Below are 57,671 nucleotides of genomic sequence, written 5' to 3'. Positions count from 1 at the left end.
TTGCAAAATTGGTTCTGTCATTCTATTTTCCTTTTTGTTGTCATATTACTTTATCCAAAGTGACCCGATACATAATCGTTGGTCGATTGCAATTTCGCATTTTGGAAAATATTCGAGGTCTTATCGTACTCGATGAGGTTTCCAAGATAAAAGAAACCGGTATAATCACTAGCACGCGCTGCTTGTTGCATGCTGTGGGTCACGATGACAATGGTGTAATCTTTCTTCAGCTCCAGCATGGTTTCTTCTAATTGCGCTGTTGCGATCGGATCAAGCGCTGAAGCTGGCTCATCCATGAGTAGGATATCCGGCTTCACCGAGATAGCCCGCGCGATACAAAGTCGTTGCTGTTGACCACCTGAAAGCGTTAGAGCTGATTTGTGAAGATCATCCTTGACCTGATCCCATAGGGCTGCCTGTTTCAAAGAAGTTTCGACCAATTCGTCCAAGATCTTCTTGTCTTTCACCCCAGCACGTTCATGAGGGAAGGTGATATTTTTGTATATTGATTTGGCAAAAGGATTGGGTCGTTGGAAAACCATCCCAATGTGCTTGCGCATTTCATAAACATTGATATCTGGACGATTGACATCGATTCCTTCATACCAAATTTCACCCGTTACACGCGCAATATCGATGGTATCATTCATCCGGTTCAAACTACGGAGATAGGTTGATTTCCCAGATCCTGAAGGACCGATCAAGGCTGTAATCTTATTCTTTTCAAACTGCATGTCGACGCCTTTAATGGACTCGTTCGTTCCATAATAGACATGCAAATCTTTGGTCGATAGGACCACCTTTTCTTCAGGAAAAGTAATGATGTGTCTCTCATCCCAATTGTATTTTGACATTTCTTCTCCTTTAAGCAGATGTTAGTTTTTTATGGAGGTAACTTCCGAGTTTGCGCGCTCCAAAGTTAAAGATCAAGATAAAGATCAAAAGAACGGCGGCAGAACCGGCTGAGACTTCGATCGAGTCTGGAATAGTTCCTTCACTGTTGACCTTCCAGATATGGACAGCCAAGGTTTCAGCCTGACGGAAGATCGAAATCGGACTAGTCACACTAAAGATATTCCAGTTTGACCAATCAAGAGCTGGAGCCGATTGACCTGCTGTATAGATCAAGGCAGCAGCTTCCCCGAAGATACGTCCTGAGGCCAAGACGACCCCAGTGATAATACTTGGAAGAGCTTCTGGTACCACGACATGAATCACAGTTTCCCAGCGAGACAAGCCCAATGCTAGACCTGCTTCGCGCTGTGTATGGTGGACGTGCTGCAAGCTATCTTCGATATTGCGAGTCATCTGTGGCAGGTTAAAGACGGTCAAGGCCAAGGCCCCTGAAATGATCGAAAATCCGTATTTGAACTGGACAACGAAGACCAAGTAACCAAAGAGACCTACAACGACAGATGGCAAAGAAGACAAGATCTCAATACAGGTACGAACCAAATTGGTCAAACGCCCTTTTTTGGCGTACTCAGAGAGGTAAATCCCAGCCCCAAGAGAAAGTGGGAAGGAAATCACCAAGGTAATGACCAAGAGGAAGAAGGAATTATACAATTGAATTCCGATCCCTCCTCCTGCTTGGTAAGAAGAAGATTTCCCAGTCAAGAAGTGCCAGGATACATGGGGCAAGCCACGGACCAAGATATAAAGGATCAATGAGGCAAGAATCGCAACGATGATCCCTGAAATAGCATACAGCACTCCTGTGGCAATTTTATCCATTCGTTTAGCGTGCATAGTTCTTCTTACCTCTTTCTTTCGTAATCAGTTTAATCACACTGTTAAAGGCAAGACTCATGAGGAGCAATACCAAGGCGAGTGACCAAAGAACATTGTTATTGACCGTACCCATGACGGTATTTCCGATTCCCATGGTCAAAATAGAGGTGAGGGTGGAAGCTGGTGTAGTGAGCGAGGTTGGTACCACTGCAGAGTTTCCGACCACCATCTGGATAGCCAAGGCTTCCCCGAAGGCACGCGCCATACCAAAGACAACCGCTGTAAAGATTCCTGAGCGGGCTGCCTTGAGCGTGACATGCCAAATCGTTTGCCAGCGTGTCGCACCCATGGCCATACTAGCTTCCCGGTAATGACGGGGCACAGCTCGGAGGCTATCGGTCGTCATAAAGGTGACAGTTGGCAGGATCATAACAAAGAGGACAAAGACCCCTGAGAGAATCCCAAAACCAGTCCCTCCAAAGAGACTACGCGTAAATGGGACGACCACTTGAAGGCCAATAAATCCATAAACAACTGAAGGAATCCCCACTAAGAGCTCAATCGCTGGTTGTAAGAAACGAGCTCCTTTAGGAGAGACTTCTGTCATGAAAACTGCTGCACCAATGGCAAACGGCGTTGCCAAGAGGGCAGAAAGCAAGGTTACAATAAAGGAACCTAGAATCATTGGTAGGGCTCCGAATTCCTTTGCAGCAGGATTCCAAGAGCTCCCAAATAGAAAACTAAAGATATTGACTTTATTGACAAAGAAAGTCGATAAACCTTTTTGGGCCACGAAAATCAAAATCATGGCAACGACCACAACAATCAAACTCATACATAGAAAGGTAATGGTTTTCCCAAATTTTTCTAGGCGGGAGTTTTTTGATTTCGTCAGCATTTTTTTTGCTACTTCGTTCATTTTTTACCTAATTCTTTTATTTTTTTGTCACATTCCCTTTTAAATCACGGGTGACTTTCATATCATTGATTGGGATATAGCCCATCTTGCCAACAACTTTTTGCTGGATCTCATCGGTCATCATGTAGTCAATGAATTTTTTAGACAACTCATTGGGTTTTCCTTTGGTATACATGTGTTCATAAGACCAGATTGGCCAGTTATTGTTGACAACATTGGCTTTGGTTGGTTCATAACCGTTAAGCTTCATGGTTTTGACACTGCTATCCAAGTAGGTAAAGGCCAGATACGAGATGGCTCCTGGCGTTTGAGAAACGATGTTTTTCACCATTCCATTAGAGTCTTGCTCTTGGGCCTGCTTGGGTTGTTTGCCATCCATGATAATGGCATCAAAGACAGCACGGCTACCAGAACCAACCGCTCGGTTCACAATCGTGATTTCAAGATCTGGACCTCCCAATTGCTTCCAGTTGGTATATTCACCCGTAAAGATCTTTCGCAATTGCTCTGTTGTCAAATTGTCGATTGAGATATTTTTATTGGCAATGATGGCTGTCCCTGCTACGGCTACCTGATGGTCGACCAAACTAGAGGCATCAATCCCAGATTTTTCCTCCGCAAACAAGTCACTATTTCCAATATCTACAGCGCCAGATTGAACTTGTGAAAGTCCTGTACCAGAACCTCCTCCTTGTACATTTACAATCTTACCAGGATGTTCTTCAATGTAGCGATCTACTACTCCTTCAACCAAGGGTTGTAAGGCAGTCGATCCGACAGCAGTGATGGATTCTCCGCGATTGATCCAAGAAGCACAAGCAGATAAACTTCCTGCTAATGCGATCGTCGCTAGTCCTAGGATCAGCTTTTTAGACTTTTTCAAATCATGTCTCCTTGATATTTCACTATTTCACTTATGATTTTGACAAGTTTTTTTCAAAAAAACCTGTACTTCCACTATATCATAGAACGGGTTCTTTGCCCAGCATTTTACCTAAAACGAAGCCCCTTTGGATAGAAATTTTTTAGGGTCTGTCCGGTCACTTTGGCAAAACCCAAACCATTGCCTTCAACCAGGACCTGGTACCATCCATTTGGATGCGTTTCCTTCAATTGGACCGTCTCTCCCGCCACATAATGAACAAAGTCCTCAGGCGTGATCGAAACAGTCTCTTTGACTTCACTCGGTTTCAGAGCAAGACCAAGGGCAAAACTAGGTTCAAATCGATTTTTCTTGAAGGTCCCTAGGTGCAAGCCATTTCGGGCGATTTTTACTTTGCGCAAATCTGGTAAACCAAGTGGAACCAAGTAGAGTTCGTCACCAAAGGTTTCGAGGACACCTTCTAGAGTGATCTTCAAATGTTTCTTAGCAAACTCCTGCCACCATTTCTTTTGCTCCGCAGATAATTGGTCCTTTTTGGAAGGGATTTTGGCAGGACGATTCTCTCCTAGATAACGGAACTTAGCAACAAATTGTCCCTCCCCTTTAAAGAGATGAGGATACATGCGCGCCGTTTCTGGATGGTCAATGCCTTCTGCCATACCATTGATCTTCTCGATCGTTTCCAGTTCTAGATCAAAATTATCTAAGAGCCAGGATACGATCTCTTCATTTTCCTCAGGAGCCCAGGTACAGGTTGAATAAACCAAGGAACCACCTGGAACCAACATCTTGAGAGCATCCTCTAGAATTTCTCTTTGAAGAAGACTACACTCTCGAGGATAATCGATGGACCAATAGTCCATGGCATCTGGTTGCTTACGGAACATCCCCTCACCTGAACACGGGGCGTCTAGTACAATCAGATCAAAAAAGCCTGAGAAAACTTTGGCCAGACGATCGGCAGACTCATTGGTCACCAGCACATTTCGCGCACCAAAGCGTTCTACATTCTCTACAAGAATTTTCGAACGACCCTTGTGGATTTCATTGGAGACCAAGAGTCCCTGATTGTCCAAATAAGACAAGAGCTGGGTGGTCTTTCCACCAGGAGCTGCGGCCAAGTCTAAGACCTTCATTCCTGGCTTAGGCTGGGCGACTTGGGCCACTATCTGAGCTGCTGGCTCTTGCGAATAGACCAAGCCCGTTGCGTGCTCGATGGATTTTCCTGAGACCTTTCCATAATGTCCCCAAGGGGTATTGGGAATCGGATCATCAAATGCTTTTTGAGTTTCTTTCAAAGGATTAGTCCGAAAGGCCGATACTGCTTCTTGCTCAAAGGTCGCAAAAAAAGCAGCAGCATCCTCACCTAGAAGATGCTGGTATTTTTCTTTAAAACCATTGGGAAAATTCATTTAACTTCTCCCTTTCTTAAGATAGGTTTGAATTTCTGTTAACTTCACTTTTGGAACCATCATAATGGGTTCCACTGACTGGTAATTAGGTTTATCTCCATTTAGATTTAAAACGGTATAGCCCAACTGTTCCCCCATGATCGCAGCTGCGGCATAATCCCAGGGCCAGATATAGCTAAAATAGGCTAGAATGCCACCTGAGAGAATTTTTGAAAAACTAATACCGGCACTTCCGTAGACCCGAATGCCCAGGGAATCTATACCAAGATCGGCCATGCCCCAGTCATTTTTCTCAAGCATACCGACATTTGAAGCAATCAAAAGGTTTTCCAGAGGTTGGTCCACAAAGGGCGTCAGTTCAACCTCATTGCGATAAACAGGGAATTCTCCACCCCCGTAAAAAAGGTGATCCCGCATCACATCGTAGATCAGGCCAAACTGACCAATTCCGTCTTCAAAATAGGCCACCATCACCGCAAAATCTTCCTTTTGGGTCACAAAATTATTGGTCCCATCAATAGGATCAATCACCCAAACGGATCCTTCTGAAATCGGTGAACGAAGGCCATTTTCCTCCGCAAAAATCCGATCTTCTGGGTAGCGATGTGTGATTTTTTCAACCAAATCCTTTTGAACCTGTTGGTCCATCTGGGTGACTAAATCTGTCGGCCCAGTCTTTTTTGAGATCATCAAGTCATCATGGAGATGAAGACGCAAGTAGTCTCCAGCCTCTAAAACGATTTGTTTGGCAAACTCTAATTTATTCTTCAAGAGAAAACCATCCTTCCTCTTTTTGCTTTGCAGTCTGGGTCGCACGATAGAGAGAATAACCGCTCACTTCTTCGAACTCCCGTCCAAGACGCTTTTCTTCTCCGATACTAGGTACGACCTTCTTAAAAGCGCGGTAGGCTTCCATGTATTCTTTGGCCTCTACCTTACTTTCATAAGCTTCTTCAACTTTATTGAAAAAAGAAAGCACTGAAGCAAGCTCTTCAGTGCTCCACGATAAGTCCAGTGGGTAACTATAATTTTTTTGCATTCGACATACTTCTTAGTTTATTTCTGCTCTTAGAGTGGCAGAGCGTAACTCTTGTTTGCGATAACTCCGTGGCAAGAAAGCCCGAATTTCATCTTCGTTAAAGCCAATCTGCATACGTTTGTTATCTAAAATAATCGGTCTCCGCAAGAGACTTGGATTTTCCTCAATCAGACGGATCAAAGCTGAGATGGATAAATCTTCAACATCAACATCCAATTTTTGAAAAATTTTTGAACGAGTTGAAATAATGTCGTCTGTTCCGTTTTCGGTCAAGGCCAATATACTTGTCAACTCCTGTTTGCTCAAAGGACTTGTCATAATATTGTGTTCTTTAAATGGAACATCGTGCTTTTTTAACCAAGCCCGAGCTTTTCGACATGATGTACAACTCGGCGATAAAAATAATGTAATCATGTGGTTCACTTCTTTTTTATATATAACTATCTGACTCTATTATACAAAAAAATTAGGTGCTTGAAAAGCGCTTTTTTGATTTCTCGACGATTTTTCTGAATTTCAGTGGAAAAAAGAAATCCCTTTCATTTTTCCCAAGAAGAGGCACCAAGAAAAGGATTAGGAAAGTTCCTAATCCTTGGTCCAGTTTCGTGAAACTGCTTCATCTTCTTCTAGTTGCGCCACTAGTTGATCGATCCCATCGAATTTGACCATTTCTCGAATCTTATCTAACCAGCGAATGGTCAAGGTATGACCGTAGATATCTCCAGAAAAATCAAAGAGATTGACTTCGAAACGAAGCTCTTTCCCATCAAAGGTGACATTTTTTCCGACAGAAGCCATCCCACGGTAGGTCTGCCCTTTAAAATCGACATCAACTACATAAACCCCATCTGATGGGAGATAGGTTCGGTCAATCGGTGCTAAATTGGCGGTAGGATAGCCAATGGTGCGACCACGCGCATCCCCATGCACGACGATTCCTCGACTGGATAAAGGGTGACCAAGTAGACGGGCAGCTTCTTGGACGCGTCCTTCTAGGATAGCTTGACGAATGCGGGTTGAACTAATCTTTTCACCCTGATCCAATACAGGAGAAATGACTTCCACTTGACCATCAAAATAAGCAGCTAAGTCAGAGGCCGTTTTCTTATCAGAGCCTAAACTATAATCAAATCCAGCAATTAAAACTCGGGCTCTCAAGGCTTTGACAAATTGATCGACAAATTCTTTCGCTGTTTTAGAAGCAAAATCGGTCGTAAAATCAATGAGAAAGAGCTCATCCACTCCTAGTTCGTTTAATTTTTGGAACCGATCCTCAGGGCTCTGCAAATGAAGTAGTAATTCTGGTTGGTAGCGAACAAAGGCTAACTTAGGAGATTCAGGAAAGGTTAACAAAGCGACCTTCAAGACTTTTTCATCCGCTATCTGACGCGCCTTTTTAAAGAGTTCTTGATGCCCCAGATGCAGGCCATCAAAGTAGCCCAGAACCAAAACTGTCTCATTCTCCAAATGGATCTGGTTAGCAGTAGAAATCGTACGAATATTCATGAATTTATTGTAACACACTTTCTGTTAGAAAGACTTTTCGAGGTTTGTAAAGTTCTTCTCTTTTTTCTAAAATTGCTACCAATTTTCCTTGGTAAAAAGCAGCTAACTCTTTGGAGTCACTCTCAACTGGAATAAAGCGTCCCACTTGGACTTCGCCGACCTCTTCTACTGTCAGCTCTACTTTTTCCAGATCCCCGGTGCCAATTTCAAGTGGGTGAAGGAAGCTCAAATCTCCTTGTGCTACTTTTTCAGCCACTTCTTCTAAGGTCAGGGCATCTTCCAGTGACAAACCGGCAGCACTGGTCCGTGTCAGATGAGACATATGGGCTGCGTAGCCCAGTTTCTGACCAAGGTCCACCGACAAGGTCCGGATATAGGTGCCCTTACTGCATTTAACCCGGAAACGAAAACGGGCTAGACTTTCTTCATAGCTAATCTCACTGGTGCGCGTGAATTCATAAATGGTTACCTGTCGGACAGGGCGTTCCACTTCTTCTCCTGCCCGCGCATATTCATAGAGCTTACGTCCATTGACCTTGACCGCGGAATACATAGGTGGTACTTGCTCGATTTCTCCCACCATTTGGGCAATCATGCGGTCCACCTCTCCTGCATCTAAAGGGGCTTCCACTGGGGTCCGCTCTACGACTTCACCACTGGCATCCTCCGTCGTGGTAGAAAATCCCAAAGTGATTTCTCCCTCATAGACCTTGCCTTCATCTTGCATGAATTCGACCATCCGGGTCGCCTTTCCAACTGCAATCGGAAGCACTCCCACCACATCTGGATCCAGCGTTCCCCCATGGCCGATCTTCTTAGTTCCTAAGATTTTTCGCAGTTTAAAGACCACATCATGTGAGGTCATGCCTGCTTCTTTTTTTACATTGATAATTCCGTCCATCTGATTTGCTCTTTCTAACTCTTGTGTGACCATCCGGGTAACCGACCCTTTATTATACCACGAAACGAGACGTCTTGTCCCTCTTTCCCCCTTCTCATGAGCTTCAAAAAAATCCCGTAGCAGATTTCAGACTTTTTAAAATGGGTTTGATACAATAGAAACCGAAAGAAGGTGTAACATATGTTAATGTATGATGTTATTGTGATTGGATTTGGTAAAGCTGGTAAAACACTTGCAGCGAAATTATCAAGCCAAGGAAAAAAAGTTGCTCTGATTGAAAAGAGCAAGTCTATGTACGGTGGTACTTGTATCAATATCGCTTGTATTCCAACCAAGACCTTGATTGTTGCAGCAGAAAAAGGCTTGGATTTTGAGCAAGCCATGAATGAGAAAAATGCAGTCACTACTCGTCTCAATGGCAAGAACTACGCAACTATTGCTGGAACTGGTGTAGACATTATCGATGCAACTGCTCGTTTTGTTTCTAACAAGGTCATCGAAATTCAAGCTGGAGATGAAAAAGAAGAATTGACAGCTGAAACCATTATTATCAATACTGGTGCTGTGCCAACAATCCTTCCAATCCCAGGATTGGCTGAAAGTAAATTTGCTGTGGATTCAACCGGTATTCAACGTTTGGAAAACCTACCTAAACGCCTCGGTGTCCTTGGTGGTGGACCAATCGGATTGGAATTTGCTCATCTCTACAATACCTTGGGTAGCCAAGTAACAGTATTGGATGCTGCGGACACGTTCTTGCCACGGATCGAGCCAAGTATTGCAGCTCTTGCAAAAAGCTACCTTGAAGAAGACGGTATTCAATTCTTGCAAGGCGTTCATACCCAAGAAATCAAAGATGGCCAAAATAGCTTAACGGTTGTCACAGATAAGGGAGACTTTGAGTTCGATATCCTTCTCTACGCAACAGGACGTAAGCCAAACGCAACTGGACTTGGTCTTGAAAACACAGACATCCAAGTCACTGATCGTGGAGCGATCCAAGTCAACCGTCATTTAGAAACCAGCGTCCCTGGTGTCTTTGCAGTTGGCGATGTCAATGGTGGCCCTCAATTCACCTACATGTCACTCGATGACTTCCGCATTGTCATCAACTATCTTACAGGCGATGGTAGCTACAATCTTGAAACTCGTAGAAATTATGCGACAACACTCTTTATTGCTCCTCCACTTGCCCAAGTCGGCTTGACCGAGCAAGAAGCACGTGACAAAGGACTTCCAGTTGCTGTTAAAGAATTGCCAGTTGCTGCCATGCCTCGTGGACATGTCAATGCAGACCTTCGAGGTGCCTTCAAAGCCGTGGTCAACCCAGAAACTAAAGAAATTCTTGGAGTGACACTCTTTGGAGAAGCTGCAGGCGAAATCATCAACCAGATCACCATGGCCATGGACAACAATATCCCTTATACTTACATTGCAAAACAAATCTTTACCCACCCAACCATGGCAGAAAACCTAAACGATCTCTTTGCGATTTAACTAACATAAAAAAGCTGGAAAATATTCCAGCTTTTTTTAGTTTAAGAATTCACAGACAGCCTCTTGAAATGCTTTATTTTCTTCATAAAGAGCATGCCCAGAATGCTTTAGAATAAGGAGCTGACAACCCGAAATCGCTCTTGCCAGTTCCTTGGATCCGTCCACACCAATCACATCATCTTCAAGCGCACCAAGGACCAAGGTTGGACACTGAATTTCTTTTAAGACCTCAAGGCTATTATGTTCCAGGCAAGACTGAGACTGAATAGCAATTCGTTTCTCATCTTTGATTCGTCCCAAGCGACCTATGATATTATAAAGCAACCTCGACTTTTGATAGCTCTTTTGCGTATAGGAATGCTTTGCAATATCCAGCATGAGATGATTAAAATTTCCAGATTGACTAAGCTTTTGCCAATGCTCAATTCGCTCTCTAGCAAGTTGACTAGGCTTTGCAGTGGTCACAGCTAAGATGAGCTTTTGAACCTTTTCAGGGAAATCTACAGCTAGCCATTGAGCAATCATTCCACCTTGTGAAATCCCCATAACATAGGCACTGGTAATATTCAATACCTCCATTGCTTCTGCCACATCTGCTGCCATATCCCGCGTCTTATAGCCCTGTCTCAGCTCATTGATTCGAGAAAAAACATAGATCTTATATCGCTTAGCAAGTAGACGATACGAGAGAGAAAAGAGCTGTGCCTTTCCTTTAACGGTCTGTAACCCATCCCCCAAGCCTGGTATAATTACTAGAGGGTCCTTTCCTTTTCCAAATGTCACATAGTCCATGGTTTTACCATTCATGGACAAGGTAGCGTTCTTTGCTGAATACAAAGATTATTCTCCTTTCAGAGCATCAAACTTAGCCTTCATGGTTGGATTCTTCCGAGTCAATTTTTTAACGGAAACATCATCCAATTTGTTGTTAGCGAGCCGAAGTTGGTTTTCTGATGTGGTCAAGAATTTCTTGACTTCTTCCATCCGCTTGATGGCTTTGTCGATTTCATCGATAGCCTTGCCAAAGTTGACAGAAGCCGAATTGTAGTTCTTAGCAAAGGCTACTTTAAAGGCATCTAGGTCCTCTTCAAAGTGGGTAATATCAATATTTTGTTCACGGACAAGCGCCAATTCCTGCTTGTATTTAAGGGAATTAAGGGCCGCATTACGCAGGAGCCCAATGATCTGGATAAAGAACTGAGGACGGACGACATACATCTTCTCATACTCGTGGCTGACATCGACAATCCCTGTGTTAAAGTAGTCGTTATCTGCTTCAAGCATGGTCACTAAAACCGCATACTCACAGTTCTTTTCTCGACGGTCCTTGTCCAATTCCTTGTAGAAATCCGCATTCTTATGCTTCTTCTCTGTCCCGTCAGCTTCATTCTTCATCTCGAACATAATGGAGATAATCTCCACCCCATTTTCATCGCACTCGCGGAAAATAAAGTCGCCTTTAGACCCACGTGCAGAGACCTTGTTGTCCTTTTCAAAATAGGCATTTGGAAAGGCAAAACTGCGAACCTTGTTGAATTCACTTTCCGCATACTGTTCCAGACTTTCCCCGATGGCCTTGGTCGACTGTTGGGCCTTAAAATTCTTGTAGAACTCGACCTGTTCATTGGCTGCCTTAAGCTGGGCTTCGTAGTTTTGCTTGACAGAAGCTAGGGACAGTTCATTTTCCTTCTCTTGAAGGAGTAATTGGTTTTGTACCTGATCACGCTCCTTCTCCAAATTAGAAAGCGTCTTTTGCAACTGGTTCTCATGCTCCAAGCGCAAGGTGGCCAATTGATTCTCCAGTGCTTGCACTTCTTTTTCTTTCTCTAGCAAGCTTTGGCTAGCTGTTTGCTCCACCTCTTTTTTAGCCAATTCTTTTTCAGTATCAAACTGTTGAATCTGGTTTTGTAACTGAGCAATTTCTTGATCCTTCTTTGCTAACTTCTCTTGCTGCTCATTAAGGGCCTTTTGCTCTGCTAAAGCCAACTCTTGCCGAATTCGCTCATGAATTTCCTTGTCAAACTCTGCTGTCCGTACCTGTGACAAGAGTTCGCTGTATTGACTTTCATTGACTGTAAAGACTTCCCCACAGTTGGGACACTTGATTTCGTTCATAGTATGCCTCTTTCTCTATTCTTAGTATATTATATCATGCCACCAGTAAAATCAAAACCAACAAACGAAGCTTGCTGGTTTTAAGTAAATATTCATTCTTTTATAGAGACTTTCCTTAGGTGAGGACGGACGGTAGCGACTCCCTTTGGGATTCCATACCTTAGATTTGAGCCTTTCGTCTCAAATCTACCGAGCACCAGAAACTAATGCGTTTCTGATGCTTTCCTCACGGCGAAAAGTCTCAATCTATTTTGCACTAGTTCCAAAATATTTTTTTCAATAGTCTCATTCAGTAATAACTTTAGATTTCTGAAAAGATGTTGCTTATTTATAATCTGAAACAGTGGACTTAGCTTACTGGCTTTAGTTTATTTCTTCTCAATCGGCGCGACACTGGCCAAGAGTTTCTTGAGACCCACTTCTGGGAAGTTGATCTTGAGCTCTTGGGTGTTGCCACTACCAGATACTTCAAGCACAGTTCCTTCTCCCCACTTCTTGTGAATGGCAATATCACCAATGGACCAAGCGACGCTTTCTTTAGCAGCAGCTCGGTTACTATTACCAAAAGGTAGGCTTGATGACGTGAGAGCACTTGGGGATGCTTGTCTCTTGCGCTCTTGAAGGGCTTGAGACAGGCTCATGCCTTTTCCAAATGTCGTTCCGCTTCCATTGCTATAAGAAGCCTTAAAGCTGGTATTAACTGGACGGGCTAATCCTTGGTAGGTCAATAAATCCGAGCTAATTTCATTGATGAAACGCGTCGGACGGTTGTAGCTGGTCCGTCCAAAGAGCAAACGAGAGTTGGCATTGGTCAAGAAGAGAACCTTCTCTGCCCGCGTGATCCCCACATAAGCCAAGCGACGTTCTTCCTCCAATTCATCTGGATCCTCTGCTGCACGACTAAGAGGAAAGACATTTTCTTCCATTCCAATCAAGAAGACGACCGGGAACTCCAATCCCTTGGCTGCATGAAGAGTCATCAAGGTGACTTCTGAAGTTTCTTGGGCCCCATCGTCTGTATCGGCAATCAAGGCCAAATCGTTCAAGAAACGACTCAAGGTTTCCACACCTGATTCGTCTTCGACGGTCTCTCCATTTTCATCAAAATTCTTGGTAACAGATAGGAACTCTTGGATATTCTCGATGCGGGCCTGACTTTCCAAATTTCCCTGATTGGTTAGGGCTGTCATATAACCTGTCTTGTCAAGGACTTCTTCGACCAACTCTGTAATGGTGAGCTGGTCCAATCTTTCTCTCAAATCAAGAATGAGATTGGCAAAGTCCCAGATGGCTTGAGCGGCCTTTCCTTTGATGCCTGAGAGCATGATATTGGCTGAAGCATCCAGGAGTGAAGACTCTTGCATTTGGGCAAAGTCACGAATCTTATCCACTGTACCTGGCCCGATTCCCCGCTTGGGTTCATTGATAATGCGCTCAAAACTGATATTGTCACTGAGGTTGGCAATCAAGTTCAGATAAGCAATGACATCCCGAATTTCCTTCCGGCTGTAGAACTTGGTGCCTCCCACCATGGTGTAGGGAATGTTGGACTTGAGCAGCGCTTCTTCAATGGTCCGTGACTGGGCATTGGTTCGGTAGAGAACAGCAAAATCACGGTGCTTGTAGCCAGCTTCGCGACTGAGCTCTTCAATGGTTTTAGCAACAAAGACTGCTTCATCCTGCTCGTCATTAGCCCGATAATAAACAATATCTTCCCCGTCTTCATTTTGTGTCCAGAGATTCTTCGGACGGCGGTGGCGATTGTTTTTGATGACATCATTGGCTGCTTGCAGGATAGTTTTAGTGGAACGATAATTTTCCTCCAACAAAACGACCTTAGCTTCCTTATAATCCTTCTCAAAGTCCAGGATATTCTGCATATCTGCTCCCCGCCAGCCATAAATAGACTGGTCCGCATCCCCAACGACACAGATATTTTTAAAGCGTGAAGCCAAGAGTTTGACCAACTGGTATTGGGCATGGTTGGTATCTTGATACTCGTCTACGTGGATGTATTGGAACTTCTGCTGGTAATAGGTCAGCACATCTGGATGCTGATCAAAAAGACGCAAGGTCAGCATGATCAAATCATCAAAGTCCACTGCTTCTGACTGACGGAGTTCCTTTTGGTAAGCCTCATAGCACTTGGCGACGATCTGGGTGTACATATCGCCAGCCTGGGCGGCGTAGGCCACTTCATCGATCAGGTCATTTTTGGCATTGGAAATAGTCCCCAAGATTGTCCGTTCATTCCATTTTTTAGGATCCAAGTTCAAGGACTTCAAGATCCGCTTCATCAAGGTCCGTTGTTCTCCTGGATCTACAATGGTAAAATTGCGATTGTAGCCAATATGATCCGCATCTCGGCGAAGGATGCGCACACACATGGAGTGGAAGGTCGCAATCAAGCAATCTTGGGTGGCTGGATTCAATTGATAAGCCCGCTCCTTCATCTCCCGAGCGGCTTTATTGGTAAAGGTAATGGCCAAAATATTCCAAGGATTGACCATTTTTTCATCGATCAAGTAAGCGATGCGGTGGGTCAAGACACGTGTCTTACCAGAACCAGCCCCCGCCATGATCAAGAGGGGACCTTCTGTCGTTTGGACCGCCTCTGCTTGGCGATCATTCATACCATTCAATAAAGGATTCATCTCATACTCCTCATTCATTCAATCGTTCTATTATACCACATTTTCATCCTTTCTCCTTTTGGAAACAGTTGGCATCATTTGAATTTTGAACTCAAAAAAGCTATAATAAAGCCTTAAGAAGAACGAATATTTCCTCATCAACAACGATCCAAGTTTGTCCCTTAGGAGGAAATCTACAGAAGTCTGGAGGAGTTATCAGTGAATCAATCACAAAGTAATTTAAAACTAGCCGAACGTGGAGCCCTGATCAGTATTGTCGCCTACCTGATTCTTTCCGCAGCTAAATTAGCAACAGGCCATCTTCTTCACTCCTCCAGTTTGGTCGCGGATGGTTTTAATAACTTATCCGATATTATCAGCAATGTCGCCCTTCTCATTGGCATTCGCTTAGCCCGCCAGCCAGCTGACCGCGACCACCGGTTCGGTCATTGGAAGATTGAAGATCTAGCTAGTCTGGTGACGTCCATCATCATGTTTTATGTGGGCTTTGATGTCCTACGAGATACTGTTCAGAAAATCCTCAGTAGAGAAACCACTGTTATTGATCCTTTAGGGGCCATTGTCGGAGTCGGCTCGGCCCTGGTTATGTTTGCGGTCTACCTCTATAACCGCACCTTAGCTAAGAAAGCCCAATCCAAGGCCCTCAAGGCAGCTGCTAAAGATAACCTCTCTGACGTGGTTACTTCCTTGGGAACTTCAGTTGCGATTGGGGCTAGCGCTCTCAACTACCCCATTGTAGACCAATTGGCAGCCATCGTCATCACCTTCTTTATCCTAAAAACTGCCTACGATATTTTCATTGAATCCTCCTTCAGCCTCTCTGATGGTTTTGATGAAAGTCTATTGGATAAATATAAGGCTGCCATTCTGGAATTGCCAAAGGTTAGCCGGGTCAAATCCCAACGGGGACGGACCTACGGAAGCAATATCTACCTGGATGTCGTCATCGAAATGAATCCAGACCTCTCTGTTTATGAGAGCCATGCGATTACCGAAGAGGTCGAGCGCCTTCTCAAGGAACAGTTTGGCGTCTTTGATATCGATGTCCATGTGGAGCCAAGTTCTATCCCAGAAGATGAAATTTTGGATAATGTCCTTCTCAAATTAAAGACCTATGAAGAACGCTTGCAGGCTCAGCAGGAATACCAAACCCTCCTAGCAGACAACTTCACCCTCATCAATGAGTATGGTCAAGAAAGCCACAAAGAGGACCTGGTCCGTTTGCAGGAAGAACATCAGATTCCTTTTAAGAATTTCGAGATCGAATCCATTAGTCAAAAGACTAAGTTGATTCGCTATGAGTTAAATAACCAGATCCATACCAGTCTCTGGCGGCGTCATGAACACTGGCAAAAGGTCTTTCACCAAATTACCAGTAAACAAGAAAAATAGAACTCTTTACCTCAATCCAACCAGAATAAAAGCTACTGCAATTCCTTTCTGCAGTAGTTTTTTTGTAAGAAAAAATAGCCTTTCGGCTATTCTTCTACTTTTATAAATCCAAATTTATTAAGAGGATAGAGACGCAGATTCACAACCCCTTCGATCTGATTTTTATGGATATAACCAAACTCACGACTATCTTCTGTATCCCCACGGTTATCATTTAAGACTAGATAAGTATCGGATGGTACACGACCAGCCTTGGTCCCTTTTAACTCTGATAAGAAGAAATCATCCGTATAATACCCATTACTCGTAGGAGCCGCTAAGTGTTTATTCAGCATTTTATTTAGGTAAGGTTCTGGTGTTGCCTGTCCATTTAAATAGAGGACGTCATCTACGTAGCTGACTTCGTCGTTTTCTTTGGCAATGACACGACCAAGGTATTCTTTTCCACCAACCTTGTATAAGACCAAATCACTGCGATCTACCTGAGCATTTCTAGTCGCGACCACAAGATCTCCATTTTTCACAGAAGCATTGGCCATCTTATCATTGATATTAAATGGATGGAATACAAAGATTCGAAGCAAAACCAGTGCTAAAACCAGTACACCGACGATGATGACATTTCTAATTAAATCTCTCCTTGGCATGTATGTCTCCCTTCCTTTTTATTTATTATACCATGTTTTTAATCTTTAAAAAAGAGAAAGTAAGCGTTAGTGAGAATTCTTGTCAACACACTAAACAAAAAAAGAAAAACCTCGTGGTCAATCCTTTCGGACCAACCAGCAAGGCTTTCAGATCAAATTGTCTATTAACGTACTGTACGGATACGCATTGTGTTAGTACGAACAGCTTCTCCAAGTGGCACACCTGCAACGATAACGATATCGTCACCAGATTGTACAAGACCTGCTTCAACTGCTTTACGTTCAGCAATTTCAAACATGTCATCAGTTGATGATGGAGCTTCTGTCAACATTGGGATAACACCCCAGTTCAACATCAATCCACGTTCTGTTAATTCGTCAAATGTCAATGCCAAGATATCAGCATTTGGACGGTATTTAGAAATCAAACGTGCTGTGTGACCAGTCTTAGTAAGAGTTACAACCAATTTGATGTCCATTGAGTTTGTAGCATCTTTAACTGCTGAAGCCATAACTTCTGTCTTAGAGTTACGTTCAAATGAATCTGAGTTCAAACGTCCGTATTCGTTAAGAAGAGTTTGAGCGTTCTTATCGATTGTAGCCATTGTTGTAACTGACTCAAGTGGGTATTTACCATTTGCAGACTCACCTGAAAGCATTGTAGCGTCAGTTCCGTCGATAACAGCGTTGAATACGTCTGATACTTCTGAACGAGTTGCACGTGGTTTTTCAGTCATTGTTTCAAGCATGTTTGTTGCAGTGATAACAACTTTACCAGCAGCGTTTACTTTAGTGATGATCATTTTTTGGTAAACTGGAACCATTTCAAATGGCACTTCGATACCCATGTCACCACGAGCAATCATGATACCATCAGCAGCTTCAATGATTTCGTCCAAGTTATCGATACCTTGTTGGTTTTCGATCTTCGCAAACAATTGAACGTGACCGTTACCAGTTTCTTCACAGATTGCACGAACTTCATTTACGTCTTTTGCAGTACGTACGAATGAGATCGCGATGAAGTTGATACCTTGTTCAAGACCGAAGCGGATATCAGCGTTATCACGTTCAGCAAGAGCAGGGAAAGGAATTTTAGTGTTAGGGATGTTGACACCTTTTTGTTTAGCGATGATACCATCGTTTTCAACTTCAACGACAAATTCACGTTTTGCAGCGTCTTTTTCTACAACGCGAAGACCCAATTTACCATCGTCAACCAATACTTGGTGTCCAACTTCAACGTCATCAAAGATGTCAAGTCCACCAGCAACATTCAAAGCAATCACTTCACGAGTAGATTTGATTCCTTGTTTAGTTGCAACACGGATTTTTTCACCAGTTTTGTATGAATACTCTTTAGCTTCACCTTCGAACAATTCAGTACGGATTTCTGGTCCTTTAGTATCAAGAAGGAAACCAACTTTTTTACCTGCAAGTTTTTCTGCAAGTTTAACAGTTGCCATACGTTCACCTTGTTCTTGGTGGTCACCGTGTGAGAAGTTGAAACGGAAAGTGTTAGCTCCTGCTTCAATTAATTTAGCAATGTTTTTAGCTGAAGCTTCAACGTCAAGTTTTTCACCCCAGTATCCATCTTCACCAAATTTTTTACCACCACGGATTTCTACCGCAGGACCCAAAGTTGCAACGATTTTTACACGTTTGTTCATGATATATATGACTCCTTTTTAAATATATCTGTCTTTTTAAGACAAGGTTAACGAATTTATAAAATACAATTAGATTGAAGACAAGCTACGGTTCAACTCGGCAAGACCAAGATCAGCTTTATGTGGATTGTTTACTACAATCTTACCATCTTCTGTCAAGCTAAAGAGGGCTCCTTCTTCTGCTTTACCAAGGATTGGGTTTTCAACCATTTTTTCATTACGGATACCAACGGCTACACCACCGATTCCTTGTTTCAGCAATTTAACAGCGTGTGCTCCCATACGTGAAGCAAGAACACGGTCACGCGCAGTAGGTGAACCACCACGTTGGATGTGACCAAGCTCAGTTACACGAAGGTCGCTTTCATCACCAGCCGCTTTCAAAGCTTTACCAAATTCATCTGCAGACATCACGCCTTCAGCCAAGATGATGATGTTGTGGGTACGACCTTTTGCGTAACCCTCTTTGATGCTCTCAACAACATCTTCGATCTTGAATCCTTCTTCAGGAATGATGATTTCATCTGCACCAGATGCAATCCCTGCCCAAAGAGCGATATCTCCAGCGTTACGTCCCATCACTTCGATAACGAAAGTACGGTGGTGACTAGATGAAGTATCACGGATCTTATCGATCGCATCCATTGCAGTTGTGACTGCAGTATCAAAACCAATTGTAAAATCAGTTCCGACAATATCGTTGTCGATCGTACCAGGAAGACCAACAGCTGGGAATCCAAGTTCAGTCAAGCGCATCGCACCATGGTAAGAACCATCTCCACCAATAACGACAACACCTTCGATCCCGTGTTTCTTCAATTGCTCGATCCCTTTTAATTGACCTTCGCGTTGTGCGAATTCAGGGTAACGTGCTGAATGAAGGAAGGTACCACCACGGGAAATAATATCTCCAACAGATGAGGCGTCAAGGGGCTGAATTTTACCAGCAACCATACCTGCGTATCCATCGTAGATACCAAAAACTTCCATTCCTTCAGAAATTGCTTGACGAACAACTGCACGGATAGCAGCATTCATACCAGGGGCATCTCCACCACTAGTTAAAACAGCAATACGTTTCATTTCGTTGTTTGCTCCTTTTTTTCTTTTACATTCTACGTAATTATAACACAAAGAAGACTAAAATTCTCGTATTTTTCGCAGTTTTTACCGATAAATCGTTTTCATAACGAGATTCTTTAGTTCATCTTCCAATTCTTTGTTTTTCTGGACTGTATAGCCCTTCAATTGAAGAGTTTTTTTCTCGTCTTCATAGCGTAATATCACAGGATATGGGCCCGGATATTTTTTCAAGATAGAAAGAATCGTTTTATCCTGACGATGATCGAGCAACTGGATCCAGAACTTTTCATTGGTTGCCAGTTGCGCCTCTGCTAGAATCATCTGCAAGCGCCCATCACGCTCTTGTATCTTCCCTGTCAAGTAATAAAAGCCGCCTTCTTTTATCAAGGAGGAAAATCGATTGTAGGTTTCAGGGAAAAGTGTCACATCCAATTTTTTCTTGGTATCACTGACTTGTAAGAAAGCCATGAGATCGCCCGACTTGGTTCGAATGGTTCGAATGTTTTGTACCTCAATGAGAATGCGTGCCTGCTCTCCTTGAACTAATTGAGAAATTGGTTGGATCTCATAGGGACTTGTTTGCCCAATCGCAACCAATGGGTGAGTACTGAGCCCGATCCCAATAATGGCCTCTTCCTTCTCATATTTTTCAGCCTGGCTAAAGTCTTCCGCTTCTGTCCAGGAATAGTTAGAATCCCCAAACAAACTTCCTAGCTCATCAGCAAAGACAAACAAATTCGGCAAATTGTGAAGCACCTTGCGCCTATTTTTTTCAAAAATGTCGAATAATCCAAGCTCCACTAAAGGTGTTAACAAAGGCAATTTATGATACTGATTGGGGAGTCGTAAAATGAAATCTTCGACACTTTCAAAGGGACGATTATCAATGATCCAATACGCTAAATCTCTTGGGAGTCCCTTGATATTTTTCATTCCCCGGTAGATTTTTCGATCCTGGAACTTATCTCTGTAAGGGATGGTATTGATGGATAATGGCGCGACTTTAAAATCAAACTGGAGAGCATCTGCCAGATAATCGCTGCTCGAATAATTGAGCATGACATCAAAGAAAACATCTGGATAATGGACCTTGAAATAGGCCATCTGAAAGGCCAAGGCAGAATAGGCATAGGCATGGGAACGGTTAAACCCATAGCCTGCGAATTTTTCCATGATTGCAAAGACCTCTTTGGCTTTTTCTTCCGTATGACCAAGTTTAAGCGCACCTGCGACAAAATCGTCTTCCATCTTATGCATTTCAGCCGCATTTTTTTTGCCCATGGCCCGACGTAAAATATCGGCTTTCCCTAGACTAAAGCCTGCAAAACGCTGGGCAACCTGCATGACCTGCTCTTGGTAGAGCATGATCCCATAAGTAGGCCTTAAGATTTCTTCAATAGCTGGATCCAAAATCTCAACTTTTTCCTGGCCGTGCTTTCTTTTGACAAAATTATCAATGTAATCACTAGCGCCTGGACGATTGAGAGAGGTGGTCGCTACCACTTCTTCGAAATGATTGGGTCTCACACGTCTCAAGAGGCGAATGGCTCCAGCCTGTTCGAATTGGAAAATCCCCTTGGTATCCCCAGCAGCAAACAAGGCTAAGGTTTCTGGATCTTCTAAATCAATGGCTTCAATCACGATCTCTTCTTGGTACTTTTCATAGACGGCTTCCTTCATTTTCTGAACAAAGGTTAAATTTCGCAGACCCAAAAAGTCCATCTTCAACAGACCATTAGCTTCAACCGCATGGGCATCATACTGAGTGACAAACATATCTTCACCGTACTTGAGAGGAATGTGATCCGTCAAATCCTGGTCACTCATCACAACCCCAGCCGCGTGGATAGATGTCTGTCTTGGTTGGCCTTCAATTCTTTTAGCAATTTCAAAGCCACGCTCAAATTCTGCTCGGCTATGAATCACTTGTCGAAAAGCTAGATTCTGTTCATAAGCTGTCGTCAGTGTATCCCTAAACCCAATCCGCTTGGTAATGGAGGTCAATTCGTACTCTGGTAGCCCAAAACGTTTAAAGACATCTCGAATGGCTTGTTTGGCCCCAAAGGTTGAAAAGGTCACGATCTGAGCTGCATGGTAACTCCCGTAACGGTCTCGCACATAGCGGATAAATTCTGGACGATAGATATCAGGAATATCAATATCAATATCCGGCATGGTGTAGCGCTCCACATTTAAAAAGCGCTCAAAGAGGAGGTTCTTCTCCACAGGATCAATACCTGTAATTCCTAGGGCATAGGCTACCAGTGAGCCTACAGCAGACCCACGTCCCATTCCCATATAATAGCCTTGACTCCGTCCGAAACGAAGAAGGTCCCAGACAATCAAGAAATAATCATCAAAGCCCATTTGGTGAATAATGTCTAATTCATGCTCCAGACGTTCTTGATAGACCGGACTGGTCAAGTTCTTTCGAAGGAGACCCGCTTGAGCTAATTCTTTCAGTTCCTCAACAGCTGGTTTCTGGGGATTGAAGCGAGGCAATTTCAACTGGGTGTCAATATCATATTGAATCCCTTGGACAAGTTTTTCCAGATTTGTGATGGCTTGCGGAAATCGCTCTGCAAAATCATTCTTTAAATCCTGAGGAGTTTTTAGAACTGTTGTAGGATCAATTTGCCCTGTTTCTGTCAAGCTTTGATTGTCCTTGATGGCTGCCAGCATCTGCATGGCTTCCACATCCCCAGTCTCAAAAAAACGTACAGTATGAAGAGGGAGCACAGGGGGGCTAAACTCTTGGACCGGCGTATCCGCAAAAACTCCGATGAAGTAATCTAGACCAAGCGGCAAGTCTCTACTAGCAAAAGGAGCTGGGACAATAACTGCTACTCCTTCTGTTAGGTGCTTCACATCCTCCCAATTGTTTTTCCCCATCATTTTGACGGTCGACATCTTCATCAGATTCTGGTAGCCCTTCGTTGTCAAGGCCATCATCCGAAACGGAATTGTTTCATTGTCTACTTCTAGTCCAATTTCTATACCGACCAAGGGTCTGAGGTTGTGGGCCTGACAGGCTTCGATAAATTCATAGGCACCATACAAATTATCTACATCCATGATTCCCAATGCGCCATACCCCATACTTTTAGCCACTTGGACATAGTCTTTTATGGTCACAAGGCTTTCCATAAAGGTATAGACTGATTTGGTATCTAGCTGTACAATCACTTTTTTTCCTCCCTCGCTTGTCTATTTTTGGAACTCTTTTTTGTACAAAAAAACACCACTGCTACACAATGATGTCTCAACAACGGAAGACATGGGATTCGAACCCACGCACGCTTTTACACGCCTACCGCGTTTCCAACACGGCCTCTTAAGCCTCTTGAGTAATCTTCCATGAATAAAAAATATGGAGCCGGTGGGAGTCGAACCCACGTCCAAACACCTGCCAGCATATTTGTCTACAACCATAGGTTATGTCTTCTTTTAACAGCTACATGACACATAACTCAAGCCCTGTACCTGCGAGTCTATCAATCTCTTATCTATCTCCTAGACCAAGCTAGATCGTATCTCGCTAAAATTAAGACCTGTCATCAAACACGAGCAATTCGAATCGGGTCACGCCTGCTGGTGTTTAGGCAGCTAAAGCGTAAGAATTATTATTTTTTGCAGTTATATTTAACTGGCGTTTTACATCCGCTAGATGAGTTGCAAAATATGCCTCATAATGCCTGTCGAATCCGTAACGACCCCAAAACGAATACAATTAGTATATCAAAATGTAGCCAAAAATGCAAAAGAAAAAAATTGAACAAGAAGGCTTCCACCGGGAAGCTCCTTGTTCAATTTACTGTTATTATTGAAGATTCAACTTGTACTTGCTGATATAGTGAATGGTGAAGTACATAGAAACAATCTTAATGACTTCATAAATGAGACCTGGAATGAAGTTTACTCCAAATTCATCAATATTTCCATAAACCAATGCATACACGACAGCATATGAATCTTTAAATGGATTGACTGCTGTACCAATGATACTTAAAACAAGGCACAAGAGAAAACCAAACAAAATAGCCTTAAATCCACGACGATTTTGGAACAGTTGACCAAGTGCGATCGATACATAAAATAATAAAATTCCGGAAGCTGTGGTAAAAATCCACCAGATGATCATCCAATAAGCAATAGAATGACTAAAAGCCTCAGAAATAATACTAAATACAGGAGAGAGATCTTGTCCAATGACAGCGCCCATCACAATAATTGTGATAAAACCACTCAAAAATAGAAGGAATAGGCAGTAAAGACTCGCTACTAAAGCTCCCACAAATTTAGACAAAATGATCGCATGTGGGCTAGCTGGAAGGGTCCAAGTCAAGTAACCTTCACGTCCGTATAAGTTGGAATAGAAACGACGGATAATAATATAATAGTTGCTCAGATAAAGACCGATGACTCCTCCAAAAATGAGAATCCCAAGGGTCCCCGTAATCATTTGCATACTATTGGTTTCCATATTCACAAAACCGTTTGTAGCACTTCCACCGATAACACCTGTAATCACTGACAAACCTAGTGCGATCAAAGTAATCAACAGATACCATTTACTTGTTGACTTAAATTCGTATTTTAATAATTTACCAAACATGAGGTCCTCCTAATAAACACGGAATTGATCACGGAAGATTTCATCGATAGATTTTCCGTGTTGATTGCGCAAAACAGTCGTATTTTCATGCAAGAGAATTCTTCCTTGGTTGATGAAAATAGCTTCATCCAAAACTTGCTCAATATCCGCAATCAGGTGAGTAGAAATCAAGACAGAAGAGTTTGGACGTCTGTTTTGAATGATGGTCCGCAAAATATAATCACGCGCCGCTGGATCAACCCCACCGATTGGCTCATCAAGAACATACAAGTCAGCTTCACGACTCATCACCAAAATCAATTGCACTTTTTCCTTATTCCCTTTTGAAAGGCTGTTCAATTTTTGATTTGGCTGCAAATGCAAATCGTTGAGCAATTGGTAAGCACGTTGGACATTAAAATCTGCATAAAAATCTTGGAAATAGCTAATAGCATCAATAATTTTCATATTTTCATTCAGATAAGTTGTATCTGGCAAATAGGAAACTACTTTTTTAGAAGCTGGGGAAGGTAATTGCCCATGAATATAGATATTTCCAAGGCTTGGTTGCAACAAACCATTAATCAATTTAATGATGGTTGTTTTCCCACTACCATTGGGACCCAAAAGGCCAATAATGCGGCCAGGTTGGATGTTCAAACTAACATCCATGAGAGCAACTTCATGCCCATAATTCTTTGTCACATGGTCCAAGTAGACCAAAGGATACTGATTCATGTAAATCTCCTTTATTTTCTATTTATGCTATTATACCTTGTCCCCTTGATGATTGCAACTTTATCTGAAAATTTGCTAATAATTTTGAAATGGTTGTTCAAAAAACAGGGGTAAACAAATCAGAGGTTAGGAAATCCCTAACCTCCGATTTGTTTTGATGCATAGAATGTTTAACTAATTCCAAGTGCGATCCGTGCATAACGGCTCATCTTTTCAACCGTCCAAGCAGGGTACCAGACCAACTTCACATCCACTGATGTCACTTCTTCCACTTCTGCTAAAACATCATGAATCTGATCTGTCAGAAGATCCGCTAATGGACATCCCATGGTCGTTAGGGTCATATCAATGATGGTTGCTCCAGTTTCACCGTCAAAATGGATCTCGTAGACAAGACCTAAATTGACAATATCAATCCCAAGCTCAGGGTCGATTACCTCTTCCAAAGCATTTAAGATTTTATTTTTAATTGCTTCAATTTGCTCAGTTGTATATGCCATATGACTTCCTTTTTTGCTATTTTACTCTCGATAGAATTTCTTGGCTCGGGTTAAAAATGTCCCCCGGACCTGGGTCGCTTCTACATTTCTAGGCGACCGTTAAAAAGGTCCCCCGGACCTGACCACTCTCTGGTTTTTAGGTGGCCGTTAAAAAGATCCGCAGGGTCTTTTTAATCCTCTATAAAGTCACGCAATGGTTTGCTTCTGCTTGGGTGGCGGAGTTTGCGGAGGGCTTTGGCTTCGATCTGACGGATCCGTTCACGGGTCACGTTGAAGACTTTGCCCACATCTTCCAAGGTCCGCATTTTCCCATCATCGAGACCAAAACGAAGACGCAAAACATTTTCTTCACGGTCTGTTAAAGTATCGAGGACTTCATCCAATTGTTCGCGTAGTACCACACGAGTGGTGTAGTCTACAGGATTTTCAATCACTTCGTCTTCGATAAAATCTCCCAAATGGCTATCGTCTTCTTCCCCAATTGGCGTTTCCAAAGAAACAGGCTCTTGGGCAATCTTCAAGATTTCACGCACCTTGTCTGGCGTCATATCCATGCGTTCAGCGATTTGTTCAGGCGTTGGGTCTTGTCCCAATTCTTGTAAGAGATTGCGTTGTTCACGCACCAACTTGTTAATGGTTTCCACCATGTGGACAGGAATCCGAATGGTACGCGCTTGGTCTGCAATAGCACGAGTGATGGCCTGACGGATCCACCAAGTCGCATAAGTAGAGAACTTGAACCCTTTGGTATAGTCAAACTTATCAACCGCCTTCATCAAGCCCATGTTTCCTTCTTGGATCAAATCCAAAAATTGCATTCCACGACCAACGTAACGTTTCGCAATGGATACAACCAAACGAAGGTTGGCCTCTGCTAGACGTTGCTTAGCTTCCAAGTCACCTTGTTCCACCAAGATAGCCAATTCTTGTTCTTCTTCATTGGTCAAGAGAGGAACAACCCCAATTTCTTTCAAGTACATCCGTACGGGGTCATTAACCTTAGCAGAGTTGCTTCCAAGTAATTCCTCATCTGATAACTCTGGCTCTTCTTCATTGTTCAACACACGCGCACTTGGGTTGCCGTCTTTATCAGTGATCGAAATCCCTGCATCTTGAATGCGTTGCAAAAGATCTTCAATCCCATCTGCATCTAGCGTGAATGGAATAACCAATTGGTCATTAATTTCATCATCTGTTGCAGTTCCGCTTTTCTTGTGGCTGCGAATAAATTCTGCAATTTGAACGTCCAATGTTGTAATATCTTTTTGTTCTTTAGCCATTCCTACTCCATTCTTCTTTTTTGAGCGATTAAACGCTCGAGTTCCAATAAAGCTTTTTCCGCATCCCCTATTGAGGAAGCTTCCTTCACTTTATTTCCAATTTGTTGACTTTCTTTGCGAAGAAGCTCACGATTCCGCGTCTCTTCTACTTCTTCTAACTCACCATCTGCTATCTCTTCTGGTAAATCTTCTTCTAACATGCGGTACCAGGCGTGCTGGACCCCTTCAGGCTGATCGGATAAATCCTGAGGGGTGACTTCCCCATTTTGACAGAGCAATTGATACAAGATCTGTAACTCCGGCGTGTCGAAGGCAAAATCAGGTCGCAAACGGTAATCATTGAGGACCATTGGAAAATCCTTCATCCTACTTAACAAATGATTTTCCGCCTTGATCAAGCGCGTCATCCCACGATTCGGCAAGAGCTCCACTGAAAAAGTCGACGTTTTTGATCGTCCACCTTCTTGCGCTTCTTGCCGTTGATGCAAACGACTATTATTGACAATCTGCTCAATCTGTAAGTAATCAAAGTCCGGCAATAAATCGGCCAACTTATAAATATACGTGTTTTGCGCTGTAATGGAGCGCGTCTGGGCGATCATCGGTGCCAACTTTTCGACAAATTCAATTTGTGCTTGCAGGTTCTCAATATACTGGGGTTTCCAGTAGTGCATCAAGAATTCAACCTTACTGATCCGAGAATTCTTCAAGAGGGTAGCTAGATCTTCTGGGGACGTCTTTTTGAGGTATTCATCAGGGTCCATCTGATCAGGGATACGGACGATCTCCAACTCCAGATCCTGCAAGACATCCAAGGCCTTAGCTGTTGCTTCAAGTCCTGCCTTATCCCCATCATAGGTCAGGATGACCTTTTTGGTAAAATAAGACAGGTGCTGAACATGCTCTGGTGTCAATGCTGTCCCCATAGAGGCGACTGCATTTTCTATCCCAGCTCGATAAGCCGCAATGACATCCATAAAGCCTTCCATGATATACATTTCATGTTGCTTTTTAGCGCTCGTCTTGGCTTGATCCAAATGATAGAGTTCATAACTTTTATTAAATAGACGGGTACTACGACTATTCTTGTACTTGGCTTGATGACTGCCATCCTCCGTCATTTTCCACAGCCTACCAGAAAAGGCAATGACCCGTCCACTATCATCCGTCAAGGGAAACATGATCCGATCCTGAAAGGCATCAAAAACCGTTCCAGCATCTGAGATTGTAAACAAACCCGAATCGGTAATCACTTTCTCGGAGAATTTCTCAGAGAGATTTCGATAGAGATAATTTCCTTCTGCTGGTGCTAAGCCCAATTGAAAATGTCGGATCACCTCATCTGTCAGTCCGCGTTCATGCAGATAGTGTCGCGCTTCTTCCCCCATCTTTGTCGTCATCAGAATCGCCTGATAGAATTTACTAGCTTCCTGATGAATCTCATAAAGTTCTTGGTTTGGATTGGCAGACGCTGGTTGGGCAGGTCTTGCCTGGTACTGAAGCGCAATACCAGCCTTATCTGCTACGATCTGGACCGCATCCATAAAGGCGACTCCACGGTAGTCCTCAATAAATTTAAAGACATCTCCAGAGCGACCACATCCGAAACAATGGTAAAACTGCTTATCTTCAACGACATTAAAGGAAGGAGTCTTTTCACCATGAAAAGGACAAAGGCCTAAAAAATTACGGCCAGCCTTGGTCAAAGAAACAACTTCTCCAATGACTTCAACAATGTTTACACTGTTTTTAATTTCTGCAATGAGCTCTTTATCAACCATAAACAGTGCCTCCATTTTACCATAGATTATCACTTTATATTTTATACTAAAAGTTAGTAAAAGTAAATTTTTTCCTACTGATTTCACACATAAAAGAAAAGATTTTCAACCTTTATCACTAATTTAAAAAAATTTAGGCATATTTCTTGTCAGCCAGTTTATTATCCGTTATACTATCATAGTAAAAAATTATTATGAAAGGACATATATAGGATATGTTAAAAGAATTGAAAGCTTTCCTCCTTCGTGGAAACGTTGTTGACCTTGCTGTTGCAGTAATCATCGGGGCTGCATTTGGAGCTATCGTTACATCATTTGTAAACGACATCATCACTCCACTTATTTTGAACCCAGCTTTGAAAGCTGCTGGTGTTGAAAAGATTGCTGAATTGACTTGGAACGGTGTCGCATACGGTAGCTTCTTGAGCGCTGTAATCAACTTCCTTGTTATCGGTACTGTTCTTTTCTTCGTGGTGAAAGCTGCTGAGAAAGCTCAAAACCTTGGTAAAAAAGAAGAAGCTACTGAAGAAGAAGCTGCTGCTCCTACTCAAGAAGAGTTGCTTGCTGAAATCCGCGACTTGCTTGCAAACAAATAATTAGATAAAAAGATCCGATCTTCTAGCTGGAAGGTCGGTTTTTTTGTCTTCAATGGATGAGAAAAAACAAAAAACAGACCGAAGTCTGTTTCTGTATTCAATTAGAATTTTTTACGTTTACGAGCTGCTTCTGATTTACGTTTACGCTTTACAGAAGGTTTTTCATAGAATTCACGTTTGCGTGTTTCTTGAAGAGTACCAGCTTTAGTAACCGCACGTTTGAAACGACGAAGAGCATCGTCAAGAGATTCATTCTTACGTACTACTGTTTTTGACATATTTTTCACTCCCTTCAAGCCTAAAATCTTAATTATTTTATCACACTTTAATGGGGCTGTCAAGATCTTTTGAAACTTTTCTAGCCTCCCTAGCCTTTATGCTATTTCTTTTTACGACTTTTTCATTCTTCCTATTTTATGATACAATGGAAACAAAGAAAACCCTGAAGGAGATACCATGTCAGAAATTTATGATATTACGATTGTTGGGGGCGGACCAGTTGGTCTGTTTGCTGCTTTTTATGGCAATATGCGCCAAGTTAAAGTCAAACTGATTGATTCCTTACCTCAACTTGGAGGGCAACCAGCCATTCTCTATCCAGAAAAAAGTATCCTCGATGTACCCGGATTTACCAATTTAACAGGTGAAGAATTAAGCAACCGCTTGATCGAGCAAGTCAAGCGATTCGATACACCGATCTTCCTCAATGAAACCGTAGAGAATATTCAAAAAGAAGGTGATCTCTTCACCATCACTACTTCTCGCCAAGTGCATCAGTCTAAAGCAGTCATCATTGCCATGGGGGGAGGAGCTTTTAAACCCCGTTCCCTTGACATTGAGGGAGCTGATGCCTTCGATAACGTCCACTATCATGTTTCAAATATCCAACAATATGAAGGACAGCAGGTGACCGTCCTTGGTGGTGGGGACTCTGCTGTGGACTGGGCTCTTGCTTTTGACAAGATTGCTCCAACTACAATCGTTCACCGTCGGGACAACTTCCGTGCCTTGGAACATAGTGTAGAAGAACTCAAACAATCTTCTGTCAGCATCAAAACACCATTTGTTCCTAGCCGCTTGATTGGCGAAAATGGTCATGCCACTCATCTTGAAATCACAAAAGTTAAATCGGATGAAACCGAACTCCTCCCGATTGATCACTTATTTGTCAACTATGGCTTTAAATCTTCTATCGGAAACTTGAAAGAATGGGGTGTAGAATTGCAACGCCATAAAATCAAGGTGAATCAGAAACAAGAAACCAGCCTTCCTGGAATTTATGCTTGTGGAGACTGCTGCTTCTATGAAGGAAAGATCGATCTCATCGCTACAGGTCTGGGGGAAGCCCCGACAGCTGTAAACAATGCCATCAACTACATCTATCCAGATAAGAAAGTCCAACCAACGCACTCAACTAGTTTATAATAAAATAAGTTAATTGATTCTGAAAAGAAGTAAAAATGAGTCCCTATTTTTAGAACAAGTCAAGAAAATAAAAAAACTTTCCGCTGTGAGAAAAGTGACTGAAACAATACGTTTCAGTCACTCGGGAGTTTTGAGACATTAGGCTCAAAACTAAGTCATGGAACTTCTATGAAGTTCGCTGACGTCCGTACTCACCTAAGGAAAATTTTTAAAAAGACTTTATCCTCATTATGAAAGGCCTTTGGCCTTTTTTATTTGTCTAAATCGTCTGCCATCTTATTGATCTTACGCAAGCGGTGATTGACACCGCTTTTTGAAATAGGTTGTTGCAAACTATCTGCGATCTGCTGGATGGAATAATCTGGATGATTCATCCGGATATAGGCAACTTCTTGCAGGTCGCTTGGTAAACTCCCTAGACCGACCGTATCCACAATTTTGCTGATATTATTTATGGTTTTCATACTGGCTGTGACTGTGCGCTGGATATTGGCCATTTCGGCATTATTGGCCCGATTGAGGTCATTGCGCGTCTCTCTCATGACCTTGATGGACTCAAATTCCTGCATGGCTTGCATGGCCTCTACCACAATTAGAAAATCAATAATATCTTCCGCTCTTTGCAAATAGGTTACAACACCCTTTTTACGCTCGATGGTTTTTGCATCTAGTAAAAATCCTTGCATAAGAAGAGCAATTCCTTCCGCATGGTCTGTATAAACAGAATGAATTTCCAGCTGGTACTTCCCTTTTTCAGGATCTTTAATCGAACCGCTCGACAGAAAAGCACCCCGAAGATAAGCACGACTAGCTGCTTCATCTTCTAAAACACTAGCATCAATGCCTGTCTCAATCCCAAAGAAGGCATCTGCCAAATGCAAGTCAGCCAAAATCTCTTCCACCTTCTCATCCAAGAATACTGTGTAGACACGATTTTTTTTTAAGTTAGTTTTTTGGTGGTGGCGAATATCTGATTTTGCCTCATAGAAATGATGCAACAATTCATAGATATGACGAGCGATCTTGGCATTTTCTGTCGTTACCGAGAGCGTCAAGCCCCCCATTGAAATCCCAAGACTTCCAGACATCTTGATAATGGCAGCCAATTCACTTTTTTCAAATCGCTTGAGAGACAATAATTCTTCTTTGACACGAACCGTAAAACTCATTTTCTCACCTGCACAATCCGCATCAGCTCTTCAACTACTTTTTCGCCATCATGAAAGGCTCCTCCATTGACCAGCTTCAAGAAATCCGAAGAAATCACTTGGGGAACTTGCGAGTGGAGGCCCTTAAAATCGTGCTCTACCTGCACCAAATATTCATCAAATTTATTGCTGTTCATATAAGCTACAGGAACCTGATTGATATTGACAAGGACAGTATCGATGAACTTTTCTCCCAAGTGTTTATGGAGCACAGAAACGTGGTCACTATCTGTAAAATGCTCGGTTTCTCCTCTTTGGGTCATAATGTTGCAAACATAGGATATCTGAGCTTTGGTTTCAAGGATGGCTGATCCAATCTCGTCAATCATCAAATTAGGAAGAATCGAGGTAAAGAGAGAGCCTGGACCCAAGACGACCATATCACTTTCAAGAATAGCTTCCACCACTTTTTTACTAGCCTTTGGGCGCTCTTGATCAAAGGTATTGGTCACATAGACATGATCAATCATGCCGGTGTAGTTGGCAATGTGGCTTTCTCCTACCACTTCTTTTCCATCTTGAAAGACGGCATGAAGGGTCAAGGGACTATCACTGGAAGGATAGATCTTGCCGGTCGTATGAAAGAACTTGGTTAACAACTGCATGGCATTATAGGTCGAGCCTTGCATCTCTGAAATCCCTGCAATGATCAAGTTTCCCAAAGGGTGTCCGGCCAAAGGGCCATCATCGTCTGCAAAGCGGTATTGAAAGACCTTCTCATAAAAACGAGGCATATCTGACATGGCAACCAGCACATTTCTAAGATCCCCAGGTGGTGTCAATTTTTGGATGTTCTTCCGCAATTCACCTGAACTCCCGCCATCATCGGCAACGGTTACAATAGCAGTGATATCGACTGGTTTCTTTCTCAGACTATCGAGAATAACAGAAATCCCTGTTCCTCCTCCAATAACAGTTACTTTAGGTTTTCTCATGAGCGATTCACCGTTTCTTTCCGTCTGTCCTTGTCTCTATGACTGCAATTGACCTGCCAATGACTTTCTAAATCATGCGCTAAGCGCTCTGCAAAGGCTACCGAACGGTGTTGTCCACCGGTACAGCCCATAGCGATGGTGAGAACGGATTTACCCTCGCGTTTATAAGACGGTAAAATAGGAACAATCAAGTCATGGAGATGACGGTAAAAGTCTTCTGATTCAGGGTGGTCCATAACATAATCATAGACAGCTGGATCTTGACCAGTTAAATTCCTCAACTCCAATTTATAGTAAGGATTTGGAAGAAAACGCACGTCAAACACGAGGTCAGCGTCGATCGGAAGGCCATATTTAAAGCCAAATGACATGACCTCAACCCGAAAATCTGGCTGATTGTCTTGACTGGCAAATTGTTCTGCTATGGTTTTTCTTAAATTACGAGGCGTCAACTCAGTGGTATCCACTACATTTTGACTAATATTTTTTAATGGAGACAGGAGTTCTCTCTCTAGGGTAATCCCATCTAAAACACGACCATCTGCTGCTAGTGGGTGGCTACGACGAGTTTCTTTGTATCGTGCTACCAACTCACTGTCAGTAGCATCTAAGAACAAGACCTTAAAATCTAGATCTTCTTGGTTATCCAATTCATCCAAGACGGTACGAATTTCATTGAAAAATGAACGGCTCCTCATATCTACTACGATCGCCAATTTACTGTTATCTGGGCTGTGGCGCATGAGCTCAATAAATTTCAGCAAGAGCGCCGGTGGCATATTGTCGATGGTAAAGTAACCCAAATCCTCAAACGATTGGATGGCGACGGTCTTACCAGCACCGCTCATCCCTGTTACCATGACCAGTTGAATCTTACTTTCTGTCATTTTCTCCTCCCATAAATAAAACAGAGTGGCCTACAGTTTCCTGCTCTCCACTCTGTCTTTTTGTCTTTGAATGGTTATTAGGCCTTGATTTCCGCAATAACTTCAATTTCTACCTTCACATCACGTGGCAGGCGTGCTACTTCAACAGCAGAACGAGCTGGAAACTCTGTAGTAAAGACTGTTTTATAGACCTCATTAAAAGGTACAAAGTCATTCATATCACTTAAGAAACAAGTGGTTTTCACCACATGGTCAAAGTCTGTCCCAGCCTCTTCCAAAATAGCCCCAATATTCTTTAAGACTTGCTCCGTTTGTTCTTGGATTGTTTCGCCAATGATTTCGCCTGTTTCAGGTGACAAAGGAACTTGTCCACTTGCAAAGAGAAGATTGCTTACGATTTTCCCTTGAACATAAGGTCCGATTGCTGCGGGTGCTTTATCTGTATGAATTGTTTTTGCCATCGTATTCTCCATGTCTTTTTACTTCTGCTGGTTTTCTTTTGCTAATTTTTCCCTCTGTAAGCGCAATTTGCGTTTAGGATTTAGCGTATTAAAGAGCTCTTCTAGTTTTTCAGCATTCCAAACATCGGCTGCTGAAACAAAATTTCCATTTTCATCTCGAAAAGATATTGGTTTATCTCCCACTGAAAAAGCCTCACTTCTAATTTGGAATCCTTGATCCACAAGGATCACACTTAATCAACAAATTCAAATTCAAATTTACCGATCCGAACGATATCGCCATCTTTTGCCCCACTCGCACGGAGAGCTTCATCAACCCCCATGCCACGCAATTGACGAGCAAATTTCATGACCGCTTCATCACGATCGAAATTGGTCATATTGAAAAGCTTTTCAAGTTTTTCACCAGACAAGACCCAAGCGGCATCGTCATCCCGACTAATGTCAAAGGCTGGCTGGTCTTCATCAAAGCCGTAGTATACTTCTTCTTGTGCCATTTCATCTTCTGAATACAAGAGGAATTCTGGCGTTTTGTCTAACAATTCTGCTGTTGCTTCTAACAAATTGTCCAAACCTTGATGTGCCAAACTAGAGATTGGGAAGATCTGTGGCAATTCATCAAACTCATCGTAATTGGCTGCCAATTTCTTCTTGAATTCTTTCAAGTTTTCTTGGCTCTCTGGCATATCCATCTTATTTGCCACGATAATCTGAGGACGTTCCATCAAACGAAGATTATAGGTTTCAAGCTCTTTATTAATTTGAACATAATCTTCATAAGGGTCGCGTCCTTCACTGGCTGACATATCAATAACATGCAAGATAACCCGGGTGCGCTCGATGTGGCGAAGGAACTGGGTTCCTAGTCCAACACCTTGGCTAGCTCCTTCAATCAATCCAGGAAGGTCTGCGACTGCAAAGGATTCACCTGATGGCGTCCGAACCATGCCCAAGTTTGGAACGATGGTAGTGAAATGATAAGCTCCAATCTTTGGTTTGGCTGAAGTGATGACACTGAGAAGGGTTGATTTCCCAACAGAAGGGAAGCCAACCAAACCAACGTCTGCCAAGACCTTGAGTTCTAATTCGAGTTCGCGTTCCTGACCAGGTTCCCCATTCTCAGAAATCTCTGGAGCTGGATTCTTTGGAGTAGCAAAACGAATGTTTCCACGTCCGCCACGGCCACCGTGTGCGACAATGTACTCTTGTCCATTTTCAACTAGGTCAGTGATGACCTTGCCAGTCTCAGCATCTCGGACGGTCGTTCCTTGAGGAACTCGTACATAGAGATCTTCTGCCCCACGTCCGTGCATCCCTTTGGTCATTCCTTTTTCCCCATTTTGGGCTTTGAAATGCCGGTTATAACGGAAGTCCATTAGAGTACGCAAGCCTTCGTCTACTAGGAAGATGACATTGCCACCACGTCCTCCATCACCCCCCCAAGGTCCACCATTGGGGACATATTTTTCACGACGAAAGGCCACCATGCCATCGCCGCCATTTCCAGCCTTGACCTTTATCTTGGCTGTATCTAAAAACATACTCATAAATAGATGATTTCCTTTATTCCTGCTTGCATCTTAATAAGAAAGAGCACCAATTGCAGTTGCAAAGATTGCACCAACGGTGACAATCAACATAATCACAATCACGACCATCGTAATCATTTCAAATGGTGTTTTTTTACGTTTTCCGTTATCTCCAAAAGCCACTTCTAAATACCTCGATTACATTAAATTCATTAGTAGCCCTATTTTACCACGAATGAGAGGATTTTTCAAATCGAGCCTACACAAAAAGACCAGACATGAGGCTGATCTCTTTGTGCCAAGAGGTGTTTCTTTCCATGAACAGAAGGTATTAAAGCTCGTACACTGGACTAATAGGTATGGTCCATCTATAAACCCGACTTTTGAACACAAAAACTCACACCTAGACACATTCATTTTTAGAGTCCAATTTCTGCTTGGACAACTGCAGCAATGGTATCCACATAGTAGTCCACTTCTTCATTGGTTGGTGCTTCTGCCATCACTCGAAGGAGGGGTTCAGTTCCACTTGGACGTACCAAAATACGTCCATTTCCTGCCATTTCTGCTTCCATTTTTTCAATGATTTCACGAATAGCAGACACTTCCATCGCCTTGTCTTTCATGCTATTTTCAACCCGGATATTGACCAGTTTTTGCGGATAAATGGTCACTTCTGCAGCCAATTCAGATAATTTCTTGCCGGTTTCTTGCATGATTTTTGTCAATTGTACACCTGTTAATTGGCCATCACCAGTTGTGTTGTAATCCATGATGACTACGTGACCAGATTGCTCACCACCAAGGTTGTAACCAGACTTGCGCATTTCTTCGACGACATAGCGGTCTCCAACAGCTGTAATTTCTTTTTGAATTCCTTTCGCATCCAATGCCTTATGGAATCCGAGATTGGACATGACGGTCGTGACGATCGTATTTTTCTCGAGCAAGCCCTTGCTTGAAAGGTAAGAACCGATGATGTACATGATCTTATCGCCGTCTACGATCTCTCCATTTTCATCCACTGCAATTAAGCGATCGCTGTCTCCATCAAAGGCAAGACCAATCGCTGCGCCAACTTCTTTTACTTTCTCTTGCAAATGTTCTGGGTGAGTAGAGCCAACCCCATCATTGATGTTCAAACCATCTGGGTTTTCACCGATGACGGTCAATTGAGCTCCCAAATCTGCAAAGATTTGACGGGCACTTGTTGAGGCTGCACCATTTGCTGTATCTAAGACTACGTGTATACCCTCGAGTTGGACCCCTGTCGATACAAGGAATTCTTGATACTTACGCAAGCCTTCTGGATATTCCATAACCGTTCCTAAACCTTGCGCACTTGGACGTGGAAGGGTATCTTCAGCGGCATCAAGCAAGGCCTCAATTTCAAGTTCACGATCATCATCCAATTTGAAGCCATCACCACCAAAGAATTTGATGCCATTGTCCAAGGCTGGATTGTGGCTAGCAGAAATCATAACTCCGGCGCTGGCTTTTTCCGTACGAACTAGATAAGCGACACCTGGTGTTGCAATCACACCCAACTTGTAGACACGAATTCCAACAGATAAGAGGCCAGCAATCAAGGCATGCTCTAACATTTCACCAGAAATACGCGTATCACGTCCAACAAATACCAAGGGTGTTTCTTCTTCATGTTGGCTCAATACATAGCCACCGAAACGACCTAATTTAAAGGCCAATTCTGGCGTTAATTCTACATTTGCTTCTCCACGGACACCGTCCGTTCCAAAATATTTACCCATTCTTTATTACCTTTTTTACTTTCTAATTACTTGAACTGGAGGAGGTCGACGACGAACTGCTTGAGCTTGACGTAGACGAACTACTCTTTGTGGTTATTTGAATCCGTGTTTCACTCGGATTTACCAGACCTGGTAGACCCTCTCCTTGAGCATCTACCGGATTTAATGAAAGAGTTCCACTATAATTTCCACTGATGATCTCACTGGATGGGAAGACAGCTTCGACATGATCAATGCGACTCAATGTTTCTTGATCACTCGTTACTTCTACCTTTGTTGTTTCGAGAGAAACATCCGTTACCGTAATTCCATCCACGATTTGATTGTCCGGGATCGTGGCTCTGACAGCAAACGATTTTTTCGCTTTCTTCCCGATCTTTACAGACACTTTCTGAGGCTCTACGGTTGCGGTCAAACCAGCCGGAAGATCTTCTACAATCAACGGTACTTCGACAGTACCTTCCTTGGCCTTACGAAGATCCGCTACCACGCGAAATTTTCGCGTTCCCGGTTGCATTTCGCTTGCTAGAGCGACCCGGTTTGAACCCTTTAGAAAGACCGTTACCTCTGATGTTAACCCGCTGACAAAGTATGTCTTGTCATTGTACTTGGCATCAATTGGAATATTGGACAAGGTATTGGTGTAGGTCTCTGAACTCACTTGTCTAGCGCTGCTATTGTTTTGAAAATTAAAGGATGACGCATTGATAAACAAGATAAAGGACAATAAGACGGAAGAGAAAACATAAAGAAATTCTTTTTTCGATCTCATTTTGTGACCCTCCCAAATAGACGCTCTTTCCAACTAGTCGTTTTATTCTCTTCAGGAACCAAGAAGGCTCTCAATTCTGCCTCAAACTCTTCTAAGGTTAAATCGTGAAGGAAGGTTCCATTATAAGTCACAGAGATCCCACCCGTTTCTTCTGATACCACAAAGGTAAAGGCATCCGAAACTTCAGATAAACCAATGGCTGCGCGGTGACGTGTTCCAAACTCTTTTGAAATTCCAGTGTTTTCGGTCAAGGGCAGGTAGGCACAAGAAACAGCTATTTTATCATTGCGGACAATGACGGCTCCATCATGCAAGGGAGTATTAGGAATGAAGATATTAATCAGCAATTCTCCTGAAATTTCTGCATCTAGAGGAATCCCTGTGGAAATATATTCCTGAAGGGTTCTGGCTCCTTGAATGGCTACCAAGGCACCAATCTTACGTGGGCTCATATAAGCTACTGCCTTGACATAGGCCTGCACCATCTTCTCTTCCTGACTGACTTCACTCGTCGTAAAGAATTCTGTCGCTCGACCCAGACGTTCTAAACCAATCCGAATCTCAGGGGAGAAAATCACAACCAGGGCGATAACCCCATAGGTAATCACTTGATTGATCAGCCATGAAATAGTCGTGAGACCTAAGAAATTGGCTAAAAACTGCACCAAGAAAAAGATAATAACTCCACGAACCAAAATCATGATCTTGGTCCCGACGATGGCCTTGATCAAAAAATACAACAACCAAGCCACCAGGGCAATATCGATGATATTGATAACAACACTCCACCAATTTGGGAACAAACTGGTCCAAAATTGTGGATTTGTAAACTGTTGAATATTCATATTCTCATACCTACCACTTCTCTAAAAGACATCATCCTATTATAACACGTTTCAACAGATTTTTCTGTAACCTTCTGATGCTTTTTATGATAAAATATGATTTATGAAGATAAATACAACCTTGGGCCTTCTGGCAGGAAAGCTTTCCGGCTCTATTCTAGAAAAAATGGGGCGGGGATCAACCCTACCAGGTAAAGTAGCCCTCAAATTTGATAAAGATATTCTCAGTCAACTGGCAAAAAACTATGAGATTGTTGTGATTACAGGGACAAATGGGAAAACCCTGACCACTGCGCTAACCGTAGGTATTCTCCAAGAAGCTTTCGGACCGATTTTAACCAATCCAAGCGGGGCCAATATGATCTCTGGGATTACAACGACCTTCTTACGAGCTAAGCATTCGAAATCAAATCGACCGATTGCGGTACTTGAGATTGACGAGGCCAGCCTCTCTCGGATTTGTGATTATATCCAGCCAAGCCTTTTTGTGGTCACCAATATTTTCCGGGATCAGATGGACCGTTATGGAGAGATCTATACGACCTACCAAATGATTTTGGATGCCATTCACAAGGTCCCAACTGCGACGGTTCTGCTAAATGGAGATAGTCCGCTCTTTAATAGTCAAACCTTGTCCAATCCGATCCAATATTATGGATTTGATACAGACAAATCAGAGCCACAGCTAGCCCATTACAATACGGAAGGAATCCTCTGTCCACATTGCCACAACATCCTCAAGTACAAGCTCAATACCTATGCCAACCTGGGAGATTATATTTGTGAGCACTGTGGGTTCCACCGGCCCCCTCTGACCTATGCCGTATCGGACCTCCTTTCTTTAACTCATCGATCTTCCAACTTCCGGATCCAAGGGCAAGATTACCACATCAATATCGGTGGTCTTTACAACATCTACAATGCCTTAGCAGCTGTCTCTGTTGCTGGATTCTTTGGAGTACGGCCCGAAGTCATCAAACAAGGATTTGATCGCAGTCGCGCTGTCTTTGGTCGCCAGGAAACCTTTAAGATTGGGGATAAGGAATGTACCTTGGTCCTGATTAAAAATCCGGTTGGAGCTACTCAGGCTATTGAAATGATTAAACTAGCGCCGTATCCCTTTAGCTTGTCGGTTCTCCTCAACGCCAACTATGCAGACGGAATCGATACGAGCTGGATTTGGGATGCCGACTTTGAGCAAATCACCCAGATGGACATTCCAGAGATCAATGCTGGCGGAGTGCGCCACTCTGAGATTGCTCGGCGACTTCGGGTCACTGGCTATCCTGCAGAAAAGATCACAGAAATGGCTGATTTAAAAGAGGTCTTCCAACACATCAAGCAACAGGAAACCCCTCACGCTTATATTTTAGCCACTTATACAGCCATGCTAGAATTCCGTGAACTCTTGGCACAAGAACACCTGATTGAAAAGGAGATGCACTAATGACTTATACTTCCCTAGAATCTTCTGATCAGGCACAGTATCCCTACAGCCTGCGCATTGCTCATCTCTATGGCAACTTAATGAATACCTATGGGGACAATGGGAATATTCTCATGCTCAAGTACGTTGCGGAAAAGCTTGGAGCCCATGTCACAGTTGATATCGTCTCTCTCAAAGACCGGTTCGACCCTGATGCCTACGATATCGCCTTTTTCGGCGGCGGGCAAGACTACGAGCAGACCATTGTATCTGAGGACCTACCAGATAAAAAAGAAGACCTCGAACGCTTTATTCAGGATGATGGCGTGGTCCTGGCTATCTGTGGTGGCTTTCAGCTTCTAGGCCAATACTACATTGAAGCCTCTGGCAAACGCATTGAGGGACTTGGTATCATGGGCCACTATACGCTCAACCAAGTCAACAACCGCTATATAGGTGATATCAAAATCCATAACGAAGAATTTAACGAAACCTATTATGGTTTTGAGAACCACCAAGGTCGGACCTTCTTGGCTGAGGATGAAAAACCGCTGGGTAAGGTCGTCTATGGAAATGGGAACAACAAAGAAGATGGGTGCGAAGGGGTTCATTACAAGAACGTCTTTGGCAGCTACTTCCACGGTCCTATCTTGTCCCGAAATGCCAATTTGGCCTATCGCCTAGTGAGCACTGCTTTAAAAAATAAATATGGCAAGGACCTTTCCCTACCGGCTTATGAGGAGATTCTAAGCCTAGAGCAGCCGGAAGAGTACGCTGATGTGAAAAGCAAGGCCCCTGCTGAACAATAAGGAGATAATGATGAACAAAAATAATCTACACTACATTGCTTTATTACTTTTAATTTTATTGATTGCTGGTATTTCCCTTGCAAACATGCAATTGGTTACCGTAAATTTCCTCTTGGTCCAATTTAAATTGCCTTTGATCATTCTGATCTTGCTCTGTGTCCTCTTGGGTGCATTCGTCATGAACTTGGTTAATTTTTCAAAGGGCTTCTCCCTAAAAAAAGAACTCAAGAGCACTCAAAAGCAACTGGAAGAAGCAAAGAAATAAATCAAGACAGAAGAAAAAGAAAACAACTATAAAGCACCGAATGAACTACACCCCAAAAGTTAGACAGATAAGATCTGACTTTTGGGGTATTTTTTTATATAGATAGAATTCCAGAATCTTCTCAACAGTTTTTTAACCCTAGATTGTAAAGAATCCTCATAACAACGATACAGGCCTTATATATCTAACGTTTAATTGACATGATTCCATCCTAACTAGTTAGATTTTCAAATGCTTTATGTGAGGTATATTCCAAATCATAACTATTAGACACAATAATATAGCCTGTTTGCTTTATTAGCCTTAAACGGTTTTCTACATTGTCACTTATCATTAGAATCAATGATTCCTTTCTCATTTTTCTAAACCATAGCATTAGATGAGAAAAAGACTTGAAGCACCACCACGTGCCCCAAGTCCTTCTTCAGGATTCTATGCAGATCTTTAACCCCAATCCCCTTAACGATAATTCATCTTCCATCCATCTTCAACAACAATTGGTGCAAGACTTCTTAAATAGTCGATGAAGGGATAGTAGGCCTCCATATTACTTTTGTTTATTTCAAAAACATACGGCCGGCGACTTGAATAAAAGATAATCTTCATCTTGTAGCGATAAAAACTTTTTCTATGGACTCTAAAAAGTTTAATTTCTTCAATGTCATCTACTGGTAGTATTTCAAAATCCATGCCGTAAAACACGAGGATTCCCTGGTGCACAAGGAGTTCCAATTTATTGTCACTGTAATCCGCATCTTTCACCAATTTCTCCGGTTGATTCGCATAATCTGGAAATAATGTATTAAAGAGTTTAAACTGTCTACGTAAATAGAAAATCCTTCTGATTGTATTGATGAAGAAAAACAATGCTACAAGTCCCACCAATACAGGTCCCACGAGAAAATGAGATCCCCCTCTGTCGTCCATCAAATCAAGAAGATGCGTCGTATCGACAGTAGCCCCTCCTTTTGAAAGGTCGCTTTGATTAAATCTCTCTTGAATGATATCCTTAAATTCTTTGCTAATAATGACGATATCTGAGCTTTTCTTTCTCCTGCGAATTTCAGGAAGCACCTGTACATGAAGATAAAAGTCAGAAGATTCCAAAGGATTTTCTTGAGGAGCGAGTACGTCTTTCATCTCAAGTAGTTTATTTATACTTCCTTTAATGACGACCTTCATCGCTGTAACCCCATATTCATGTTTGACTAAATAATAAGTATTATTCTTTCTTTCAATCGGGTTAGGATCAATATCCAACACTTTAATCGCTAATACATCATCACTATTCTCTGCCTTATAGACATAACCTTGCTGATACAATTTTTCCGGGTTCGTATTCATATGAATAGCTGGCTGTACATCAAAATAGCAAACAACCGATAAAACAACAACGACACACCAGTCAAATAGTGTCCTAACAAATATCTTTTTGTTCATCTTACTCTCCGTTGATTACCCTAGGAGTCTAAAATCCACTTTCAATCCTAAGTTATATTCTTCATTTAAATATTCCACAAGATCCTTGAGACGTAATAAATGTCTTCTAAAGAGAATCGAGTCGTATTTCTTATTTTCATATTCAAAACGCAAATGAATCTTCATGCCGCCTTTTCGTCTGTTCTCTACCTCAGGAATCACTTTAACACTTAGATAGAATCCACTTGATTCTAATGGGTTTTCTTGATTAGGAACTCTAGCTTTCATTTGCAGCAATGAATAGACCGTATGATAAGTTGCCTTCATGGCCGTAACGCCATATTCATGCTTAATTAAAAAGTATTGGGCCTCATCTGTTTTAACTGGAATTAGATCTATGTCCAATACTTTTACTGCCAAGACATCCTCACTATTTTTCGACTTATAAACGAAGCCTTGCTTATACAATTTTTGAGGAGGCTCAAGGGAATGTAAACCTGGTATTGCCTGAAAATAGCTATAACCCAGCAATCCTATCACCAATAACCAAATCCCTAATGATCTTCTAAATACATTTTTATTCATTTACATTTTCCTTCTTATCTGATGAAGAACTAACAAAACCAGTCCAGATGAAAGTGATCAACGGCCAAACTGTCAAAAACGAATTAAAAGGCATGATTCTCAAAACAAGAGAACTTATGCTATAAACAGATTGGATAAAGTCATACCAGTCCGATAGACTGGGATGTTAAGCATCTCTAATAAGGCATCACTTATTTAAATTTTACCAGAAAAAGCTAAGGATAGGAACCGGAAATTACTTTCCCAAAACAGGTTTTCTTTTTTTACTCTTTTCTCAACCTCCCTTCCATTAGACTAAATACGGAAGAGTCAACTTTCTATGAGGTCTCACCACAAAAAAGACCTTGAAAAGGTCTTTAACTTGGTATTTCCTATAAAATATTGTAGCCTTCTCTCTAGACAGGAATATGACTAAATCGTTAACTTCCTATCCATTCTTTTAGCATAGACTGATGCAATCACTGAGAGTAGAATAACACCAGCTCCTATCAGGAGAAAAGATTCTACACGGACACTTGGTAACCAGGTCATCAAGCCTTTAGCGATAGGCATAAAGAGAATGGCTAGGGTAAATATAGTGCTTAAGACCCGGCCCAGATAGTCTCCTTCTACCTTGGTTTGAACCTGAGTAAAAAAGTGGATGTTAAAAATTGTCATAAAGAGTTCACAGACCAAATTTCCAGAAAAGGAAAGAAGGTGAGGAAGGGGCAAGCCCATCATGAACACTCCTACTCCTGTTAAAATCAATAAGAAAAGTAGCATTTCCATGCTTGATTTAAATTTATTAGCGATCAAGGCTCCGATGATGGAGCCAATAGCCCCCATGGTTAAGATGGTCGCATAAGCTCCTTTAACCCCGTATAGACGATTCGAGAAGGGAAGTAAAAACTCAAAAGCCGCAAAAAAGAAATTGACGCTAGAAGCCACTAATAAGAGAAAGAAAATCTCTTTCTGATGCCAGATATAGTCTAACCCATCCTTGATATCAGAAAAAATATCTTTCCCGGTAAACTGTTTCCTCTCTTGAACCTTAGCTTCTTCTTTCGGAAGGAAAGCCACTAGGACAAAAGCAATGAAAAAGGTCAGTGCATCTAATAAGAGGGTCATATGAAGACTGGCAAATTGTAGAACTAGGAAAGAAAAAACAGGTGAACAGACACTAGCAACCTGTAAGACTAACTCCAAGTGGGCGTTATAGGTCACAATCTCGTCTTTCTCTACTACCTCGGTAATAATGGCTTTATTGGCAGGTCGAGAAAAACCAAAGGCAATGGCCTGAACAATATTGGCAAAAATAAGAGCCGCAATCATCAAGCTATCATTTGTGATAAAAGAAATCGCCAAACAAAGGAGTCCACAAACCAAGTCGGTCGTCATCAAAATCTTGCGACGAGAAAAACGGTCTGAAATCACTCCTCCAAAAGGATTCACGAGAATCCCTGTCACTAACTCAGAAATCTGATAGATCCCTAATACCGTCTTTCCTATAGTCCCCATCGAGGCCAGCCAGACACTATTCCCATAATCATAGAGCATATTTCCAATTTTGTTAATAGCTCCACGACTAATTAATTGGACCGCATGTCGGTTCATAAAATCTCCTTTATCTCTGTCCTATTTAGGAACATTCATCTATTACAAATTTATCAAAGTGTTCTTGATAATAGGCCACCTGCTCTGGAAGTCCCAACACATCAAAAATGTGCATGGCTTCCTGCATTTGCTGTCGCCCTTCTTCTGTTTGCCCCTTCTGATATAGAGCAAATCCCTTGAGATAATGAAAGACATTGCGTTCGTACAGCTTGATGCTCTTGCCTATAATCTTTTCTACATAGGCTTCAAAATAGCTGGCGTTTTCAAATGAACGGTGTTCTAAACAATGCTGGTAGCAATTCAGGGCTAGAATCAAGACCAGTTTGCGATGGCGACCTATTTCTTTGTAGAAATCTTCACGCTCCATCACTTCTCTCCCAAGCCGTGTGACATAGTCCACTTCATAGAAGCTATAGAGATTGCCAAAGAGGATCAACTCATACATGGTCCATTCTTCCGTTTGAAAGAGGTAATCTGCCACCTTATCCAGATCAGATTGCTTCATCGTGTAGCTGGCATCTCTCTGGCAAATCAGGCCTTGTAGCAGGATCCAGTTCATCTCAAAATAGAGGGGATTGGTCGAACCTTTAGCCTTTTCAAGTTGTTCTTCTTGAAGCTTTTGAAAACCTGCAATATCATTTGAGTAGTAAAGTGGAATAATCTGAGCCATCAAAGCGACATGCTCATGGTGTTGAAAATTTCTGGCCTTATCCATAAAATTCTCAATCGTCACATGGATATTGTCCAAAATGTCAAAGAAGCGCGAAGCAGCCAGATCCGACTCCCCCAATTCAAAACGGGATAATTGGGAGGTCGAGCAAGCTTCTCCTGCAGCTTCTTTCAATGAATAATTCTTACTGATTCGAAATTCACGAAAAACTTTTCCAAGATCGTCCATCTATTCCACCTGCTCTGACAGTTCTGCCCACTCTTCCATGACTGCTTCCTGCCGGACAGTTAGTTGATCCAGCTCGCTTTGCAGTTGAACCAAGTCAGCTGCATCATTGGTGCTATGCATGGTTTCGGTGATGTCTTGGATTTTTTGATCCAGCTCTTCAATCTCTGCTTCCAATTGCTCAATGCGACGAGTGATTTTCCGGAGTTCCTTCTGGTTTTGCTTCTGCAAGTGGTAGTCATTGCTGGTGACTTCCTCCGTAGAAGAAACAGGCACAGCTTCTGCTTGTGCTGCAGCTAGAGCTTCTAACTCAGCTTTTTTCTCCAGATAATAGTCGTAGTCTCCTAGGTAAAGAGTTGAGCCCTCTTCAGAGAGTTCCAAAACTTGTGTAGCCACCCGATTGATAAAGTAACGGTCGTGGCTGACAAAGAGCAGGGTGCCATCAAAATCAATCAAGGCATTTTCTAGCACTTCCTTGCTATCGATATCCAAGTGGTTAGTCGGCTCATCGAGAATCAAGAAATTGTTATTTTCCATGGACAGCTTGGCTAGAAGCAAGCGGGCCCGCTCTCCACCTGACAGCATACCGACGGTTTTCCTGACATCATCCCCAGAGAAAAGAAAGGCTCCCAGGCGATTGCGGACCTCCACTTCTGGCGTCAGTTTAAAGTCATTCCAGAGCTCATCCAAGACACTGTTGTGAGGCGTTAGTTTACTTTGGGTCTGGTCATAGTAGCCCACCTCGACATTGGCCCCAAAATGGGCTTCCCCCTTGATGAAAGGAATCTGCCCGACGATGGACTTGATAAGAGTAGATTTCCCGATCCCATTTGGTCCCACAATAGCGACCGCATTCATCTTGCGAATATCCAGATTGATAGGCTCTGACAGGATTTGATCGTCATAGCCGACGGCTGCCTCTTCTACTGTCAGAACGACATTGCCCGAGGTCTTATCGGCATGGAAGGTCATATGGGCGGACTTGGTCCCAGCTTCCGGTTTGTCTAGGCGCTCCATTTTTTCCAACTGCTTGCGCCGAGACTGGGCTCTCTTGGTAGTCGAAGCCCGCACCAAATTACGATTAACAAAGTCTTCGAGAGCAGCTATTTCTTTTTGTTGCTTCTCGTAGTTCTTGGCTTCGGTCAACAATTTTTGCTCTTTTTGCTCGACAAAGCTAGAGTAATTGCCGACATAGCGGTCCAAAGAATGCTTGGTCAAATCCAAAGTAATGGTTGCGACCTTATCTAGGAAATAGCGGTCGTGACTGACAATGAGAAGGGCCCCACTATAATTGACCAGGTAGTTTTCCAACCAGGCAATGGTCTCAATATCCAAGTGGTTGGTCGGCTCGTCCAGTACCAAGAGATTTGGTTTTTCCAAGAGCATCTTGGCCAGAGCTAGACGAGTATTTTGCCCACCAGACAGCTCTTCAATCTTCATCTGCCACATGGACTCATCGAACTTAAAGCCGTTAAGAATAGCACAGATATCTGCTTCATAGGTGAAGCCACCAGCCTGACGGAATTCTTCCGATAGACGGTCATAGTCCTGCATGAGTTTTTCTAAGTCAGCTCCAGTTTTTTCCCCCATCTCCAGCTCCATCTGCCGCAAGGTTTTCTCAGTCTTTCTGAGATCGTCAAAGACATGGAGCATCTCATCGTAAATGGTATTGGACGACTCAAAACGGCTATCTTGAGCGAGATAAGAGAGGGAAAGGTCCCGTTTTTTATTGATTTCTCCAGAAGTTGGCTCTTCTTCTCCCACCAAGATTTTTAAGAGCGTAGACTTGCCGGCTCCGTTCTTTCCGACCAGGGCAATCCGGTCCCGTTCATCCACCTGCAGGCTGATATTATCAAAAAGAACCTCCCCTGCAAAAGAGCGTTCAATTTTGTTAGCTTGTAAAATAATCATGCCCCTATTTTACTATCTTTTTTCAGATTAAACAAGGAAAGACGAGCCATCAAAAAAATCCTGAGCCCCTTGAGGCTCAGAACTTTCGAAAGTATTTTAAAACTTATTCTTCCTTGTATAATTGTCGGACTGCTTCCACATCTGTATCCTGAATACTGTAGAAGGAACCAGCCGGTTGCATGACCGATTCTCCATCAGTGTGGTCCAGCCCAATGGCATGGCCTAGCTCATGCTCAGCTGTATTGACAATCCGATCATAACTATAGTTATAGACATAATTTAAAAGATAATGGCGATTGAGACGCACTGTGATGTGGGTGAAGCGGTTGGTTAAGAGGTTGGTCTGAGAAGCAGTCTCTCCTGCAGCAGAAACCGATGCGTTATCCATTTCCGTCAAGACCACATTAGCCTCTTTTTCATTTGTAACCAACTTGAAGGTAAAGGATCCTGTTTGGTTCCAAGCCTCAATAGCATCCCGATAAGCTTTTACAAAAATTTGACTGATATTGGGATCCAGGTAGACCGTGGCCTCCGCTTTCTCCCAGCGAGCACCGCTATGCTCATGATTGTCTGTCTGCGTAGTCTGTGAGCTAGGTGCCATCCCAAAGCGCGATGCAAACCCCTGATCTCCAAATAAATTGCCGACTTGATAGACAACCTTTTGGGCAGCTCGTCCAAATCCATCCATACCAGAACTAGGAGAATCTGTAAAATAGATGATCCCCACTAGAACGAGAAAACTGATGGCAATGGTCCAGAAAAATCCCCAAAAAAGACTCCAAGCCATGCGAAGGATTCCTATGAAAAATCGAAAAATGGTTCTCATACATTCTCCTTTCTCTTAAAGAAGGTATGCAATTGTAACACCCCATTCTTAAAAATAACTTAAATAACTGCGCTTTCCAGCTTATTGATGAACGGTTACTTTGCCTGTCTGATAATCCAGGCTAATCCCACTTTGAACATTGGGAACAAAGACATTGAACTCAAGGCTCCCATCACTCGATTTGGCTTCGATCTGTGATCCTAATGGAATCAGATCTTCTGGATGGTTGTAGATCAAGGTCACCCGATAGCGGATCCGCTTGTTCTTATCCAGTGCTTTTCGAACCAGGGTCTCATAGTAGTTTTGACCGGTGGAATGAGGATCATTGGCTTGATTGGACCAAGCCGTTTGCACAGCGATATTTTTGGGATTGCTAGTCGAGGCATCAAAACCTTTGAGATTGCCGATCAAGGCGTAGCCCAATAGGTGGCCCCGATCCACAGCATGGTCATACTCGCCGGACAGATTGTGGACCTGATGCCAACCTGCTGGTTTCCAATCGGTTAGGCCACTACCTGTTGCATCCCGATCTCTGTACTGGCGAGTCGCCTTGGTCATAATAGCGTTCGCAACCGTCGGTACGGTCTTTCCATTCACTTCTTTTGTCTTGTTATCCGCATAGGGTTGACTAGCCACGCTGGCATCCAGATCTGTGCGATTTCCCTTAACTACAAAGGCTCCAGCACCGTTCCATTCCAAGTCATTCCCTAATTGTGAACGGGCAGATTTCGTTAGTACAGAGCTAGCTAACTCTTTACTAGGTGTTTCTTGTTGGCTACTAGTCACCACCGAAACAACCTGATCCGTCGCTTCTTTCACCGTCGGTTGATTAAAATAATAGCCCCCGATAGCTAGGGCCGTTGCGACCACAAAGCCCGCTAGGGTTTGTTTGGTTCGTTTGCTTACTGTTTGTTTTGCCATATCTCTCTCCAAAAAAGAGCAGCGCTAGATGGGTCATTGACTCGATTCGCTGCTCTCCTTTTTACTCAATTTTAGTTAAAAGCTTATTTGCCTGTTAGCTTTCCAATGATCTCTGACCAAGTGTCCGGAGAGAGAATGGACCATGGATTTTTCCCATCGCCAATCACTCCATAGCCAATGACCAAACCAACTGCAAAAATGATGATTCCAATCACAGCCAACAGGAGGACAATTCCTAGCTGTTTTCCAACATAGCGAAGATTAGTTTTCATCGTCTTCTTCCTCTACACGTTTCACGTCTGCACCTAGCGCCACCAATTTCTCATGGAATTGATAATAACCACGATCTAAGTGACTTAATTTGCTGACCTTTGTTTCTCCTTCTGCTACCAAGCCCATCAAGACCAAGGTTGCACTTGCTCGTAAATCGGTCGACATAACCTCTGCACCTTGGAAGCTTTCCCCTCCAACGATACGAGCTGTATCCCGCATAATATCCGAGTGAACGCCCATCCGACGCATTTCTTCCAAATGCTGGAAGCGATTCTCAAAGACCGTTTCAATCATGGTAGACTCACCTTTAGCCATGGCCATCAAGGCTGTGAATTGAGCCTGCATATCGGTTGGAAATCCTGGGTAGGGAAGAGTTTTAACGGTCACTGGACGGAGCTTACTGATATCCGATTGAATCCGAATTCCATTTTCTTCTTCGGTTACCGTTACACCCATCTCCTGCATCTTAGATAGAAGCGGACGGTTGTGTTCCCAAATGGCATCTTCGATTAAGACATCTCCACCAGTCATGGTTGCCCCAATCATAAAGGTTCCAGCTTCGATACGGTCTTGCACAACATTGTGGTTTGCCCCATGCAAGCTCTCCACACCGACGATAGTTAAGGTCTCAGTTCCTGCCCCCTTGACATTAGCTCCCATTTTATTAAGCAAGAGTGCTAGGTCAACAATTTCAGGTTCCCGCGCAGCATTTTCAATCACAGTGACTCCATCTGCCAAGGTTGCGGCCATCATAATATTTTGCGTCGCCCCAACTGATGGGAAGTCCATATAGACGTGTGCACCTTTGAGACGATCTGCTTTTGCTTCAATATAGCCGGCTGTTTGGGTAATTTCAGCTCCCATGGCTTCCAGACCTTTGAGATGGAGGTCAATCGGACGACTACCGATCGTACATCCTCCAGGCATGGAAACTTTGGCATGGCCATTGCGTGCCAAGACAGGACCTAAGACAACGATAGAAGCCCGCATCTTACTCACATATTTATAAGGCGCTTCCTCTGATAATTTTGCTTGCGCATCTACGACAACTGTATTGTCTTCTTCATTGAAGGTTACTTGTGCATTCAAGCCACGAACGACATTGTTCATTGTAAAGACATCTGATAAAACAGGTACATTTTTCAAGGTTGTCACGCCCTCGCTTGCTAGAACTGTTGCAGCAAGAAGAGGAAGGACAGCATTTTTTGCTCCTTCGATTTTGACGGTTCCAACCAGTCGATTATGACCACCATTAACGATTATTTTTTCCATACGGGATTGTTCTCCAATTTCTTAAAGTCACGCTTTCTATCATACCATATTTTTTATAAAATGTGGCTAGAATTGGCCAATAAAAATCTGTCGACTCATCTCATAGACACTGATAAAAAATGAGCTCGCTAGATAGCCGATTCCGACGCTGATCATCAAGATCAAAAAACGGATTTTAACCGCATTTTCAGCACTTACTTTTAAAAACTTTTCCCATTGAACCAGGTTCATCAATAGGTAATAGGCAAAAAAGATAAACAATAGATGGCTTGAAAGATTAAAAATCATTTGAATCATACAGCTATTATACCATATTTGGTCCGTACTTTCTTCTTTTGATTCTCTCCCAACAAAAATAAGGTGAGGACATACCTCCACCTTATTTTGAATATCTTATAAACGATTTCCGACATTAATCCGGTTAATGGCGCGTTGAAGAGCAATTTTAGCACGACGTTCCATATCAACCGAATGCTGATCTTTGGCTTCTTCAATCGCTTTTTCAGCTCGCAGTTTGGCACGTTCTGCACGACTAATGTCAATATCTCGAGCACGTTCGGCAGAATCGGCAACAATGGTAATGACATTATCAGCTACTTCGATAATCCCACCATTGACTGCAATCCAATCAATATGTTTGTCATCGTCGACACGACGAACCTTTACTTGGTCTACAGCCAAAACCGCAATGGTATTGATATGATGAGGTAAAATCCCTAATTCACCATCAATTGTCTTGACAGATACAAATGCGGCATGATGATCATAAACCAGTCCATCCGGTGTAACGATTTGGACGTTCATTTGACTCATCTTTCACCTCTTCTTAGAATCCCATTTTTTCAGCTTTGGCAATCACATCTTCGATCGATCCAACACCACGGAAGGCATCTTCAGGAAGATGGTCATATTTTCCGTCCAAGATTTCTTTAAAACCACGAACAGTTTCTGCAACAGGTACGTATGAACCAGGTTGACCGGTAAATTGTTCGGCAACGTTGAAGTTTTGTGACAAGAAGAATTGGATCCGGCGAGCACGAGCAACCAAGGTCTTTTCTTCGTCAGACAATTCATCCATCCCCAAGATCGCAATGATATCTTGCAATTCATGGTAACGCTGAAGGACGCGTTTGACCTCAGATGCTACTGCATAGTGTTCTTCTCCTACGATTTCTGGAGAAAGGGCACGTGAGCTTGATGCCAATGGGTCCACCGCCGGGTAGATCCCCAATTGTACCAATTTACGTTCCAAGTTGGTTGTTGAATCCAAGTGGGCAAAGGCGGTTGCTGGCGCTGGGTCTGTATAGTCATCGGCTGGCACATAGATGGCTTGGATGGATGTAACAGAACCTTTCTTGGTTGACGTAATCCGTTCTTGCAATTGCCCCATTTCAGTTGCCAAAGTAGGTTGGTAACCAACGGCTGAAGGCATCCGTCCCAAAAGGGCTGATACTTCTGAACCGGCTTGGGTGAAACGGAAGATATTGTCGATAAACAAGAGAACGTCCTGACCTTCGACATCACGGAAGTATTCCGCAATGGTCAAACCAGTCAAAGCAACACGCATCCGTGCTCCAGGTGGCTCATTCATTTGTCCAAAGACCATGGCTGTTTTTTCAATAACGCCAGATTCTTTCATTTCCCAGTAAAGGTCATTCCCTTCACGTGTCCGTTCCCCAACACCGGTAAATACAGAAATCCCACCGTGTTCTTGGGCAATATTATGGATTAATTCTTGAATCAAGACGGTCTTCCCAACTCCGGCACCACCGAAGAGTCCGACCTTCCCACCTTTCAAATAAGGGGCTAAGAGGTCAATAACCTTGATCCCTGTTTCAAGAATTTCTTCTGAAGTAGAGAGCTCGTCAAAGGATGGAGCTTTTTTGTGGATGGAGTCACGAGGAGCATCCTCAGGAAAAGGTTGATCCAAGTCAATGGTATCTCCAAGAACATTGAAGACACGTCCCAAGGTTTCTTTTCCGACTGGAACAGAGATTGGACGACCTGTGTCCAAGACTTCCATTCCACGTGTTAAACCATCAGTTGATTCCATGGCGATGGTCCGTACGACCCCATCACCAAGTTCCAAAGCTACTTCAAGAACGACTTTCGATTTTTGTTGGTCATTTTTATAGACTACAAGCGCATTATTGATCTCAGGAAGTTTATCTCCAACGGAAAAGGCAACGTCTACGACGGGACCTACGACCTGAGAAATTTTGCCTAAACTCATGTCATTCTCCTATTCTAAGTAATTTCTACTGCTCAAAAGTTCTCTTTCAAGCATCTGTTTTTGTATTTAAAATTGTATCCGACAACTATTCAAGGGCGCTAGCACCCGCAACGATTTCGGTAATTTCTTGTGTAATCGCTGCTTGACGAGCACGGTTGTATTGAATCGTTAATTCATCAATGACTTTCTTGGCATTGTCTGTTGCAGTTTGCATGGCCATCATCCCCGCAGCATTTTCAGCTGTTTTAGCATCAATAATGGCACCATAGATCATGCTTTCAGCAAATTGAGGAAGCAATTGATCCAAAATGGCATCTCGACTAGATTCCAATTCTAGATTCAATACATAGTCCTCATCCGCTTCATTTGGGTCCAAATCAATAATTGGAAGCATTTGTTCCACCCGCATTTGACTCGTCAAACTGTTGACGTGGTGGTTGTAACAGACGTACAACTCATCAAACAAGCCTTCCTGATACATTTGGACTGTTTTCGAAATGATCTTGCGAACTTCCTTAAAGCTAGGCTGATCAGGCAAACCACGCAATTCATAAACCGGCTGAATCCCACGGGCACGGAAGAAATCCGCACCGACGCTTCCAATACAGATCACTTCAAAGTCATCTCCAGTTGGATGGTATTCTGCCTTCATTTCCATCATGGTTTTAAGGATGGAGGCATTGTAACCCCCGACCAAACCACGATCAGATGTAATAACGATATAAGCTGTCTTTTTTACCGGACGACTCACCAACATCGGATGGGACTTGGTATTTTCTGTTTCATGTCCATGGAGCAAGTCTGTTAAGAGCTTACGAACCTTAGCAGCATAAACCTGAAAATCCTTGGCTGCCTGCTCAGATTTACCAAGTTTGGCAGCGGACACCATCTGCATGGCATTGGTGATTTGACTGGTGTTTTTTGTGGATGCAATTTTATTTTTAATATCATTTAATGAAACTGCCATCTTCCACTCCTATTTCTATTTGAAATTTGACTGGTTGACAAATTCAGTAAGGGCTGCATCCAGTTCTTCTTCTGCTGGAAGATCATGTGTCGAACGAATCGTCTCAAAGATTTGATGATAATGTGCTTCAAAGTAATCAAACAACTCTTCTTGGAAACGAAGAATGTCGTCTACTGGAACACTATCTAAGAAACCATGAGTCAAGGCATACAAGATCACGACTTGTTTTTCAACTGTCAATGGTTCATGAACAGGTTGTTTCAAGACTTCCACTGTCCGACGACCACGGTTCAATTTCGCTTGAGTCGCAGCATCCAAATCACTACCAAATTTCGTGAAGGCTTCCAACTCACGGTAGGAAGCGAGGTCGATACGAAGGGTACCAGCAACCTTCTTCATAGCCTTGATTTGAGCAGATCCACCAACCCGGGAAACAGAAGATCCGGCATCAATGGCTGGACGAATACCGGCATTAAACAAACTATCTTGCAAGAAGATTTGTCCGTCTGTGATCGAAATCACATTGGTTGCGATATAAGCGGAGATGTCCCCTGCTTGGGTTTCAATGATTGGAAGAGCTGTAATAGAACCCCCACCCAATTCATCTGAAACTTTAGCTGAACGTTCCAACAAACGGCTGTGGAGATAGAAGACATCCCCTGGGAAGGCTTCACGTCCTGGTGGACGACGAAGAAGAAGGGACAATTCACGATAGGCTACGGCTTGTTTTGACAAATCATCATAGACGATCAAAACGTGTTTACCGTTATACATGAACTCTTCTGCCATGGCAACCCCGGCATAAGGTGCCAAGTAGAGCAATGGAGATGGTTGAGAAGCCGAAGCGGTTACCACAATCGTATAATCCATGGCTCCGTATTTACGAAGAGTTTCTACTTGCGTACGAACTGTTGATTCTTTTTGACCAATCGCCACATAGATACAGATCATGTCTTGACCCTTTTGGTTCAAGATGGTATCGATGGCAATCGAAGTTTTCCCTGTTTGACGGTCCCCGATAATCAATTCCCGTTGACCACGTCCGATTGGAACAAGGGCATCAATGGCTTTCAAACCAGTTTGTAGGGGTTCTGAGACAGATTTCCGTTGCATAACGCCAGGAGCTGGTGTTTCAACTGGACGGAATTTATCTGTCACAATCTCACCCAAACCATCTACTGGTTGGCCAAGTGGGTTAACAACCCGACCAATCAAGGCATCCCCTGCAGGGACTTCCATGATTTTACCTGTACGACGGACAGAGTCTCCTTCACGAATATCCGTGAAATCACCTAAGATGATGATCCCGACATCCGTTGTTTCTAAGTTTTGGGCCATCCCGTATGAGCCATTTTCAAAGATCAACAACTCACCACTCATGGCATTTTCAAGACCATGAGCACGGGCAATCCCGTCACCAATGTAGGTTACAACACCTGTCTCAGTGACGTCAAAGTTTGGCTTGAAATTTTCAATTTGTTGCTTAATTAAAGCGCTGATTTCTTGTGCGTTAATCGCCAAAATTCACACCACTTTCTATTTCAATTTAGATTTTATAACTTGCAATTGGTGTTTGAGACTGGTATCCAACGTTTTATGATTGGCTGTCACGACAAAGCCACCAATTAAATCTGGATCGATCTTTTGTTGGATCGAGCGAACTTGAATCCCAAATTTTCTTTCGATAATGGGGATTAGCTTTTGCTCTTGAACAGGATCCAAACCAGCAACCGTCGTAACAGTGACGACAAAAGCGTTGCTCAACAGTTGAATCTGATCCAAACAAATCGTTACAATGTCATAAAATAAGGCTTCACGATGATTGAGAATAACCACTTCAATCAAATGGTCGAGTAATTGTGAATCCGAGGGTTGAAAAAGTCTGAGACTTTTTGCTTTCTCTTCATCCTCTACACCGATATGAGCTAAGAAGTTAGCAAGTCCAGTCTCCTCAAAAATCCCCTTGATTTGGGTCAATTTTTCAAAGACTAGATCTTGTTCTCCTTTTTCAAAGACCAATTGAACAAAAGGCTGGGTATATTTCTCAATCACCATCAGTTGCTTTTTGTCCATTAGGCTTCTCCTAATTCATCAAGATAGCGATCGATCAGTTGGCGTTGACCTTCAGCATCCAGCTGTTGACTCAACAATTTGCTGGCAAGATTGACAGTGAGATCTGCCACATCGCCTTTGATACTGTTCAATGCTTCTTCTTTGTTATGCGCAATTTCTTGTTGCGCTTTTTCTTTCAAACGTACTGCTTCTTGAGTGGCTTCTGAAAGGATCTGAGATTTGTTCTTTTCTGCAGTTTCCTTTGCATTTTCGACAATAGACGCAGCTTCTTTGCGGCTACCTGCCAACTCTTCTTCACGTTTACTTGCTAGTTCCTCAGCTTTTTGACGAGCTGATTCTGCTCCATCAATATCATCTATAATCTTTTTGGCACGCGCTTCTAAAATTCCATTGATATTGTTCCATGCAAATTTCTTTATTAAAAAGATTAATAATAGGAAGGAACCAGCAATGAGAATAAAGTTACCAATAATTTCACTCATTGATACATGCATTCTTCTACTCCTCCTCTACTTACTCTTCGCCATTAATTTTCTTACCAATATAAATTGATGACAACATGGTAAATACATAGGCTTGGATACATGAAATGAAAATTGAAAATGCAGTCCATGCCATGCTTCCAATAAAGGCAAATGGATACCAATAAACAGCTTGATGCGACAAAGTCACAAGCAAGCTTGCTAGTACCTCACCCGCAAAGATATTTCCGAAGATCCGAAGGGCCAAGGAGGCAAAATTCGTGAATTCTTCCAAAATATTCATGGGGGTCATAAATCCGGGTGTCACAAAAGCCTTTAAATATTCCTTCACACCACGTCTGCGAATTCCTTCTACATGGGCGATTAAGGTGATCAAAAATGAAAAGGCAAAGTCATAACCCAGGTTAGCGGTTGGTGATGTCCACAAATTGTAACCATTGGTCGTTTCGATTTTAGCCATCAATCCAATGTTATTGGCTACTAAAAGAAATAGGAAAAGAACAAACAAGAACAAGGAATAGTCCTTTATGTAATGTTCCCCAATATTTCCTTTTGTAAAGCCTACGACAAAGTCATATGCGTATTCCAGCACATTTTGTTTGCCTTTTGGTCGGATCGACATTTTTCGACTGGCCCAATAAATGAAGCCAAAAACGGCGAAAACAGAAATCAGGGTCATAGCAAGTAGGGTCAAATTAAAAGATACAGGTCCAAGAGTAATCGTTGGATTGATACTTTCTTCCAAGGTTTGACACCTCCTTTTCTAAAATAGAAGCGTCTATTTGATAATAAAGGCCATAACCAAGGTTACGAAGAAAGTACCTTCGACAAAGGCAACACCAAGAATCAAGAGGCTACGCAATTGACCGATAATTTCTGGTTGACGAGACGCAGATTTCAATAAGCTACTCATCATCAAACCTTCTGCCAGTGATACACCAAAACAGGCTAA

Annotated in this window: 59 protein-coding genes, 1 tRNA gene and 1 other RNA gene (2 of these 61 cut by a window edge); 7 read left to right on the top strand and 54 right to left on the bottom strand. The window is 42.7% G+C overall.

Going from position 1 to position 57,671, the window contains the following annotated elements; translation table 11 throughout:
- From pstB (O3642_RS02810) to truB, 11 genes are all read right to left on the bottom strand, one after another.
- Positions 1-21: the 5' end (the start) of a phosphate ABC transporter ATP-binding protein PstB gene (pstB, locus tag O3642_RS02810; RefSeq protein WP_003003393.1), read on the bottom strand. 738 nt of this gene lie to the left of the window's left edge; only the first 21 of its 759 coding nucleotides appear in the window; the start codon lies at positions 19-21; its stop codon lies off the left edge, out of view.
- Between the two features lie 29 nt (positions 22-50).
- Complete coding sequence (pstB, locus tag O3642_RS02805; protein ID WP_003006600.1) at positions 51-854, bottom strand: phosphate ABC transporter ATP-binding protein PstB; 804 nt, start codon at positions 852-854, stop codon at positions 51-53.
- Between the two features lie 10 nt (positions 855-864).
- Positions 865-1,749 carry a phosphate ABC transporter permease PstA gene (pstA, locus tag O3642_RS02800; protein WP_003006597.1) on the bottom strand — a complete coding sequence of 295 codons (885 nt, stop codon included), beginning with the start codon at positions 1,747-1,749 and terminating at the stop codon, positions 865-867.
- Positions 1,739-2,650 carry a phosphate ABC transporter permease subunit PstC gene (gene pstC / locus O3642_RS02795; protein WP_014713132.1) on the bottom strand — a complete coding sequence of 304 codons (912 nt, stop codon included), beginning with the start codon at positions 2,648-2,650 and terminating at the stop codon, positions 1,739-1,741. The genes pstA and pstC overlap by 11 nt, the downstream gene beginning before the upstream one ends.
- A 16-nt stretch (positions 2,651-2,666) precedes the next feature.
- Entirely contained in the window at positions 2,667-3,533 is an 867-nt protein-coding gene (locus tag O3642_RS02790) for a phosphate ABC transporter substrate-binding protein PstS family protein (protein WP_049490904.1), read from the bottom strand.
- A 107-nt stretch (positions 3,534-3,640) separates the two neighbouring features.
- Positions 3,641-4,945 (bottom strand): RsmF rRNA methyltransferase first C-terminal domain-containing protein, encoded by a 1,305-nt coding sequence (locus O3642_RS02785; protein ID WP_371605347.1) that lies wholly within the window; start codon positions 4,943-4,945, stop codon positions 3,641-3,643.
- On the bottom strand, positions 4,946-5,716 hold the full coding sequence (locus O3642_RS02780; RefSeq protein WP_371605346.1) for an inositol monophosphatase family protein: 771 nt from the start codon (positions 5,714-5,716) through the stop codon (positions 4,946-4,948).
- Positions 5,706-5,984 carry a UPF0223 family protein gene (locus O3642_RS02775; RefSeq protein WP_031577056.1) on the bottom strand — a complete coding sequence of 93 codons (279 nt, stop codon included), beginning with the start codon at positions 5,982-5,984 and terminating at the stop codon, positions 5,706-5,708. Before O3642_RS02775 ends, O3642_RS02780 begins: the two co-directional genes overlap by 11 nt.
- A 12-nt stretch (positions 5,985-5,996) precedes the next feature.
- Entirely contained in the window at positions 5,997-6,398 is a 402-nt protein-coding gene (locus O3642_RS02770) for a Spx/MgsR family RNA polymerase-binding regulatory protein (RefSeq protein WP_021152971.1), read from the bottom strand.
- A gap of 171 nt (positions 6,399-6,569) precedes the next feature.
- Positions 6,570-7,490 carry a bifunctional riboflavin kinase/FAD synthetase gene (locus O3642_RS02765; RefSeq protein ID WP_371605345.1) on the bottom strand — a complete coding sequence of 307 codons (921 nt, stop codon included), beginning with the start codon at positions 7,488-7,490 and terminating at the stop codon, positions 6,570-6,572.
- Positions 7,491-7,494: 4 nt separating this feature from the next.
- Complete coding sequence (gene truB / locus O3642_RS02760; protein ID WP_173018863.1) at positions 7,495-8,391, bottom strand: tRNA pseudouridine(55) synthase TruB; 897 nt, start codon at positions 8,389-8,391, stop codon at positions 7,495-7,497.
- A 180-nt stretch (positions 8,392-8,571) separates the two neighbouring features.
- On the opposite strand from truB, the gene O3642_RS02755 reads away from it, so the two are divergent.
- Positions 8,572-9,888: an FAD-containing oxidoreductase gene (locus O3642_RS02755; RefSeq protein WP_371605344.1), complete on the top strand. Its 1,317-nt coding sequence runs from the start codon at positions 8,572-8,574 to the stop codon at positions 9,886-9,888.
- A gap of 36 nt (positions 9,889-9,924) precedes the next feature.
- On the opposite strand, the gene O3642_RS02750 is transcribed toward O3642_RS02755, so the two are convergent.
- The 3 genes from O3642_RS02750 to pcrA all read right to left on the bottom strand — a co-directional run bounded on the left by O3642_RS02750 (position 9,925) and on the right by pcrA (position 14,657).
- A complete protein-coding gene (locus O3642_RS02750) occupies positions 9,925-10,725 on the bottom strand; it encodes an alpha/beta fold hydrolase (protein WP_371605343.1) in 801 nt (266 codons plus the stop codon).
- A gap of 3 nt (positions 10,726-10,728) precedes the next feature.
- Positions 10,729-12,003, bottom strand: coding sequence for a DUF2130 domain-containing protein (locus O3642_RS02745; protein WP_201037173.1), 1,275 nt, complete (start codon positions 12,001-12,003; stop codon positions 10,729-10,731).
- A 368-nt stretch (positions 12,004-12,371) separates the two neighbouring features.
- Positions 12,372-14,657 (bottom strand): DNA helicase PcrA, encoded by a 2,286-nt coding sequence (gene pcrA / locus O3642_RS02740; RefSeq protein ID WP_045760174.1) that lies wholly within the window; start codon positions 14,655-14,657, stop codon positions 12,372-12,374.
- A 198-nt stretch (positions 14,658-14,855) separates the two neighbouring features.
- On the opposite strand from pcrA, the gene O3642_RS02735 reads away from it, so the two are divergent.
- Positions 14,856-16,049 carry a cation diffusion facilitator family transporter gene (locus O3642_RS02735; RefSeq protein ID WP_371605342.1) on the top strand — a complete coding sequence of 398 codons (1,194 nt, stop codon included), beginning with the start codon at positions 14,856-14,858 and terminating at the stop codon, positions 16,047-16,049.
- Between the two features lie 86 nt (positions 16,050-16,135).
- Here the strand turns inward: O3642_RS02735 and lepB are convergent, their stop codons facing one another.
- The 11 genes from lepB to dnaG form a co-directional block, all read right to left on the bottom strand.
- The gene (lepB, locus tag O3642_RS02730; protein ID WP_155125693.1) at positions 16,136-16,696 is read right to left on the bottom strand and encodes a signal peptidase I; all 561 of its coding nucleotides are present in this window, start codon (positions 16,694-16,696) and stop codon (positions 16,136-16,138) included.
- A 164-nt stretch (positions 16,697-16,860) separates the two neighbouring features.
- Positions 16,861-18,366 (bottom strand): pyruvate kinase, encoded by a 1,506-nt coding sequence (gene pyk, locus O3642_RS02725; protein ID WP_003003616.1) that lies wholly within the window; start codon positions 18,364-18,366, stop codon positions 16,861-16,863.
- Positions 18,367-18,435: 69 nt separating this feature from the next.
- The gene (pfkA, locus tag O3642_RS02720) at positions 18,436-19,449 is read right to left on the bottom strand and encodes a 6-phosphofructokinase (protein ID WP_003003668.1); all 1,014 of its coding nucleotides are present in this window, start codon (positions 19,447-19,449) and stop codon (positions 18,436-18,438) included.
- A gap of 84 nt (positions 19,450-19,533) precedes the next feature.
- Entirely contained in the window at positions 19,534-22,635 is a 3,102-nt protein-coding gene (locus tag O3642_RS02715; RefSeq protein ID WP_371605341.1) for a DNA polymerase III subunit alpha, read from the bottom strand.
- Between the two features lie 83 nt (positions 22,636-22,718).
- Positions 22,719-22,806 (bottom strand) — tRNA-Ser (locus O3642_RS02710).
- An 11-nt stretch (positions 22,807-22,817) separates the two neighbouring features.
- Positions 22,818-23,166: a transfer-messenger RNA gene (ssrA, locus tag O3642_RS02705) on the bottom strand.
- Between the two features lie 103 nt (positions 23,167-23,269).
- Positions 23,270-24,064 (bottom strand): hypothetical protein, encoded by a 795-nt coding sequence (locus O3642_RS02700; RefSeq protein ID WP_003003331.1) that lies wholly within the window; start codon positions 24,062-24,064, stop codon positions 23,270-23,272.
- A 9-nt stretch (positions 24,065-24,073) separates the two neighbouring features.
- On the bottom strand, positions 24,074-24,781 hold the full coding sequence (locus O3642_RS02695; RefSeq protein WP_003003284.1) for an ABC transporter ATP-binding protein: 708 nt from the start codon (positions 24,779-24,781) through the stop codon (positions 24,074-24,076).
- 170 nt (positions 24,782-24,951) lie between these two features.
- On the bottom strand, positions 24,952-25,281 hold the full coding sequence (locus O3642_RS02690; RefSeq protein ID WP_003003687.1) for a metal-sulfur cluster assembly factor: 330 nt from the start codon (positions 25,279-25,281) through the stop codon (positions 24,952-24,954).
- Between the two features lie 170 nt (positions 25,282-25,451).
- A complete protein-coding gene (gene rpoD / locus O3642_RS02685; protein WP_003003251.1) occupies positions 25,452-26,561 on the bottom strand; it encodes an RNA polymerase sigma factor RpoD in 1,110 nt (369 codons plus the stop codon).
- Positions 26,562-26,563: 2 nt separating this feature from the next.
- Positions 26,564-28,342 (bottom strand): DNA primase, encoded by a 1,779-nt coding sequence (gene dnaG / locus O3642_RS02680; protein ID WP_371605340.1) that lies wholly within the window; start codon positions 28,340-28,342, stop codon positions 26,564-26,566.
- 215 nt (positions 28,343-28,557) lie between these two features.
- On the opposite strand from dnaG, the gene mscL reads away from it, so the two are divergent.
- A complete protein-coding gene (gene mscL, locus O3642_RS02675) occupies positions 28,558-28,938 on the top strand; it encodes a large conductance mechanosensitive channel protein MscL (protein ID WP_371605339.1) in 381 nt (126 codons plus the stop codon).
- Between the two features lie 101 nt (positions 28,939-29,039).
- Here mscL and rpsU read toward each other — a convergent pair whose 3' ends face one another.
- Positions 29,040-29,216, bottom strand: a complete 177-nt coding sequence (rpsU, locus tag O3642_RS02670; protein WP_000048054.1) for a 30S ribosomal protein S21 — start codon at positions 29,214-29,216, stop codon at positions 29,040-29,042.
- A gap of 178 nt (positions 29,217-29,394) precedes the next feature.
- On the opposite strand from rpsU, the gene O3642_RS02665 reads away from it, so the two are divergent.
- On the top strand, positions 29,395-30,363 hold the full coding sequence (locus O3642_RS02665; protein ID WP_155171573.1) for an NAD(P)/FAD-dependent oxidoreductase: 969 nt from the start codon (positions 29,395-29,397) through the stop codon (positions 30,361-30,363).
- Between the two features lie 251 nt (positions 30,364-30,614).
- On the opposite strand, the gene whiA is transcribed toward O3642_RS02665, so the two are convergent.
- The 10 genes from whiA to cdaA all read right to left on the bottom strand — a co-directional run bounded on the left by whiA (position 30,615) and on the right by cdaA (position 38,769).
- Positions 30,615-31,532, bottom strand: a complete 918-nt coding sequence (whiA, locus tag O3642_RS02660) for a DNA-binding protein WhiA (protein WP_371605338.1) — start codon at positions 31,530-31,532, stop codon at positions 30,615-30,617.
- A complete protein-coding gene (locus tag O3642_RS02655; RefSeq protein WP_371605337.1) occupies positions 31,529-32,506 on the bottom strand; it encodes a YvcK family protein in 978 nt (325 codons plus the stop codon). Before O3642_RS02655 ends, whiA begins: the two co-directional genes overlap by 4 nt.
- Complete coding sequence (gene rapZ, locus O3642_RS02650) at positions 32,503-33,393, bottom strand: RNase adapter RapZ (protein WP_004219661.1); 891 nt, start codon at positions 33,391-33,393, stop codon at positions 32,503-32,505. Before rapZ ends, O3642_RS02655 begins: the two co-directional genes overlap by 4 nt.
- A gap of 77 nt (positions 33,394-33,470) precedes the next feature.
- The gene (locus O3642_RS02645) at positions 33,471-33,854 is read right to left on the bottom strand and encodes a RidA family protein (RefSeq protein WP_371605336.1); all 384 of its coding nucleotides are present in this window, start codon (positions 33,852-33,854) and stop codon (positions 33,471-33,473) included.
- An 18-nt stretch (positions 33,855-33,872) separates the two neighbouring features.
- Positions 33,873-34,076 carry a hypothetical protein gene (locus O3642_RS02640; protein WP_061455439.1) on the bottom strand — a complete coding sequence of 68 codons (204 nt, stop codon included), beginning with the start codon at positions 34,074-34,076 and terminating at the stop codon, positions 33,873-33,875.
- 11 nt (positions 34,077-34,087) lie between these two features.
- Positions 34,088-35,401, bottom strand: a complete 1,314-nt coding sequence (gene obgE, locus O3642_RS02635) for a GTPase ObgE (protein ID WP_371605335.1) — start codon at positions 35,399-35,401, stop codon at positions 34,088-34,090.
- Between the two features lie 33 nt (positions 35,402-35,434).
- On the bottom strand, positions 35,435-35,566 hold the full coding sequence (locus tag O3642_RS02630; protein WP_003011566.1) for a DUF4044 domain-containing protein: 132 nt from the start codon (positions 35,564-35,566) through the stop codon (positions 35,435-35,437).
- A 236-nt stretch (positions 35,567-35,802) separates the two neighbouring features.
- Positions 35,803-37,152 carry a phosphoglucosamine mutase gene (gene glmM / locus O3642_RS02625; RefSeq protein ID WP_320910820.1) on the bottom strand — a complete coding sequence of 450 codons (1,350 nt, stop codon included), beginning with the start codon at positions 37,150-37,152 and terminating at the stop codon, positions 35,803-35,805.
- Positions 37,153-37,174: 22 nt separating this feature from the next.
- Positions 37,175-37,924, bottom strand: coding sequence for a YbbR-like domain-containing protein (locus O3642_RS02620; protein ID WP_371605334.1), 750 nt, complete (start codon positions 37,922-37,924; stop codon positions 37,175-37,177).
- Positions 37,921-38,769 (bottom strand): diadenylate cyclase CdaA, encoded by an 849-nt coding sequence (gene cdaA / locus O3642_RS02615; protein WP_004219642.1) that lies wholly within the window; start codon positions 38,767-38,769, stop codon positions 37,921-37,923. Before cdaA ends, O3642_RS02620 begins: the two co-directional genes overlap by 4 nt.
- 103 nt (positions 38,770-38,872) lie before the next feature.
- On the opposite strand from cdaA, the gene murT reads away from it, so the two are divergent.
- From murT to O3642_RS02600, 3 genes are read left to right on the top strand one after another with little or no spacing between them, the layout of a single operon-like run.
- Positions 38,873-40,216, top strand: a complete 1,344-nt coding sequence (murT, locus tag O3642_RS02610; protein ID WP_371605333.1) for a lipid II isoglutaminyl synthase subunit MurT — start codon at positions 38,873-38,875, stop codon at positions 40,214-40,216.
- Entirely contained in the window at positions 40,216-41,004 is a 789-nt protein-coding gene (gene gatD, locus O3642_RS02605) for a lipid II isoglutaminyl synthase subunit GatD (protein WP_350018766.1), read from the top strand. The genes murT and gatD overlap by 1 nt, the downstream gene beginning before the upstream one ends.
- Before the next feature lie 10 nt (positions 41,005-41,014).
- The gene (locus O3642_RS02600; RefSeq protein WP_371605332.1) at positions 41,015-41,269 is read left to right on the top strand and encodes a LapA family protein; all 255 of its coding nucleotides are present in this window, start codon (positions 41,015-41,017) and stop codon (positions 41,267-41,269) included.
- Between the two features lie 459 nt (positions 41,270-41,728).
- Here O3642_RS02600 and O3642_RS02595 read toward each other — a convergent pair whose 3' ends face one another.
- The 18 genes from O3642_RS02595 to O3642_RS02510 form a co-directional block, all read right to left on the bottom strand.
- Positions 41,729-42,709, bottom strand: a complete 981-nt coding sequence (locus O3642_RS02595) for a hypothetical protein (protein ID WP_371605331.1) — start codon at positions 42,707-42,709, stop codon at positions 41,729-41,731.
- Between the two features lie 15 nt (positions 42,710-42,724).
- Complete coding sequence (locus O3642_RS02590) at positions 42,725-43,273, bottom strand: hypothetical protein (protein WP_371605330.1); 549 nt, start codon at positions 43,271-43,273, stop codon at positions 42,725-42,727.
- Between the two features lie 411 nt (positions 43,274-43,684).
- A complete protein-coding gene (locus O3642_RS02585; RefSeq protein ID WP_371605329.1) occupies positions 43,685-44,866 on the bottom strand; it encodes an MFS transporter in 1,182 nt (393 codons plus the stop codon).
- 25 nt (positions 44,867-44,891) lie between these two features.
- Positions 44,892-45,764 (bottom strand): XRE/MutR family transcriptional regulator, encoded by an 873-nt coding sequence (locus O3642_RS02580; protein ID WP_371605328.1) that lies wholly within the window; start codon positions 45,762-45,764, stop codon positions 44,892-44,894.
- Positions 45,765-47,672 carry an ABC-F family ATP-binding cassette domain-containing protein gene (locus tag O3642_RS02575; protein WP_371605327.1) on the bottom strand — a complete coding sequence of 636 codons (1,908 nt, stop codon included), beginning with the start codon at positions 47,670-47,672 and terminating at the stop codon, positions 45,765-45,767. It abuts the gene before it with no gap.
- Positions 47,673-47,775: 103 nt separating this feature from the next.
- Complete coding sequence (locus tag O3642_RS02570; protein WP_315377928.1) at positions 47,776-48,498, bottom strand: M57 family metalloprotease; 723 nt, start codon at positions 48,496-48,498, stop codon at positions 47,776-47,778.
- A gap of 81 nt (positions 48,499-48,579) precedes the next feature.
- Positions 48,580-49,419, bottom strand: coding sequence for a DNA/RNA non-specific endonuclease (locus O3642_RS02565; protein WP_049515169.1), 840 nt, complete (start codon positions 49,417-49,419; stop codon positions 48,580-48,582).
- A gap of 83 nt (positions 49,420-49,502) precedes the next feature.
- Positions 49,503-49,691 carry a DNA-directed RNA polymerase subunit beta gene (locus tag O3642_RS02560; RefSeq protein ID WP_003006464.1) on the bottom strand — a complete coding sequence of 63 codons (189 nt, stop codon included), beginning with the start codon at positions 49,689-49,691 and terminating at the stop codon, positions 49,503-49,505.
- Complete coding sequence (gene murA, locus O3642_RS02555) at positions 49,681-50,964, bottom strand: UDP-N-acetylglucosamine 1-carboxyvinyltransferase (RefSeq protein WP_371605326.1); 1,284 nt, start codon at positions 50,962-50,964, stop codon at positions 49,681-49,683. Before murA ends, O3642_RS02560 begins: the two co-directional genes overlap by 11 nt.
- Positions 50,965-51,030: 66 nt before the next feature.
- Entirely contained in the window at positions 51,031-51,261 is a 231-nt protein-coding gene (locus O3642_RS02550; protein WP_003006458.1) for a DUF1146 family protein, read from the bottom strand.
- A 96-nt stretch (positions 51,262-51,357) separates the two neighbouring features.
- Positions 51,358-51,777, bottom strand: a complete 420-nt coding sequence (locus O3642_RS02545; protein WP_003002471.1) for a F0F1 ATP synthase subunit epsilon — start codon at positions 51,775-51,777, stop codon at positions 51,358-51,360.
- A 13-nt stretch (positions 51,778-51,790) separates the two neighbouring features.
- A complete protein-coding gene (atpD, locus tag O3642_RS02540) occupies positions 51,791-53,197 on the bottom strand; it encodes a F0F1 ATP synthase subunit beta (RefSeq protein ID WP_049486331.1) in 1,407 nt (468 codons plus the stop codon).
- Between the two features lie 85 nt (positions 53,198-53,282).
- Complete coding sequence (locus O3642_RS02535; RefSeq protein ID WP_013903320.1) at positions 53,283-54,164, bottom strand: F0F1 ATP synthase subunit gamma; 882 nt, start codon at positions 54,162-54,164, stop codon at positions 53,283-53,285.
- A gap of 15 nt (positions 54,165-54,179) precedes the next feature.
- Positions 54,180-55,685: a F0F1 ATP synthase subunit alpha gene (atpA, locus tag O3642_RS02530; RefSeq protein ID WP_009732555.1), complete on the bottom strand. Its 1,506-nt coding sequence runs from the start codon at positions 55,683-55,685 to the stop codon at positions 54,180-54,182.
- A 15-nt stretch (positions 55,686-55,700) separates the two neighbouring features.
- Positions 55,701-56,237 (bottom strand): F0F1 ATP synthase subunit delta, encoded by a 537-nt coding sequence (locus O3642_RS02525; RefSeq protein ID WP_024055549.1) that lies wholly within the window; start codon positions 56,235-56,237, stop codon positions 55,701-55,703.
- Complete coding sequence (gene atpF, locus O3642_RS02520; RefSeq protein WP_201087663.1) at positions 56,237-56,731, bottom strand: F0F1 ATP synthase subunit B; 495 nt, start codon at positions 56,729-56,731, stop codon at positions 56,237-56,239. The genes O3642_RS02525 and atpF overlap by 1 nt, the downstream gene beginning before the upstream one ends.
- A gap of 19 nt (positions 56,732-56,750) precedes the next feature.
- A complete protein-coding gene (gene atpB, locus O3642_RS02515; RefSeq protein ID WP_023917700.1) occupies positions 56,751-57,464 on the bottom strand; it encodes a F0F1 ATP synthase subunit A in 714 nt (237 codons plus the stop codon).
- A 33-nt stretch (positions 57,465-57,497) separates the two neighbouring features.
- A protein-coding gene (locus O3642_RS02510) for a F0F1 ATP synthase subunit C (RefSeq protein ID WP_003006433.1) crosses the window boundary here: on the bottom strand, positions 57,498-57,671 show its 3' portion. The gene runs 27 nt beyond the window's last position; the window shows 174 of its 201 coding nt (coding positions 28-201); its start codon lies off the right edge, out of view; it ends in the stop codon at positions 57,498-57,500.

Source organism: Streptococcus sp. 27098_8_66 (genome assembly GCF_041431945.1).
GTDB classification, from domain to species: Bacteria; Bacillota; Bacilli; order Lactobacillales; family Streptococcaceae; genus Streptococcus; species Streptococcus dentalis.
This window is presented reverse-complemented; position numbering and strand designations above follow the sequence as displayed.

What these genes read in the sequence shown, in the direction of transcription:
- pstB (WP_003006600.1), bottom strand. Translation starts at nt 854, where the DNA reads ATGTCAAAATACAATTGGGATGAGAGACACATCATTACTTTTCCTGAA.
- pstA (WP_003006597.1), bottom strand. Translation starts at nt 1,749, where the DNA reads ATGCACGCTAAACGAATGGATAAAATTGCCACAGGAGTGCTGTATGCT.
- pstC (WP_014713132.1), bottom strand. Translation starts at nt 2,650, where the DNA reads ATGAACGAAGTAGCAAAAAAAATGCTGACGAAATCAAAAAACTCCCGC.
- O3642_RS02785 (WP_371605347.1), bottom strand. Translation starts at nt 4,945, where the DNA reads ATGAATTTTCCCAATGGTTTTAAAGAAAAATACCAGCATCTTCTAGGT.
- O3642_RS02775 (WP_031577056.1), bottom strand. Translation starts at nt 5,984, where the DNA reads ATGCAAAAAAATTATAGTTACCCACTGGACTTATCGTGGAGCACTGAA.
- O3642_RS02770 (WP_021152971.1), bottom strand. Translation starts at nt 6,398, where the DNA reads ATGATTACATTATTTTTATCGCCGAGTTGTACATCATGTCGAAAAGCT.
- O3642_RS02765 (WP_371605345.1), bottom strand. Translation starts at nt 7,490, where the DNA reads ATGAATATTCGTACGATTTCTACTGCTAACCAGATCCATTTGGAGAAT.
- truB (WP_173018863.1), bottom strand. Translation starts at nt 8,391, where the DNA reads ATGGACGGAATTATCAATGTAAAAAAAGAAGCAGGCATGACCTCACAT.
- O3642_RS02755 (WP_371605344.1), top strand. Translation starts at nt 8,572, where the DNA reads ATGTTAATGTATGATGTTATTGTGATTGGATTTGGTAAAGCTGGTAAA.
- O3642_RS02745 (WP_201037173.1), bottom strand. Translation starts at nt 12,003, where the DNA reads ATGAACGAAATCAAGTGTCCCAACTGTGGGGAAGTCTTTACAGTCAAT.
- pcrA (WP_045760174.1), bottom strand. Translation starts at nt 14,657, where the DNA reads ATGAATCCTTTATTGAATGGTATGAATGATCGCCAAGCAGAGGCGGTC.
- lepB (WP_155125693.1), bottom strand. Translation starts at nt 16,696, where the DNA reads ATGCCAAGGAGAGATTTAATTAGAAATGTCATCATCGTCGGTGTACTG.
- pyk (WP_003003616.1), bottom strand. Translation starts at nt 18,366, where the DNA reads ATGAACAAACGTGTAAAAATCGTTGCAACTTTGGGTCCTGCGGTAGAA.
- pfkA (WP_003003668.1), bottom strand. Translation starts at nt 19,449, where the DNA reads ATGAAACGTATTGCTGTTTTAACTAGTGGTGGAGATGCCCCTGGTATG.
- O3642_RS02700 (WP_003003331.1), bottom strand. Translation starts at nt 24,064, where the DNA reads ATGTTTGGTAAATTATTAAAATACGAATTTAAGTCAACAAGTAAATGG.
- O3642_RS02695 (WP_003003284.1), bottom strand. Translation starts at nt 24,781, where the DNA reads ATGAATCAGTATCCTTTGGTCTACTTGGACCATGTGACAAAGAATTAT.
- O3642_RS02690 (WP_003003687.1), bottom strand. Translation starts at nt 25,281, where the DNA reads ATGGCATATACAACTGAGCAAATTGAAGCAATTAAAAATAAAATCTTA.
- rpoD (WP_003003251.1), bottom strand. Translation starts at nt 26,561, where the DNA reads ATGGCTAAAGAACAAAAAGATATTACAACATTGGACGTTCAAATTGCA.
- dnaG (WP_371605340.1), bottom strand. Translation starts at nt 28,342, where the DNA reads ATGGTTGATAAAGAGCTCATTGCAGAAATTAAAAACAGTGTAAACATT.
- mscL (WP_371605339.1), top strand. Translation starts at nt 28,558, where the DNA reads ATGTTAAAAGAATTGAAAGCTTTCCTCCTTCGTGGAAACGTTGTTGAC.
- rpsU (WP_000048054.1), bottom strand. Translation starts at nt 29,216, where the DNA reads ATGTCAAAAACAGTAGTACGTAAGAATGAATCTCTTGACGATGCTCTT.
- O3642_RS02665 (WP_155171573.1), top strand. Translation starts at nt 29,395, where the DNA reads ATGTCAGAAATTTATGATATTACGATTGTTGGGGGCGGACCAGTTGGT.
- whiA (WP_371605338.1), bottom strand. Translation starts at nt 31,532, where the DNA reads ATGAGTTTTACGGTTCGTGTCAAAGAAGAATTATTGTCTCTCAAGCGA.
- O3642_RS02655 (WP_371605337.1), bottom strand. Translation starts at nt 32,506, where the DNA reads ATGAGAAAACCTAAAGTAACTGTTATTGGAGGAGGAACAGGGATTTCT.
- rapZ (WP_004219661.1), bottom strand. Translation starts at nt 33,393, where the DNA reads ATGACAGAAAGTAAGATTCAACTGGTCATGGTAACAGGGATGAGCGGT.
- O3642_RS02645 (WP_371605336.1), bottom strand. Translation starts at nt 33,854, where the DNA reads ATGGCAAAAACAATTCATACAGATAAAGCACCCGCAGCAATCGGACCT.
- obgE (WP_371605335.1), bottom strand. Translation starts at nt 35,401, where the DNA reads ATGAGTATGTTTTTAGATACAGCCAAGATAAAGGTCAAGGCTGGAAAT.
- glmM (WP_320910820.1), bottom strand. Translation starts at nt 37,152, where the DNA reads ATGGGTAAATATTTTGGAACGGACGGTGTCCGTGGAGAAGCAAATGTA.
- O3642_RS02620 (WP_371605334.1), bottom strand. Translation starts at nt 37,924, where the DNA reads ATGAGATCGAAAAAAGAATTTCTTTATGTTTTCTCTTCCGTCTTATTG.
- cdaA (WP_004219642.1), bottom strand. Translation starts at nt 38,769, where the DNA reads ATGAATATTCAACAGTTTACAAATCCACAATTTTGGACCAGTTTGTTC.
- murT (WP_371605333.1), top strand. Translation starts at nt 38,873, where the DNA reads ATGAAGATAAATACAACCTTGGGCCTTCTGGCAGGAAAGCTTTCCGGC.
- gatD (WP_350018766.1), top strand. Translation starts at nt 40,216, where the DNA reads ATGACTTATACTTCCCTAGAATCTTCTGATCAGGCACAGTATCCCTAC.
- O3642_RS02600 (WP_371605332.1), top strand. Translation starts at nt 41,015, where the DNA reads ATGAACAAAAATAATCTACACTACATTGCTTTATTACTTTTAATTTTA.
- O3642_RS02595 (WP_371605331.1), bottom strand. Translation starts at nt 42,709, where the DNA reads ATGAACAAAAAGATATTTGTTAGGACACTATTTGACTGGTGTGTCGTT.
- O3642_RS02590 (WP_371605330.1), bottom strand. Translation starts at nt 43,273, where the DNA reads ATGAATAAAAATGTATTTAGAAGATCATTAGGGATTTGGTTATTGGTG.
- O3642_RS02585 (WP_371605329.1), bottom strand. Translation starts at nt 44,866, where the DNA reads ATGAACCGACATGCGGTCCAATTAATTAGTCGTGGAGCTATTAACAAA.
- O3642_RS02580 (WP_371605328.1), bottom strand. Translation starts at nt 45,764, where the DNA reads ATGGACGATCTTGGAAAAGTTTTTCGTGAATTTCGAATCAGTAAGAAT.
- O3642_RS02575 (WP_371605327.1), bottom strand. Translation starts at nt 47,672, where the DNA reads ATGATTATTTTACAAGCTAACAAAATTGAACGCTCTTTTGCAGGGGAG.
- O3642_RS02570 (WP_315377928.1), bottom strand. Translation starts at nt 48,498, where the DNA reads ATGAGAACCATTTTTCGATTTTTCATAGGAATCCTTCGCATGGCTTGG.
- O3642_RS02565 (WP_049515169.1), bottom strand. Translation starts at nt 49,419, where the DNA reads ATGGCAAAACAAACAGTAAGCAAACGAACCAAACAAACCCTAGCGGGC.
- O3642_RS02560 (WP_003006464.1), bottom strand. Translation starts at nt 49,691, where the DNA reads ATGAAAACTAATCTTCGCTATGTTGGAAAACAGCTAGGAATTGTCCTC.
- murA (WP_371605326.1), bottom strand. Translation starts at nt 50,964, where the DNA reads ATGGAAAAAATAATCGTTAATGGTGGTCATAATCGACTGGTTGGAACC.
- O3642_RS02550 (WP_003006458.1), bottom strand. Translation starts at nt 51,261, where the DNA reads ATGATTCAAATGATTTTTAATCTTTCAAGCCATCTATTGTTTATCTTT.
- O3642_RS02545 (WP_003002471.1), bottom strand. Translation starts at nt 51,777, where the DNA reads ATGAGTCAAATGAACGTCCAAATCGTTACACCGGATGGACTGGTTTAT.
- atpD (WP_049486331.1), bottom strand. Translation starts at nt 53,197, where the DNA reads ATGAGTTTAGGCAAAATTTCTCAGGTCGTAGGTCCCGTCGTAGACGTT.
- O3642_RS02535 (WP_013903320.1), bottom strand. Translation starts at nt 54,164, where the DNA reads ATGGCAGTTTCATTAAATGATATTAAAAATAAAATTGCATCCACAAAA.
- O3642_RS02525 (WP_024055549.1), bottom strand. Translation starts at nt 56,237, where the DNA reads ATGGACAAAAAGCAACTGATGGTGATTGAGAAATATACCCAGCCTTTT.
- atpF (WP_201087663.1), bottom strand. Translation starts at nt 56,731, where the DNA reads ATGCATGTATCAATGAGTGAAATTATTGGTAACTTTATTCTCATTGCT.